Below are 57671 nucleotides of genomic sequence, written 5' to 3'. Positions count from 1 at the left end.
ATTTCGACAGCAGATCCTCGTAGCGCTCGCGAAACGTCAGGGTGTTGAAGATGTCGCCGATCGGCTGCCGGGAACCGGACAGAATCGAATGGTTGCAGCAATGCAGATAGGCTCCGAGGACGGTGGAATAGAAAACCGCCGCTCCCATCTTGGCGATCCAGCCGCCCCAGAAAACATCCATCGGCACCCCGTTCACGGCATGGAGTGCGAGGAAGAACCCGGCCTGATCGAAGGTCAGCACCACGACGCCACACACCAGGAAACGCAGCATAAGGGATTTGCGCATCCAGCGGCCGATCCGCTCGTAGAGCAGAATAATGATGAGTGAATCCAGATAGAGCAGCAGCGTGCCCCAGAGCATCAGCCAGCCCATTTCATCGATAAAGGCGAAATCGGCAGATCGCTCGGGCGCGATCATGACGGTCTGGTGCATCCGAAGGATGAAGCCAAGCCCGAGCGTCAGAAAATTGCCCACCAGCAGACCGTAGATCGGCTGACGCACCGTCGCCGCATCCTCCTTCACATAGAGAAGCAGGATCATCATCAGCTTGCCGGAAAACAGCACCGCCGATCCGGGCGAGATGACACCGAACGGAAGCTGCACGTAGAAGACAGCAGCCAGATAGGTTTCGATGAAATGCATGACGCCAAGCGCTGCGATGAATACGCCGATGCCCAGCCGATGGCGCAGGTGCAGCAGCGTCACCATGATCACGACATAGACAAGACCTTCGCAAAGAAAAAGGACGACATTGGTCATCGGCGGTCGTTCATCCGGATGGTTTCCCGGCTTCTACAACCTGGAAATTCAAGGAAAAGTTTACGATCTACAGCCATGGAGGCTCAATGCGCTTTGAACCCAACTACCCTCAATTCGTGGGAGTATCCATGGCGAATGTTAGCGATGCGGGATAATCGATTTTAAGCGGAAAAGCCGGACGTAACGTTACACCTGCCTGGAAACAGCCTCATCGGAAAAGAGCGACGGACCATGCTGATCGATGATCTGGCGCCCCTTGCGCAACGTCGCATCGATCACGTCCTGTTCGGAGCTGAAGAGATCGGCGCGGATGAAGGTGCGCACGCGCGTCACACCATCCGCTTCCTTTTCCACCGAACCGGCGAGCCGGAACTGGGCGCCCTCTCGCTGCGGCGTGGCGCGGATCAGGCAATCCGCATAGGATTCCGTCTTGCCGCCGCCGGACGCATTCGCGTCCTCTTTGGAGCCACCTGAAAAACCGAACAATTTTGACAAAAACGAAGCCATGCGGAAGACTTACCACGGCATGCCTGCCTGTCAAAGATTAAGTTTTGGCAAGATGTCTCGTGTATCTTGAACCCCGGAAACGGAATGCAGCAGCCTTGAAGCGATCATGACAGCAGATTTTGAAGCGATCGCCTCGACCCGGGATATCGACGACTGGCTCGCAAGCCGCGAAGCGGCCTTTTCCGATATCCGTCCCGGCCTCGCCAAGGAAATCGTCTGGGCGGACCCGGCCGCGAAAAACCGGACGCCGCTTGCCATCATCTATATCCACGGCTTTTCCGCCTCGAAAGGCGAGGTCCGGCCCCTGCCCGACCAGATCGCCGGGACGCTCGGCGCCAATCTCTTCTATACCCGTCTCGCCGGACATGCCCGCAACGCCGACGCCATGGCACAGGCGACCGTCGAGGATTGGCAGAACGACATGGTGGAAGCGCTGGCGATCGGTGCCCGGCTCGGAGAACGGACCTTGATCATCGCCACGTCGACCGGCGCGTCGCTCGCCACATGGGCGCTCGCTCAACCGGCCCTTTCCGGACATGTCGCCGGTGTCGTCTTTCTCGCACCGAATTACCGCATCAAGGGACGCGGCGCGTTCCTGCTCACCGCACCGCTTGCCGCGATGAGCGCCCGCCTCATCCTCGGTCCGCGTCGTTCGTTCATACCGCGAAACGATTTGCACGCGGCCTACTGGACCACGAACTATCCGGTTGGTGCGCTGTTGCCGATGGCGCGCCTCGTCAGGATCGTCAGTGCCTTGCCGTTCGAAAAGATCACCACGCCGGCACTCTTCCTGCATTCGCCGCGCGATCAGGTGATCGATCCGAACCGCACGCGGGTCGTTACGGAACGCTGGGGCGGCCCGGCGACCCTGCTTGATCCCGGCGATATCGGCGATCCCCATGGCCATGTCATTGCCGGCGACGCCCTGTCGCCGCAAACGACAGAACTCCTCGTCGCGGTCATCCTGAACTGGTTCAGGAAAGTCGATCAACGAGCAGAAATAATTTGATAAAACCACATCATGTCAAATGACGAGATTGGCGAGTATCTCGTTGTCGGTGATGTCCTGATAGCGCAGGCCGGCAGTATCGAAAGCGGTTTTCAAGCGGGCAAAATTCTCAGGCTTCTTGGTTTCGATACCGATCAGGATCGAGCCGAAATTGCGGGCTGACTTCTTCAGATATTCGAAGCGGGCAATGTCGTCTTCCTCACCCAGCATGCCGAGGAAGTCCTTGAGTGCACCCGGCCGCTGCGCCATGCGCAGGATGAAGTATTTCTTCAGGCCCGCATGCCGCATGGCCCGCTCCTTCACATCCGGCAGGCGCTCGAAATCGAAATTGCCCCCCGAAACAACGGCAACGACGGTCTTGCCCTCGATCCGTTCGCAGCCAAGCGTTTCCAGCGCGGTGATCGACAGCGCCCCTGCCGGCTCGAGCACGACGCCCTCGACATTCAGCATATCGGTGATCGTCACGCAGATGGCGTTCTCGGCCAGAAGCAGCACCTGATCGATCGAGAAACCACGGAGCGCCGCGAAATTCAGGTCGCCGATCCGCCCGACCGCCGCCCCGTCGACAAAATTATCGACCTGGTCGAGCGTTACGACCGAACCGGTTTCCAGGCTGCGCCGCAGGCTTGGAGCCCCTTCGGGTTCGCAGAAGATGAAGGCTTCGGGCGGCATTACGTCCCGGAGATAGCCTGTCATTCCGGCCGAAAGCCCGCCCCCGCCGACGGGCATGATGACGAGGTCGGGAATGGTGCCTTCCGGTAGCTGCTCCATGATCTCGGCCGCGACCGTCGCCTGCCCCTCGATGATATCCGCATGGTCGAACGGCGGCACCATGACACCGTCGATGCGATCGACATGCTCGCGCGCGGCTTGATAGCACTGGTCGAAAAAGTCTCCGACCAGCTTGATGCTGATGAATTCGCCGCCGAACATCCGCGTCTTGTCGATCTTCTGCTGCGGCGTCGTCACCGGCATGAACACCACGCCCGGCACGCCGAAATGCCGGCAGACGAAGGCAAAACCCTGTGCGTGATTGCCGGCCGAGGCGCAGACGAACGTTTTTCCCGTTCCGCCTGCCGCGATCACCTTGCGGAAGAAGTTGAACGCACCGCGAATCTTGTAGGAGCGCACCGGCGAGAGATCCTCGCGCTTCAGGTAAATCGTCGCGCCATAGCGCGCGCTCAGATGCTCGTTAAGCTGCAGCGGCGTTGCCGGAAACAGCGCCCGCAGAACCTCGACAGCGTGATCAACGTCCGGCTTCATGGAATACGGTCTTTCGTTCGGGTTCCGTTGCCCTGCCTATGCCACAACGCTTTTGCCGAGACCATCGATATTCTTCAAGAGTATTGCAGTCCGCTTGACACCGTCAGGCAAATCCCGAAAATCCGCCACCAAGGTTCGGGCCCGGGAGGAAAGAATGCGTACCGTCAAGAAATCGAGCGCTTCGGCCTGTGCCGCGTGCGCGTCGGTGCTCATGATGCTTTTCGGGACACCCGTGGAGGCCGGACCGCTGGCGCAAGCGGCTGCCAAGGCCGAGGCGATGGCAGCAGCCGGCGACACGGTTGGCGCCCACAATCTCCTGCGCTCCGCCACCAGCGAATTTTCCGCCAGACTGCCCTTCGCGATCGCCAAGGCGGTCTTCGTCAAGGCAAGCCCTGAAGGCTATGCGCGTTACGATTTGCGTGAAGGCTCTTCCTTCAAGCCGGGGGAAAAGCTCATCTCCTATATCGAGCCGATCGGGCTGAGCTGGAAACCCGCCCACACCGGGGCCAAGAAGCAGTCGCACTTCTCCGTCGATATGGACATTCTCAGCATCACCGGCGAACAGTTGGCAAGCCAGAAGGCGATCGGCGAATATACTTTCGCCAGCCTGATCCCCAATCAGGAGATCTACGCCACGCTGACGACCGATGTCAGCGGCGGCGCGGCCGGCGATTATATCCTGCGGTTCCACTTCAACGATCTGAACAACGGTAAATCGACCAGTGTCGATCAGAAGTTCACGATCTCCGGGCCAGCCGCCCAGCCTTAAGCTTGCGCTGCGGCCTTCGCTGCCGCGATCGCCTCGATCATCGCTTTCACATCCGCTTCCGCCGCATCGAGCAGATCCTCGTCGCGGGCACGAATGACGAGGTCGGTCGAAAACGACTTGCCGTCGAATTTCGGATAGGAGCCGATGCTGGTCAGCGGATGCGCCTTCTGCACCTCACCGAGTGGTCCACCGATATCGCCCTCGCCGAAGGGCGAGCGGACAGTGCGCGATTTGACCGTCGTACCGGTTTCCAGTTGCGGCAACAGCACGTCGAGCATGGCCTGGAAGACCTGCGGCACGCCGGCCATCACATGGACATTGCCGATGCTGAAGCCCGGCGCCGTCGAAACTGCGTTCGGAATATGCCGCGCACCGTTCGGCATGCGCGCCATGCGCCGGCGCGCCTCGGTGAATTCCATGCCGCGCCGCTCATACATGGCGGCAAGCAGTTGCATCGCATCGGGGTCGTGAATGCATTCCACACCGAAAGCGCGGGAAACCGCGTCGGCGGTGATGTCGTCATGGGTCGGTCCGATCCCGCCGGAGGTAAAGACATAGTCATAAGCGCCCCTGAGCGCATTGAGCGCCGCGACGATCGCCGGCTCGTCGTCGGCGACGATACGAACCTCCTTGAGGTCGATGCCGGCGATCGTCAGCATCTCCGCGAGATGGCCGATATTCTTGTCCTTGGTGCGTCCCGAAAGCAGTTCGTCGCCGATGGCGAGCATGGCGGCGGTGACGATTTTTTCACTGGTCATTGCAAAGTCCTTGGTCCGCGACTGGGATCGTTCAGTCAAAAATCCTGCTGTCTATTATTCTCGAACAGTCTGTTATCCGCTTGCGTTCGGACAGCGCCCTCCAGAACTGGTAAAACGCTCTGCAGAGGCAATCAAGCGACATTGCCGGATCAAGGAGAAGACGATGGCTAAGGTACTGGTGCTTTATTATTCCGCTTACGGACATATCGAAACGATGGCCTATGCCGTGGCCGAAGGTGCCAAGTCAGCAGGCGCTGACGTGACTGTCAAGCGCGTGCCGGAACTCGTTCCGGACGATGTCGCCAAGGCATCGCATTTCAAGGTCGATCAGAAGGCCGAGATCGCCAATCCGAACGAACTGGCCGAATACGACGCGATCATCTTTGGCGCCGGCACCCGTTACGGCACCGTTGCCTCGCAGATGCGCAACTTCGTCGACCAGACCGGCGGTCTGTGGATGAACGGCGCACTGGTCGGCAAGGTCGGCTCGGTCTTCACCTCGTCCGCCACCCAGCACGGCGGCCAGGAGACCACCATCCTCGGCTTCATCCCGACCCTGATGCATCACGGCATGGTCGTTGTCGGCTTGCCCTACGCCTTCCAGGGCCAGATGGGCCTCGAGGAAATCAAGGGCGGCTCGCCTTATGGCGCTTCGACGATCACCGGTGGCGACGGCGCCCGCCAGCCGTCCGAGGTCGAACTCGAAGCTGCCCGCTACCAGGGCGCCCATGTCGCCAAGATCGCTGCCAAGCTCTCCGCGTAAGGCGAGCGGTAGATACCGCGAAAAGACCGAGGGCGACCGCAAGGTCGCCCTTTCTGCTGCCTGCACCTGTGACCGCGCTACGCTGCGACCTGGCGCTGAATTCACAAATCCGCGCGTTTCGTGTTAGGGTGCTTTGCCCGGACGAGAGACAATGAAAATCAGCGACACGCATTCCGGCATCTGGAACGATTGTCACATATCGGCCGTTCCTGTCCGGTCACCGCAAGCCATGACGGCATTTGAATGCGGCGCGCTTTCAGGGAGCAGGAAATGACCAAAGTGGTGTATGCAATCGTTCAGCATGATGGCGGATGGGCCTATAAGCTCGCCGATGTGTTTTCCGAGACATTTCCAACTCGGGAGATGGCGCTGGCTGCGGCAAAGGGGGCGGCAGCCGAACAGCAGGTCGGCGGCGACGACGAGGAAATCAGCTTTCAGGATCAGAACGGCCACTGGCATTTCGAACACGCCGATGGCGGCGACCGCCCCGAGGCGGTCGTCGATGACCATTGAAGCGACCGCGACGGCAACCCTTTTTGCATTCCAACGATAACTGCTTAAAAATGCAGTGCCCCTCTCCGGCGCCGAAGAGGGGCAAATTTGTTTGGTGATGAAAAATGCCGAGTTTCCCTCCCTCGGCCCGTCGATTTAGGCCGGCTTCACCGGCAAGATCAATCGAAACCCTTTGTTAACCTTCATGCGTAGGGTTAACCGCCGCGTGTCGTCTTCTTGAACAGTCTGGATTTCAGGAAACGGATTCCAGCAGCCCAGCCTGGCGAAACCATTCGTCAACGCTTGCCTGCACGGCTGCCTTGGCTTCGTCCAGCGTATCGGCGGACTGGAAGTCGTAGCGGACCGTGCCGTTGCAGCCGGAGACCATCCATTTCCAGCTCCGCTGGCCATCATGCTGCAGAACATAAGCGAGTTGGTTCTGACCCAGCATGCCGATGTAGGAACGGTTTCGGATCGCCTTCCACGTCAATGGGACTTCTTGCAGCACTGCACCCGGCCTTCCTGTTTCATGCTCAAAATATAAGGCCGTCGTCCTCGACGCATAACCCTGTCGTTTGAGGGGTTTTTGCAAAACCGCGATCTTGACCAACGATCGGTAAATCGCCGGACAGCTTTCTGTTTTCCAAAACGGGCACTTGACGTGAACGCGCGAGTGTCTGAAAGGAAAAGAACGCGGACGTGGCGAAACTGGTAGACGCAAGGGACTTAAAATCCCTCGGAGAGATCCGTACGGGTTCGACCCCCGTCGTCCGCACCACGTCCCGAACCGTCGGACGCCGCGTTCAACCGGAGCTTTGCATATGTCACTTCCCGAAAAAGCATTTCCCGTATCCTGGGACCAGTTCCACCGCGACGCACGTGCGTTGGCATGGCGGCTTGCCGATAATGGCGGCACCTGGAAGGCGATCGTCTGCATCACCCGCGGCGGTCTTGTTCCAGCTGCCATCGTCTGTCGCGAGTTGAACATTCGCTTGATCGAAACGGTCTGTGTCGCCTCGTATCATGACTATGATTCGCAGGGTGAAATGTACGTACTGAAGGGCATTTCCGAGGAGTTGAAGATCGATGGTGGCGAAGGTGTCCTGATCATCGACGACCTGACCGACACCGGCCGGACAGCTGCAGTGGTGCGGGCCATGCTGCCAAAGGCGCATTTCGCTGCCGTCTACGCCAAGCCGAAGGGCCGGCCGCAGGTCGATACCTTCGTCACGGAAGTCAGCCAGGACACCTGGATCTACTTCCCCTGGGACATGGGCTTTACCTATCAGGAGCCGATCGCCAAGGGCGCGCGCGGCTGATCGCACATTGCCGCTGTCTCCGTGTTACAGCGGTCGCGGATTGTTGATGAGACGTCCCGAATATGGTCTGGTTTTCAACGTCCTGTGCCTGATAGATTGAACCATCTTCGCAGCGCTGTCGCTGCGGCGACAAGAACCCGAGGGCGAGTTCGATTGCGCGCCGCTGAAACGGGTCGCAATTGGGGTTTGATGATGGTGCCAAGGATTTTTGCCTCGACCCTCGTGAGCGTCTGGCTATTTCAGGCCGGTCCAGCCTTGGCACGCGATGTCCATGTGGCGCCGGTCATCGCCTATATCGCGGCCAATGTCCGCGGCTGGATTGACGATCCTATCATCATCGAGGGGATCAACGACCAGAACGAGCGTCATGCTCACCTCGCATCCGCCGATATCGAGACCATGGACGCGAATTGGAAAACTGAATTTTCCAGTAACACCCGACCGCTGATCGATTCGGTCATGAACAGCCCGCTGTCGAAATTCCTCAAGGAAAAGCAGGCGGCGTCCGGCGGGGTCATCACCGAAATCCTCGTCATCGACGCCAAGGGCCTGAGCATCGGCGAAAGCGAAATCAGTTCCGACTACTGGCAGGGCGACGAGTTGAAATGGCAGAAGACCTATCTGGCCGGCCCCGGTGTCCTCTTCATCGACCGATCGGAAAAAGACGAATCGACCCAGATGCTGCAATCCCAGGCCAGCATGACCATTACCGACCCGAAAACCGGCCAGCCGATCGGTGCCATCACCGTCGGCATCAATCTCGACGCGCTATAGCGGCTCAGCAATACCCCCCAAACTATGTCCATGCACAATATATCCACCGTCGATCCTGGTGATAGGCGAACGATGTCAAGGACATGATCGATCACATCGAAAATACTGCAACATAAAAATGATTGAAATCTAAAATCCAGGCCGACGACAAAGGCGATAGAGTATGCGCCTGTCAATTTTACCCGTTCCGCCAAAAAATGCTTTTGAAACCTACTGTCCGTAGGCATCGTTCGAATTGAGCCGCAAGATATCGGCGATTTAGCCGCGCAACGGCACAGATCACCCCGTGTCAACCGTTGCGGTCACCGCGCTGAAATCGAACGCGAATCACAGTTATCCACGACCCACATTCGGAATGGCTTGGCTATGGTGGAAGCTCGCGAGGGTTAATTCTCTACTGTTTTTCACCCGCAATATTTCACTTTTTCCACATGCCCTTGCGGCACGCCCTGAGGCCTCGCGAGCAAGCATCTGATTTTACTCAATTTGCGCGATGTCCCCGTTTTCCACAGGTGACACACACAACATCTGGTGTTCACAAATACGGTACAAACCAGCCCTTGACGGAATCGGGTCCGATGCCGTTAATGGATTTCACGTTGCGGCGGCGGCGGGACCGGAAAGTTACGAGGCCGGTTCATTTCAGAGAAAATCGTCTGAGTATCAGGCGGCCCTGGTGGATGATCCGCCGGTCGCGACGGTTATTTTTTGTGATCTTCCCGGACGCCAAACACGTCACAAAAAGCTGGCGTAAAGAAGCTGTTGATACTATATTTAGTGTTTGCAGCGAAAATCAGCACAAGATACAGGGTAACCCAAGATGGGTTTCCCACGAGATCGGAAACTGGAACTGGCTGCGCGACCTCCCGTGCGGCCGGACGGGAACAATTGTGCCTTGAGCCTCCCTTGGTTCGGGCATGCGGCAAACAAAGGACAGGGACAGATGCAGATCGAACGTCGTTTCACCAAGGCAGGCCAGTCGGCCTATGCCGAGATTGAGTTCCGCAAGGCCATCAGCGAGATCAAGAATCCCGATGGCTCGATCGTGTTCCGCCTTGCCGATATCGACGTGCCCGCGCAGTTCAGCCAGGTTGCCGCCGACATCCTTGCCCAGAAGTATTTCCGCAAGGCTGGCGTTCCCGCACGCCTGAAGAAGGTTGAGGAAAATTCCGTTCCCTCCTGGCTGTGGCGCTCAGAGGCGGACCTTGCCGCCATGAAGGATCTCCCGAAGGAAAAACAGTACGGCTCCGAGACGGACGCCCGCCAGGTTTTCGATCGCCTGGCCGGCACCTGGACCTATTGGGGCTGGAAGGGCAACTACTTCAAGTCGGAAGAAGACGCCCTCGCCTTCCGCGACGAACTCGCCTACATGCTCGCCACCCAGCGCGTCGCCCCGAATAGCCCACAATGGTTCAACACCGGCCTGCACTGGGCCTATGGCATCGACGGCCCCGGCCAGGGCCATTTCTACGTCGACCCCTTCACCGGCAAGCTGGTCAAGTCGAAGTCGTCCTATGAACATCCGCAGCCGCACGCCTGCTTCATCCAGTCCGTCGGCGACGATCTCGTCAACGAAGGCGGCATCATGGACCTGTGGGTGCGCGAGGCGCGCCTGTTCAAATATGGTTCCGGCACCGGCTCCAACTTCTCCTATCTGCGCGGCGAAGGCGAGAAGCTCTCGGGCGGCGGCAAGTCGTCCGGCCTGATGTCCTTCCTGAAAATCGGTGACCGCGCTGCCGGCGCCATCAAGTCTGGCGGCACCACGCGGCGTGCAGCCAAGATGGTCGTCGTCGATATCGATCATCCGGATATCGAGGCCTACATCAACTGGAAGGTCAAGGAAGAGCAGAAGGTAGCGGCCCTCGTCACCGGCTCGAAGATCGTCGCCAAACACCTGACCGCGATCATGAAGGCCTGCGTCAACTGCACGGCCGACAACGATGCCTGCTACGACCCCAAGCAGAACCCTGCCCTAAAGCGCGAAATCAAGGCCGCCAAGCAGAGCCAGGTTCCGGAAAACTACGTCAAGCGCGTCATCCAGTTCGCCAAGCAGGGCTACAAGGACATCGAGTTCAAGACCTATGACACAGACTGGGATTCGGAAGCCTATCTCACCGTCTCGGGCCAGAACTCCAACAACTCCGTCTCGCTGAAGGACGACTTCCTTCGCGCTGTCGAGGCTGATGGCAACTGGAACCTCACGGCCCGCAAGGACGGCAAGGTCATGAAAACGCTGAAGGCCCGCGACCTCTGGGAACAGATTTCCCACGCCGCCTGGGCCTCGGCTGATCCGGGCCTGCATTTCAACACGACCATGAACGACTGGCACACCTCGCCGGCCGCAGGCTCCATCCGTGCATCCAATCCGTGCTCGGAATACATGTTCCTCGACGACACGGCCTGCAACCTTGCCTCGCTGAACCTGCTTCAGTTCAAGGATGCCGCCACCAAGAACATCGACATCGCCGATTACGAACATGCCGTGCGCCTGTGGACGCTGGTTCTCGAAATTTCGGTGATGATGGCGCAGTTCCCGTCCAGGGAAATTGCCGAGCGCTCCTATGAATACCGCACGCTCGGCCTCGGCTATGCCAATATCGGCGGCCTTTTGATGTCCTCCGGCATCCCCTACGATTCGACCGAAGGCCGCGCCATCGCCGGTGCGCTGACCGCCATCATGACCGGTGTCTCCTATGCGACCTCGGCCGAAATCGCCGCCAAGCTTGGTCCGTTCCCGGGCTTCAAGCCGAACCGTGAATCGATGCTGCGCGTCATCCGCAACCATCGCCGCGCCGCCCATGGCGAAACGCAAGGCTATGAAAACCTGTCGGTCAACCCGGTGGCCCTGATCCATGGCGAATGCCCGGATCAGGACCTGATCGTCCATGCGACAGCCGCCTGGGACAAGGCGCTGGAACTCGGTGAAAAGCACGGCTACCGCAATGCCCAGGTTTCCGTCATTGCCCCGACCGGCACGATCGGTCTGGTCATGGATTGCGACACGACCGGCATCGAGCCCGATTTCGCGCTCGTAAAATTCAAGAAGCTCGCCGGCGGCGGCTACTTCAAGATCATCAACCGTGCCGTTCCGGAAGCCCTTCGCACGCTCGGCTATTCGGAAAGCCAGATCGCCGAGATCGAGGCCTATGCCGTTGGCCATGGCAACATCAACCAGGCACCGGCCGTCAACGCCGGCTCGCTTCGTGCCAAGGGCTTCACCGACGACAAGATCGAAGCGATCAACGGCGCCACCAAGGCCGCCTTCGACATCAAGTTCGTCTTCAACCAGTGGACGCTCGGCCTCGATTTCCTGAAAGAGACCCTCAAGGTCTCCGACGAGCAACTCGCCGACATGAGCTTCAACCTGCTGGAGCATATCGGCTTCTCGAAGAAGGACATTGAAGCCGCCAACGTGCATGTCTGCGGCGCGATGACGCTGGAAGGCGCACCGTTCCTGAAGGCCGAGCACCTGCCCGTCTTCGATTGCGCCAACCCCTGCGGCAAGATCGGCAAGCGTTACCTGTCGGTCGAAAGCCATATCCGCATGATGGCGGCTGCCCAGCCGTTCATTTCCGGTGCCATTTCCAAGACCATCAACATGCCGAACGAGGCGACGGTCGAGGATTGCAAGGCCGCCTACATGCTCTCCTGGAAGCTGGCGCTGAAGGCCAATGCGCTTTATCGCGATGGTTCAAAACTCTCCCAGCCGCTCAACGCCTCGCTGATCGAGGACGATGAAGACGAGGATGCGATGGAGGATTTCCTGGCAGCGCCCGCCGCCGCCCAGGCCGTCACCATCACCGAAAAGATCGTCGAGCGCGTCGTCGAAAAGCTGGTGCGCGACCGCGAAAAACTGCCGAACCGCCGCCAGGGGTATACCCAGAAGGCCGTCGTCGGCGGACACAAGGTCTATCTGCGCACCGGCGAATTCGGCGATGGCCGCCTTGGCGAGATCTTCATCGACATGCACAAGGAAGGTGCGGCCTTCCGTGCGATGATGAACAATTTTGCCATCGCCATCTCGCTCGGCCTGCAATACGGCGTGCCGCTGGAAGAGTATGTGGAGGCCTTCACCTTCACCAAGTTCGAGCCGGCTGGCATGGTGCAGGGCAATGACGCGATCAAGAATGCCACGTCGATCCTCGACTACGTGTTCCGCGAACTTGCCGTCTCCTACCTCAACCGCCACGACCTGGCGCATGTCGATACGTCCGACTTCTCCAACACGGCGCTCGGCAAGGGCATCCAGGAAGGCAAGACCAACCTGCTCTCCACCGGCTGGACCCGCGGCCACAAGCCGACGCTGATCCAGGGCGGCCAGATCGACCGCACTTCCGGTGACCCGAAGGGTGCGGCAACCGCTGCCCCGGCAAAGGCCTCCGGTGGCGCCAATGTGACGTCGTTCTCCGGCCCCTCCTTCTCGGGCAGTGCCGCCCGCAAGCTCGAAACGGTCGCTGCCGTCTCGACCTCGGAAATCGTCGCCTTCAAGCGCGACTACGAGGAACGCGCCGCCGAACTGGTCGAGGAAGTCGCCGACGACGCCAGCACCGAACCGGACGTCACCGCCCTGTTCTCCGACAAGGCCGCCGCCGAAGCCGCCGCCGCCAAGGCCGACGCCAAGAAACTCGAAGCCGAACGCCGCATCCGCTCGATCGCTCAAGGGTACACGGGCAACATGTGCTCCGAGTGCCAGAATTTTACGATGGTGCGGAATGGGACATGTGAAAAGTGCGACACGTGCGGTGCGACGAGCGGGTGCAGCTGAGATTGGGTAAGTAATTGAACATTGCGGCGGTTCGGGAGCAATTCCGAACCGCATTTTTTTGAGCAGTTGAGTCACGAAAGGAAGCATCAATGAACGATGTCCAGTTTCCGACTTCAGCAGCTATGCCGATCGAAGAGTTTCTTTTTGTCCCCGACGAAATTCTGGCTATTTACCAGGAGGCTGTAGATACGATTTCTGTCAGCCCCCGAGCGTCCGCCCTTTTATCTCGTTGTTGCGCCGAAGTCGTGCTTGCAAGGATGGGATACAAGGGCAATCTACTCAATGCGGTCACGGCGGCATCAGTCGAAACCAAACCTTATAAGGCCCTCTCCGCTACCTTAAGACAAACTCTTCTTGTTCTAAGATATATCGGAAATGCTGCGGCTCATCCGCACTCAGGTGGTCCCTCTGAAATCGAATTTGAAGATGCAGAGTGGTGTCTTGAAATAGTAGGTAAGCTCTTCCGAGAATATTATGAAGAACCGGAATTCGCGCAAATGAAGATATCGAGATACACGGGACAGCTTTTTGCAGCCGGAATAAAGAAACTACCCGTGTAAACATGGCTGCGCACGACGTTAAGTTGGGTCAACTAAAATTGGGTTCTGCCTATCTCCCCCTTGGTGGGGGAGAAAGCAATTTCTAACATTTAGCTTCAGCTAAGGGTTAGAAATTGCAGAGAGGGCGTAGGCAGGGACGCGTGGACGACTTCCAGAAAAGGAACAATCCCCTCACCAACAAAATCTAACACTTAGCCTGCGGCTAAATGTTGATTTTATATCCTCTCCCACAAGGGGAGAGGTACAGCGTCCTCATTCGCCGCAATTCCTGAGCTCAGACAATATCGTCAGACAAACACCGTCCAGATTCTTCACGACGTCCTCGTTCCAGAAACGCAGGATGCGAAATCCTTCGTTCCGAAACAGTGCATCCCGCACTCGATCGCCTACACTCTCCGCGTGCTGGAATCCATCCACCTCGATGATCAGCTTGGCTTCAAAGCATACAAAATCGAGGATGTAACCGTTGAGCGGAACCTGCCGTTTGAATTTGAACCCTTCAAGCTGGCGATTGCGCAACACCTGCCAGAGCAGGTTCTCGGCCAGTGTGGAATCGGCTCGCATATTGCGAGCCCGGCTGCGATTGATCGGCGGCGGCGTATGGCGCATGGCGGGGTCCGGTTGTCTCACGAGTGTAGCAAAGATCCCCTCACCTGCAATTTCTAACATTTAGCTGAAGCTAGATGTTGAACTGCTTCCTCTCCCACGAAGGGAGAGGTAAACCGGAGCCAGCTCCCTGCCAAAACCGGGGATCAGATTGACCTGAGAACGCGCGGCATCTTTACCTCTCCCCCAGTGGGAGAGGACACAAAATCAACATCTTAGCCAAAGGCTAAGTGCTGGATTTTGTTGGTGAGGGGATCTTGGCCACACGAGAAAATCCCCGCCGTTAAAATCCACCCTATGATTCCCTTCGTCCCGCCACGGATACACTGCCAGCCGTGGCAGCGAGGCGGGGCCGGCGCCGGGTTTGGGGAAAGGACGGAAGTCCTCAAATTCGGGGTTCGCGCGAAATTTCCCCTCCGCAGGCTGTTGCTGCTGCGGGCGTGCGATGCACAGAGGGTCCACTGCATGTCGCCAGAAAGTGTATAGCGGTTTCTGGACAACGACATGCACATGAGCGGGCCGTAGCGGAAAAAGTGCCTGGGCAAAAACCGCCGAACGGGGCGCTGAGAGGTGTCACTTTTTACTCTTCAAACGAGGCAGCTTTCAGCGCCCGTCCCCTGTTCTTTGACAAACCACGGGCGAACCTGCCGCGTGAACGCACAGTCGCGCCCGAATGGAAACGCGCTCAGACGGCCGGCGGACGCTGGTCGTTGATCTCGATCCAGTAGAGATCCGGGTCCTGCACATAGACCTGCCGAAAGCCGAGGCGATGCACGCCGATCTTGCCGGGATTGCCGGGCCAGTCGGTGAAGGGGATGCCGCGTTCGGTGAGATGGGCGACGAAGGCGTCGAAATCGGCGGTGGAGACCGCCACATGCGTGTCCTTGGTGACATGCGTCGCGCCGAAATCGCCTTCTATCAGATGAATGGCGTCGCCGCCGCCGATATCCAGCCATTGCACGCTGCGGCTCCCCTCCCGCGCGATCGGCGCAAAGCCCATCACGTCGCGGTAGAAGGCGACACTGCGCTCGACATCGCGCACCAGCAGTGCATAGTGATCAAGACCAAACCTGAAGCCCATGATGTCCTCCCCCTGACGTCCGGCTCTGTCAATGATGGCGCATGCCCTCACCGACCGGAAAATGGATCAGCCAGCGCCGCGTCCGGACGGCTGATCGGGTATTTGGTTGCCGAAATGCTGGCGGCGAGCCGCTTTGCCCCTTGCGCCTTCAACAATGCCCGAAAACTCGGATGCATGCCACCGTCGGAATAGGCGGTCATCGCGGAACTGGACTGGATCGACGATGTCAGCGCCGTATCGAGCTTGCGCTCCTCCGCCTCGACCTGCGCCATCGCCTGCGGTTCGAGCTGCGTGCCGATCGCCGGGCATGCCGCCAGCGGATCGGTCGGCTCGCCGCCGTCGAATTCGCGGTTGAAGACATAACGGCCGCCGCAGACCGAAACCTTCGGCTGGCGATGCGTCAGTTCGAAAGCATCGTGGCCTTCCTTCAGCGTCCGCCAGAACGACATGTTCGGATCGCCACGATGCTCGGCCATGTTCTCGGCCGTCATGCGGAACGGAAAAGCCTGGACCTGGAAACGGTCCTGGCCGCTCGAAAGAGCCTTGGCGACAACAGCATAGATTTCGCCGACCCCCTGGTCGGTCATGGCATAGCAGCCCGACGACGAACAGGCGCCATGCACCATCAGCGCTTCGCCGGTATAGCCGAGCGCCGATTCCAGCTTGTTGGGATAGCCGAGGTTGAAGGAGACGTAGAACTGCGAGTTCGGGTTCAGCATGCCCGACGAGACATGGTAGAACCCTTCGGGCGCATGCCGGTCGCCGATCTTCGTCTTCGGCCCCAGTTCACCCGACCAGCGGCAGATCGGATAGGTCTTGAGCAGCGCATATTGCCCGGACTTGTTGACCTTCCAGATTTCGAGCTCGCTCTCCTGCTTGAAGATGCGCACCAGCACCGGGCTCTCCGGCTTCATGCCCTTCTTCGACATTTCGGCGATCATCTTGCCCGAAAGCTTCGGCGGCGCTTCCGACAGGTCGTCCAGCCCCATGCAGCCCGACAGCGCCACGCCGACGGCAAGCACGGCCACTGCGCGCGCCAGAATGCGGCGGGCCGACAGGATGCGCATCGCGGCGCGGTCGAGAGGAAAGAGTGAAGCCATCAAAGCGTCTATCGCGTGAAATCGTGCCAAAGTTTTGTCAAACGGTTCAAATTGGAACAATAAACCGGCTGCCAACACAGAATCGACGATCGCGGTTAGCAGCCGGTTAATGACCGACGCCCGTCCAGACCAGATCCGGCCTGCGCGAGCCTTACTGCCGCACCACGATCCGCGCCTTGGCCGGCACCCGCTGATAGAGATCGATGACATCCTGGTTCATCAGCCGCACGCAGCCGGACGACACCGCCTTGCCGATCGACTGCCATTCCGGATTGCCGTGCAGCCGGTAGAGCGTATCCTCGCCGTTCTGGAAGATATAGAGGGCGCGGGCGCCGAGCGGGTTTTTCAGGCCCGGCTCCATGCCGCCATTCTTGATCGAATATCTGGCTAGGCTCGGCTGGCGCGCCACCATTTCGTTCGGCGGCTTCCAGCGCGGCCAGGCCTGGCGCCAGTGAATGACGCCGTCGCCCTGCCAGGAAAAACCCTCGCGGCCGAGGCCGACGCCATAGCGCATTGCCGTACCGCCGGGCTCGACGACGTAAAGGAACCGCGCCGGCGTATCGACGACCACGGTGCCGGGCGCCTCGCCCGTCGGGTCGATGACGCGCTGCCGGTAGAACTTCGGATCGACCTTCTGGTATGGGATCGGCGGGATCAGGAAGCCTCCATCCTCGACCAGTCCGTACATTACCTGCAATTCGGCATCGGACGGCGGCCCGACCGGTCGGCTGATCCGCACCGGTGTCGGCGTCGGGCGCTTCTGCATCGATGTGCTGCATCCGGCAAGCGTACCTGCCGCAAGCAGAGCGAAAAAGCCGCGGCGGGATAAACTGTGGTCAATCGTCATACGTTCTGGCAATCCGCGTTAGAATATCAATCGCCTCTCCACGAACAGAGCGGCTGCAATGTCCACTTGAAGCCAAACGGAATGTCAGCCGCGCCCGTCCCCGGGAATCGGAAGCGTGCTAGTCTTATGACGGGAATTGCAACGGTTTCCAACGTCTCCCCGGCCACAGTCGTCACGATCGCGGTCACCATATCGTGAAGGAACCGTGTGAAATGAGCGCAGGCCGCAAGATACCGTTTCTATGTGGTGACGAGGCCGATGGCTTCGGCGACCATCAGCGTGTCGACGAATTCAGTGATATCGTCGATCTTTCCATCCTTGACGGTGAAAACGTCGATATATTCCGTTTCCAGGTCCTTGCCCGTCGGATTGTGGCGGATCACCCCGGACCGATGAGCAATGACCGTATCGCCATCCACATAGAGCCGTTTTGTCGTCATCCTGCTCATGTCCCAGTGGTCGATCAGCGCCCCGACGGCGACCTCCAGGTCCGCCGGTCCGGAAATGCGCGGGGCAGCCGCGGCCATCCTGCCGCTGCCGATCATGCAGAAGGTGATATCGGGTCCGGCAAGGGACATCACGCCGCCCTTGTCGTTCCTCCGCGCGCTTCATAGAAACTGTTGACGATGCCCTCGAGTGTTTTCCTGTCTGTCATGCGCCCCTCCCTCCGGTTGCAGGAAGTTTGCCCGTATTTAAGGAATACCGCAAGTGCCACGGTTGCAGATTGCCGCCACAACATCGGTCAGATTGTTGGTTCCGCGCCGGTGCGCACCTCGATAAGATTTGACTTAAATACCGGCGCCGGATTTCACCATCGGGAAATTTCGGCGAGATAAAACAAGGCGATCGCTATTTTCAAAGGAGTGCCCTTCAAGGGTAGATCGCCATGACCCTGGTCGTTACCATGTCAGCCAATACGGCGGCGTATGCGGCACAAGCCGTAAAGCCTTCCGCACGCGTGAGTGGCGACGGTCCTTCCGAAGAAGCGATTACGTTGCTTGCCGCCCGTCCAAAGGACGAGGCAGCCAATATCCACGCCTCCGTTGCCGCCCTGCGCAGCCCGACGTCCCTGATGCTGATGCTGATGAATTCGCGGGAACGCCTGCCCCAGGGCACGCCCTACGAGGCTGTTCGCCGCTACCGGGAATTCGAATTGGACGAGCCGGAAGCAGCCGACGACGAGGAAGAAGCGGGTATCGAGGATGGCGGGGCCGAGGCGCTCGATTTTCCCGATTGGGTGGCTCGCGTCCCGTCGAGAGATCGCGATTGAGCGACTGAACGGCAGCATCACGGATGCCGCCGCTCCCTTGCATTCAATGCCACATCGTTCAGTTGTGAGACATCTTGCCGGCAGCATTGCCGACGGGCAGCATGAGTTCGACCTTGCCGGCCTTCTCGAATGTGAGTGTCACGGGAATAGTGTCGCCTTCGACAAACGGCTTCATCACATCCATGAACATCAGGTGCAGCCCGCCGTTCTTGAGTTCGACCGTCTGCCCGGCCGGGACGGCGATGCCGCCCTCCAGCTTGCGCATCTTCATCACGTCGTTCTGCATGGTCATCTCATGCAACTCGACGCGCCCCGCAGCCGGGCTTTCGACGGACAGGAGGATGTCATCCTCGCTGCCCTCGTTCTTGACCGTAAAACCACCGCCGCCAACCTTGGCACCCGGCAGCATGGCCTTGATCGAACCACCGGAAATCTCGAGCGAACCGGCCGTCACCGGGGCATCTTCCATTCCCGACATCCCGGCCATGGCCGCCATGTCGTGATGGTCATGACCGCCCGCCTCGGCTGGTGTCACGGTGATCGTCGGCGCCGGATGTTCCAGCGAGTGCGGGCTCTGGCCCTCATTTGCGACCTGATCCCAGACCACCTTGTCGGAGGCGCCGCAAAGCTGGGTGACGGGAAAGGCGAGTTGCGTTTCCTTCCCGAAACCCGAAACCTTCCCGGTGATCACGAATGTGTCATAATAGTCGTCCGAAAGTTCTCCGCTTTTCCAGCGGATTTCCAGTGGGCCGGAAGTAACCGTCTTGCCGTGATTGTCGTAGCTCTTCTGATAATCGCCCTTGATGATCTCGATCTCCCAGCCGGCCTTTGGCTGCGGCTTGGCAAAAACGAATCCTTCCGGCAGTTTCACCTGAACCTCGTTGGTCGCCTTGCCGTCGCAGCCATGCGGGATCTGCAGGATCGCCTTGAAATTGGTCTCGGATGTGACCGTGTCCTGCTCGAAGGACGCGTGCGCACAGGCTGCCGCCGTACCGGCGAGCGAGAAAGCAAGGGCGAGAAATGTGGTCTTGGTCGGTGTCATGGATCATCTCCGAACCGGTTCCCCATGTTCGGGAAGGCCGGCCAAATGCCGCGTTTCGCGGCGAAAGGTCTGAAAAACGTGGAAGTCGCCGGGATGGCGGGGATCAGGCCACGACAGGCGGCGCACGCGATTGCGGCAGCGCATGCGGATGCTCGACCAGAACAGCTGTAAAATCGGGTCTCGCCGCAATCTCGAAAATGCGTCGAATGACGAGATAAACCTCATCCGGTGTCGACGGCAGGAGAATGGCAGATGCCAGCCGGCAATAGTCGCAGACCGGCGCCACGCCATCCTTGGACGGCCCATGCCGTGCGCCATCGACGCCTTCCGTGCCGAAGCAGATGTCACCGATCGATCCGTCCGGCAGCACATATTGTGACGCGATGTCCGGCGCGATCTGCCGGGCAATGACGGGCTGATGGGCAAACGACAGGAGCAACAATGCCAGCGCCGAAAGCACCCGCACCGCCATCCCCATCTGTTGCCCGGCTCTCGCCATCCGTGATCTCCGTATCAAGGATTGCGTTACCTGCTTGTCACTAAAAAAGCAAAGGACCAGATGTCGCAAGCTCACGTCTGAAACCAGCCACGACAGAAATCTGTTCGGGCGCGACATTTTGCGCTTGCCAATACGCCGGGATCGCCGTTATCTGAGATCGATCTTGTTGGGAGAATCCGGTTTCGACCGGTGCCGAAGGAGCAACCGCCCCGGAAACTCTCAGGCCCATGGACCAGCAAGGTGCCGGTAGGACTCTGGAGAGAAGCATTTCCGCTCGCCGAAGGGATAACAATCTCAGGCAAAGGGACAGAGGGGGCTCGAGGAAACGGCGCACGAGATGCGCCGTGGAAATGAGCCGGCGCGCAGCGCCAGACCTGGAGGCCGGATTTGGACGATCATTCCCCTTTGAAACAGACGCCGCTACACGCGCTGCATCTGTCGCTTGGCGCCCGCATGGTGCCGTTTGCCGGCTACGACATGCCGGTGCAATATCCAGCCGGTGTCATGAAGGAACACCTGCATACTCGTTCAGCCGCCGGGTTGTTCGATGTTTCCCATATGGGCCAGATCATCGTGAAGCCGAAGTCCGGTCGTATCGAGGATGCGGCGCTGGCGCTCGAGACGCTGGTGCCCGTCGATGTGCTCGGCCTCGGCGAAGGCCGTCAGCGCTACGGGCTCTTCACCAACGAATCGGGTGGCGTTCTCGATGACCTGATGATCGCCAATCGCGGCGATCATCTCTTCCTCGTCGTCAATGCCTCCTGCAAGGACACCGATTTCGCGCATCTGCGGAAGCATCTGGGCGAGACCTGTGACCTGGCGCTGCTCGAAGACCGGGCGTTGATCGCACTGCAGGGGCCGCAGGCGGTCACCGTGCTGGCCGAACTCTGGGCCGATATCGCCACCATGCGTTTCATGGACGTGGTCGAAGCTGAGCTACATGATGTACCCTGCATCATCTCGCGCTCGGGCTATACCGGCGAGGACGGGTTTGAAATCTCCATTCCGGCCGCCTCCGCGGAAGACGTGACCCGCCGGATCCTCGAACATCCCGATGTCATGCCGATCGGTCTTGGCGCGCGCGACTCTTTGCGTCTCGAAGCCGGCCTGTGTCTCTACGGAAACGACATCGATACCACAACGACGCCCGTGGAGGCCGCCCTCGAATGGGCGATGCAAAAGGCCCGCCGAACCGGCGGCAGCCGTGAGGGCGGTTTCCCCGGCGCAGACATCATCCTGCGCCAGCTTGCCGACAAAGCCAGCCGCCGTCGCGTCGGCCTGAAGCCCGAGGGCAAGGCGCCGGTGCGCGCCGGTGCTGCCCTGTTTGCCGACGCCGAGGGCAGGATGCCGATCGGCACGGTCACTTCCGGCGGCTTCGGCCCCAGCGCCGATCATCCCGTCGCCATGGGCTATGTCGATATCGCCCATACCGCCAACGGCACCCAGGTTTTCGCGGAGGTACGTGGCAAATACCTGCCGATGACCGTCACCGCCCTACCCTTCATCACACCGACCTACAAACGCTGATCAGGAGCTGAACCCGATGCTGAAATTTACCGATGAACATGAGTGGCTGAAAATCGAGGGTGATGTTGCGACTGTCGGCATCACCGCGCATGCTGCCGAGCAGCTTGGCGACCTCGTCTTCGTGGAACTGCCGGAAGCCGGCACCGCGCTCGATAAGGGCGCGACCGCCGCGACCGTCGAATCCGTCAAGGCCGCCTCCGATGTCTATTGTCCGCTGGACGGCGAGATCGTCGAAAGCAATCAGGCGATCGTCGATGATCCGGCGCTGGTCAACAGCGATCCTCAAGGGGCAGGCTGGTTTTTCAAGTTGAAGCTCTCCGACCCGTCCGCCGTCAACGCGCTCTTGGACGAGGCCGCTTACAAGGAGTTGATCGCCTGATGAGCATGCCGAAGGATTTCACCTTTACCGATTACAAGCCGTACGACTTCGCCAACCGGCGGCATATCGGTCCCTCGCCCGACGAAATGGCCGATATGCTCAAGGTCATCGGCTACAGCAGTCTCGACGCCATGATCGACGACACCGTCCCGCCGTCGATCCGCCAGAAGGAACCGCTTGCATGGGGGGCGGCCATGACGGAACGCGAGGCGCTCGACAAGATGCGCGAGACCGCCAACCGCAACAGGAAGCTCGTCTCGCTCATCGGTCAGGGCTATTACGGCACGATCACGCCGCCGGTCATCCAGCGCAACATCCTGGAAAACCCGGCCTGGTACACGGCCTATACGCCCTACCAACCGGAAATCAGCCAGGGCCGGCTCGAGGCCCTGCTCAATTACCAGACGATGGTCTGCGACCTGACCGGCCTCGATGTCGCCAATGCCTCGCTGCTCGACGAGGCAACCGCCGCCGCCGAAGCGATGGCGATGGCCGAACGCGTCTCGAAGTCCAAGACAAAGGCCTTCTTCGTTGATGAAAACTGCCATCCGCAGACCATAGCCCTGCTGCAGACCCGCGCCGAGCCGCTGGGCTGGTCGATTGTTATCGGCAATCCTTTCACCGATCTCGATCCCGTCGATGTCTTCGGGGCGATCTTCCAGTATCCCGGCACCTACGGTCATGTCCACGACTTCAGCGGCCTGATCGCCCGGCTGCACCAGACCGGCGCGATTGCCACGATGGCGGCCGATCCGCTGGCGTTGGCATTGTTGAAATCACCAGGCGAAATGGGCGCCGACATCGCCATCGGCTGCACCCAGCGCTTCGGCGTCCCTGTCGGTTATGGTGGCCCACATGCCGCCTATATGGCCGTCAAGGACGCCTACAAGCGTTCGATGCCTGGCCGTCTCGTCGGCGTGTCCGTCGATGCGCGCGGCAACCGTGCCTATCGCCTGTCGCTGCAGACCCGCGAACAGCATATCCGCCGCGAGAAGGCGACATCGAACATCTGCACCGCGCAGGTCCTGCTCGCCGTCATGGCCTCAATGTATGCCGTTTTCCATGGTCCCAAGGGCATCAAGGCGATCGCCCAGAGCGTCCATCAGAAGGCCGTGCTTCTGTCCCTCGGACTGGAAAAGCTGGGCTACACGGTCGAGCCGGACGTGTTCTTCGACACGATCACCGTCGATGTCGGCAAGTTGCAAGGCATCATCCTGAAGACGGCTGTTGCCGAAGAAGTCAACCTTCGCCGGATCGGTACGACAAGGATCGGCATCAGCCTCGACGAGCGCTCACGGCCGGTCACGCTGGAAGCCGTCTGGCGTGCCTTTGGTGGCGATTTCAGCGTGGAAGATTTTTCGACGGGCTACCGCCTGCCGAAATCTCTGCTGCGCACGAGCGAATACCTGACGCATCCGATCTTCCACATGAACCGCGCGGAAAGCGAAATGACCCGCTATATCCGCCGGCTCTCGGACCGGGACCTGGCGCTCGACCGCTCGATGATCCCGCTCGGTTCCTGCACGATGAAGCTGAACGCCACGGCGGAAATGCTGCCGATCACCTGGCCGGAATTCTCGGAGATCCATCCCTTCGTGCCGGCCAACCAGGCCGAAGGCTATCGCCACATGATCACCGATCTCAGCCAGAAGCTCTGCCAGATCACCGGTTATGACGCTGTCTCGATGCAGCCGAACTCGGGCGCGCAAGGCGAATATGCCGGGCTTCTCACGATCCGCGCCTATCATCTTGCCAATGGCGACGATCATCGCGATGTCTGCCTGATCCCGACCTCGGCGCACGGCACCAATCCGGCGTCGGCCCAGATGGCCGGCATGAAGGTGGTCGTCGTCAAGGTTTCGGACAATGGCGATATCGACATGGACGATTTCCGCGCCAAGGCGGAGCAGTATGGGGCCAACCTCTCCTGCTGCATGATCACCTATCCCTCGACGCACGGCGTGTTCGAAGAGAATGTCCGCGAGGTCTGCGAGATCGTCCACAAGCACGGCGGCCAGGTCTATCTCGACGGCGCCAACATGAACGCCATGGTCGGCCTTGCCCGCCCCGGCGATATCGGTGGCGATGTCAGCCATCTCAACCTGCACAAGACGTTCTGCATTCCGCATGGCGGCGGTGGTCCGGGCATGGGGCCGATCGGCGTCAAGGCGCATCTCGCCCCCTACCTGCCCGGACACCCTGAAACAGACGGTGGCGAAGGTGCCGTCTCGGCTGCTCCGTTCGGTTCGGCATCAATCCTGCCAATCTCCTGGAGCTACTGCCTGATGATGGGCGGCGAAGGCCTGACGCAGGCGACCAAGGTGGCGATCCTCAATGCCAATTATATCGCCGCGCGTCTGAAGGGCGCCTATGACGTACTCTACAAGTCGGCCAAGGGTCGTGTCGCGCATGAATGCATCATCGACACCCGCCCGCTGGTCGATAGTGCCGGCGTCACCGTCGATGACGTCGCCAAGCGGCTGATCGACTGCGGATTCCACGCCCCGACCATGAGTTGGCCGGTTGCCGGCACGCTGATGATCGAGCCGACGGAATCGGAAACCAAGGCGGAACTCGACCGCTTCTGCGACGCCATGCTGGCGATCCGCGCCGAAGCGCAGGCGATCGAGGACGGCAAGATGGATCCGGTGAACAACCCGCTGAAAAATGCCCCGCACACGGTCGAGGACTTGGTCGGAGAATGGGACCGTCCCTATACCCGCGAGCAGGCCTGCTATCCGCCGGGCGCTTTCCGCGTCGACAAATACTGGTCGCCGGTCAACCGCGTCGACAATGTCTTCGGCGACCGCAACCTGGTCTGCACCTGTCCGCCGCTGGAGGACTATGCCGAGGCTGCCGAATAACGAGCACACAGAAGGGGCGCGTCGGGCGCCCCTTTCTCATCCCGGCCATGCGACGATCAGACGGGTAGGTGCTCGTAGGGATGAATTGACACATCAAGCCAGAAATGCGTGAACCCTTCGGCGAATTTCCTGTAGCCGCTGACCGAGGACGGTTTCAGCGTGTAGGCATTGGCACCGGAGGCATAGGAGGTATAGACGTCGGACGGGTTCATCGACGACGTCAGCATGATCACCGGAAGCACCGCTGTCCTGATGTCGGTGCGGATGCGCCGCAACAGGTCAATGCCGTTCATTCCCGGCATGTTGATATCCAGAATCACGTAGTCGAAAGTCTCGCCCGACAGCCGGGCAGTGGCGACATCCGAATCCGTAACATGGGTGATTTCCAGGTTTCCTCCGACATCGGCGAAGGCACGCATCACGAAATGCGCGTCAATCAGATCGTCATCGACGACGAGAAGCTTCTTTACCTGGTTGCCCAATCGCCTCTGGCTTTCTGACGGATCAACTCATTCCGGAAGGGTCAGGATGAAACGTGCACCCTCCGAGAATGTCGTGTCAAGCGCAATGGAGCCATTGTGGCTCTCGGCAATCCGTTTTGCCAGCGCAAGCCCGATTCCGGTGCCCTGATAAACTGCCTCGTCACGATGAAGCCGCTGGAACACATCGAAAATCTTCTTCGCAAATCGGGGATCGACGCCGATTCCATTGTCCTGGAAACAGACCCGAACCTGACCGTCTTCCTTCTCGCTGTAGATGCGGATGACCGGCTTGACACCCTCCTTGCGATATTTGATGGCGTTGCCGATCAAGTTCTGGCACAGGCGCTTCAACAGCTCCGGATCGCCTTTCACCTGCGGCAGGGAATCAAACTCGAACCGGGCGCCTGCCTCCCGAACAAAGGTCCCGAGGATGAGGATCGCGTCCGAGATCACATCCGCCATCGAGACCGCCTGCCAGTTGCCGATCTGGTCGGCGATCTGGGCATAGTCGAGCAGGCTGTCGATCAGTTGATCCATTCTCCGTGCGCTCTGGCGCAAATGCCGGGCATAGGTCGGCAGTTCATCGAGATTGCCGCTCGCCACATCCTCGCTGATCATTTCGGAGAACATCGATATGTGGCGCAGGGGGGCCTTCAGGTCGTGAGAGACCGTGCCGGTGAATTGATTGAGCGCCTCGTTTTTCCGCTGCAGTTCGGCGCCCTGCTGCGCGATGCGGGCCTGTTGCTGCTTCAGTTCGGTAACGTCGCGGCCGACAGTGATGTATTCGACCAGCCTGTTACCGTCGAAGACCGCCATGTTTGACCAGAAAACCCAGAAATCGCTTCCATCGGCCAAAATCCGTTTTTGCTCACGCGAAAGGATGGGCGTGTCCGGGGTCAAGTTGCCGAGCACGCCGACTACCCGTTCCCTATCCTGTTTAGGAACGAAATCCAGAAATGGTTTTCCGATCAGTTCATCGGCGGAAAGCCCGGAGAACGCAGCGTAACGGTCGTTGACGAAGGTGAAGCGAAGATCCCTGGAAATGCGGGTGATGAAATCGGGAATATTCTGGACCAGCGTGTAATATTCCAGCCTCTGCCGGTCGCGCGCCAGTTCGGCTTCCTTCAATTCGGTCACGTCGATGCGCAGGGCGACCGTATTGCCGTCTTCGGTCCGGAGGTTTTCGACCCGCAGCCAGCGTCCGTCGCCATAGGGGAAAACCGATGCCTTGCCGCCCGGATGGCGAAAGTCATACATCCGGCCCTCGAGCCATTCAGCCGCTTCCGGCGAGCCGACCGGCGCCAGCGGATAGCTGCCGGATTCATAGACAGCCGTCACGATCTCTTGCGCGGTCATACCGACCCGTAAGGCCGCGCCGACCGGACCACAGACCTTCCGATAGGCGTCGTTATAGACGATCAGCGTTTCATTTCTGTCGAAGATTGCGAATCCTTCCGGGATCGCCTGCAGCGCCGTGTTGAGGATATCTCCGGCCTGGCGCCGCTCCTCGGCGAGATGGAGGTAATCGGAAATGTCGTGCACGACGGCGATGAACCCCTGCATGGTCCCGGCCTCGTCGGCCACCTGTGTCACCCGCAAACGTGCGGAAAACGTCGAACCATCCTTGCGGCGATAGCGATAGACGCCGTCGGAAAAATCCTCGCCGGCGATTTTTTCGGAATCGCGGCTCAGGCAAGCGTCGTAATCCTCATCCACCGCATAAAGGCGACGCGCCGGGCAGTTGCGGAACTCATCCGGTGCATAGCCGAATTGTTTCGATGCCGCCGGATTGGCCGCAAGGATCATCCTGTCGGCGTCGACGATGACAACAGGATCGGGAAAACTGTCGTAGAGGGCCTGGATGAAATGTTTCTGGGAAATCGGCATCGCGATCCAAGCTTTCGCCAAGAATGTCGGCAGCGCATAAGAACAGAAAAAGAGACCGGCGGGAACGGGTCTCTTTTTGAAATTCGTCTATCTCCGGCCAGTTAAACTGTTTGAAATTCAGCCGGCACGAACCACCGCATCACCCTTGGCGGCCAGCGCTGCCAGATCAGCCGGCTTCAGTTCGACGGATTCGCCGCAGCCGCAGGCCGATGTCTGGTTGGGGTTGTTGAAGGTGAAGCCGGAGCGCAGCGTCGTCACCTCGAAGTCCATGCGCGTTCCGAGGAGATAGAGAACGGCTTCCGGCGCGACCCAGACCCTGGCGCCGTCATGCTCGACCAGATCGTCCTTGGGATTGACCGATGTCGCCATGTCGATGGCATATTCCATGCCGGCGCAGCCGCCCTTCTTGATCGAAACGCGAATGCCCTGGGCGTCGCCGCCGGCATTCTCCACGATCGCCTTGACGCGGCCTGCCGCCGCATCGGTCAAACTCATGATTGCGAAGCCCATCGGCCATTCTCCTTGTCGCAATCAGGTTCAAGGCCTGATGCTTTCCGAGTCCCGAATGTAATGTGCGCTGGTTAAGGGATCAATACGCTGTCAGTACCAGCCGACGGCAACCTGCGCTTCTTCCGACATGCGATCCGGCGTCCACGGTGGATCGAAGGTCATCGAGACCTCGACGCCGGAAACACCTTCGACGGCGCCCACCGCATTTTCGACCCAGCCCGGCATCTCGCCGGCAACAGGGCAACCGGGGGCCGTCAGAGTCATGGCGATCTTGACCATGCGGTCGTCTTCGATATCGATCTTGTAGATCAGCCCAAGCTCGAAAATGTCGGACGGAATTTCCGGGTCATAAACTGTCTTCAGCGCGGAAATGATGTCGTCGCTCAGACGCGCAAGTTCGTCCGCCGGAATTGCGGAGTGAACAATCCCTTCGCGAACGTCGATCTTGTCTGCAGTCGTATCAAGGCTCATCGGTGTGTGTCCTTACGCAAAGAATTTGCGGGCTTGGTCGAGCGCATCTACCAGCACGTCCACCTCGGCCCGCGTATTGTAAAGGCCAAAGGATGCACGGCATGTGGAGGTCACGCCGAAGCGTTTCAAGAGCGGCTGGGCGCAATGCGTGCCTGCCCGAACCGCAACTCCCGCCCGATCTATCACCATCGAGACGTCATGGGCATGGATTCCTTCCAGTTCGAAGGAAAAGATACCACCTTTGCCCGGCGCCGTCCCGATGACGCGCAGGGAATTGACGGAAGACAGCTGCTGATGGGCGTAGGCAGCAAGATCAGCCTCGTGCGCCGCGATCGCGGCCCGGCCGATATTGTCCATGTAATCGAGCGCGTAACCCAGACCGATCGCTTGGACGATCGGCGGCGTGCCGGCTTCGAAACGGTGCGGCGGATCATTATAGGTGACGTTGTCCTCGGTCACCTCGAAGATCATCTCGCCACCCCCCATGAACGGCCGCATCTCCTTCAGCCGCTCGGTCTTGCCGTAGAGGACGCCGATGCCGGAGGGGCCGTACAGCTTGTGGCCGGTCATGACATACCAGTCGCAATCGATGTCCTGGACATCGACCGGCATGTGTACCGCGCCCTGGCTGCCGTCGATCAGCACTGGAATGCCGCGCTCATGCGCGATCCGGCAGATTTCCTTGACCGGGACCACTGTGCCCAGAGCGTTGGACATATGGGTGATGGCCACCAGCTTGGTGCGATCGGTCAGGCATTTGACGAAATCATCGATATGGAAGGCGCCCTGGTCATCGACCGGCGCCCAGACCAGCTTGGCGCCCTGACGTTCGCGGATGAAATGCCACGGCACGATGTTCGAATGATGCTCCATGATCGAGACGACGATCTCGTCGCCATCGCCGATCTTCGGCATGCCATAACCGTAAGCAACCGTGTTGATCGCCTCCGTCGAGGACTTGGTGAAGATGATGTTGTCGACCGACGGTGCGTTCAGGAACTTGCGTACTTTTTCGCGCGCGCCCTCATAAGCGTCCGTCGCGGCATTGGAGAGAAAATGCAGACCGCGATGGACGTTGGCATATTCGTTGGAATAGGCATGGGCGACGGCGTCGATGACCACCTGCGGCTTCTGGGCCGAGGCGCCATTGTCGAGATAGACCAGCGGCTTGCCGTAGACACTCCGCGACAGGATCGGGAAATCCCTGCGGATCGCTTCGACGTCATAGGTCGGGACCGGCACCGTGTGTTCCATGTCAATGTTCCAATCAGGCGTGCTTTTCGAGCCAAACCGAGATAATGGTTTCCAGCGTCTCGATCAGCCCTTCATGCTCGAGTTCCTCGACGATCTCATCGACAAAGGCATTCACCAGCATGGCGCGCGCCTTGTTTTCCGGAATGCCGCGGGCTCTCAGGTAATAGAGATGCGTCGGGTTGATATCGATCACCGTCGCGCCATGTCCGCACTGGACGTCGTCGGCAAAGATTTCCAGCTCCGGCTTGGCCGAAAAATCAGCATCGTCGGACAAGAGAAGCGTGTTGCACGCCATCTTCGCATCGGTCTTCTGCGCATCCGGAGCAACCCGGATCTGCCCCTGGAAGACGCCCTTGGCACGGTCGAACAGGACGTTGCGAATGACCTCCTTCGATGTCGTGTTCGGAACGTCATGACCGAGCGTGAAGGTCACGTCGGTATGGGTGTCGCCGCCGAGCAAATTGATGCCGCGCAACTGGAAATCGGCGCCCTCTCCCGTCGTCACGCCGTGTATTTCCTGGCGCACCAGCTTGCCGCCGGCATTGATGACGAACAGCCGAAGCTTGGCATTCGTGCCGAGGTCGAAATTGACCTGCGCGAGATGGCTGTCGCTTGCGCCCTGCTGCTGCAGGATGATCCAGGTGATATCGGCGCCATCATCGAGGATGAGATCGCTGACAACGGTAACGAGGCTTGCCGCATCGCCGACCGAGAGATGACGCTCGATCACCGTCGCCCTCGTATTGGCGCCGAAGGTGACAGGAAAGCGCGAATGGTTCTGGCCGGCGCTCTGCACCAGTTGCAGTTCCAACGGCTGTTCGAGCACCGTGCCTTCCGGCACCTCGATCTCGAAGCCGTCCCGCACCAGGCTGCCATTGATGCGGCCAATCGCGTCTTCCGGATCGCGCTCGACCAGATCGGCGGCTGCAACGCCATCGATCAGGCTCTCGGCATAGGTCCGCACGTTGACAGTGGTTGGCAACACCTTACCGTCCGCCTTGCCGTTGAGGACGGCGAGCACCAGGGAGCCAGGAACCAGCGGATCGACCCTTTCGGCAAAGGCAGTCGGCTCGAAAGCCGGGACGCTTCGCAGCAGCGCGCGCAGGTCGGTATAGTGCCAGGATTCGAGCCGGCGCGTCGGCAGGCCTTGCGTCTTCAGGTCGGCCAGCAGCGTATCACGCGCCGACAGCACAGCCCCTTCGCCCGGCAGTTCGCCGATCGCCGTCGTGTAGGCATCGACAAGGGCGGTTTCGGCGGCCGTCATCGTGATTGCCGTTTGCATGTTCATACCCTGTACTCCTCAGGCCGCCGCGTCGATGATGTCGGCGTAGCCATTGGCTTCGAGATCGAGCGCCAGCGACTTGTCGCCGGACTTGATGATCTGTCCCTTGTAAAGCACATGGACACTGTCCGGCACGATATATTCCAGCAGGCGCTGGTAGTGCGTGATGACGATGACGGCGCGGTCGGGCGAACGCAGCGCATTGACACCGTCCGAGACGATCTTCAGGGCGTCGATGTCGAGGCCGCTATCGGTCTCGTCGAGGACGCACAGGTTCGGCTCCAGCAGCGCCATCTGCAGGATTTCGGCGCGCTTCTTCTCTCCGCCTGAAAATCCGACGTTTAACGGCCGCTTCAGCATGTCCGGATTGATCTGCAGCTTGGTGGCGGCTTCCTTGACGCGACGGATGAAGTCCGGTGTCGTCAGTTCGGCTTCGCCGCGATACTTGCGCTGCTCGTTGAGCGCGACCTTGAGGAACTGCATGGTCGCAACGCCGGGAATTTCGACCGGATACTGGAAGGCCAGGAAAATACCCTTGGCCGCGCGCTCGGACGGGTCGAGATCGAGGATGCTCTCGCCGTTATAGAGGATGTCACCCTCGGTGACTTCATAGTCTTCGCGGCCCGACAGGACGTAGGACAGCGTCGACTTGCCGGAGCCGTTCGGCCCCATGATCGCTGCCACTTCGCCGGCCTTTACCGTGAGGTTCAACCCACGGATGATCTCGGTGCCATCAGCGGCGATGCGGGCATGGAGGTTCTTGATTTCAAGCATTTCAATCTTCCTAGCGTGGTCGGCTCGCATGGTTCATGCAAACCCATGTCTTGGGCGCTTCGATCAGACCGCCGTCATCCTCGGGCTTGTCCCGAGGATCTGACAGTCTATCAATTGTAATCGCTCCACATTTTTGTGCTCTGATGTGGGCGATAGGCATTATCGACTTCATCAATTCGTTCGAACAGATCCACCCAAGTGGGATTGAGGCCTTCGATCAGTTCGATCTTCCAGTCCCGCCGATACCTCTTCAAAGATTTCTCGCGTTGTATCGCAAGAACGATGTTCGGGTGACGTTCGAACCAAACCAATTTTTCCGCTCGATATTTCGCAGTAAATCCTTCGTGGATGTGATTGCGGTGTTCCCAAATTCTTCCAGCGAGGTCCGACGTCACTCCGATGTAAATAACGCCTCGGGGCTTGTCGGACATCATGTAGACGAAACCGGTCAATCACGTCTCCAAATCAGCCCAGCAGATCCTCGGGACAAGCCCGAGGATGACGGCCGGATCATTTAACCCACGCTTCCTTCCAGCGAAATTCCGATCAGCTTCTGCGCTTCGACCGCGAACTCCATCGGCAATTCCTGGATGACTTCCTTGACGAAGCCGTTGACGATCAAGGCGATCGCCGCTTCCGTCGGGATGCCGCGCTGCAGGCAGTAGAACAACTGGTCCTCGGAAATCTTCGACGTCGTCGCTTCGTGCTCGAACTGGGCCGAGGAGTTACGTGCCTCGATATAGGGCACCGTGTGGGCTCCGCACTTGTCGCCGATCAGAAGCGAGTCGCACTGCGTGAAGTTGCGGGCGTTCTCGGCCTTGCGGTGGGTCGAGACCTGGCCGCGATAGGTGTTCTGGGAAACGCCGGCAGCGATGCCCTTGGAGACGATGCGGCTCGACGTGTTCTTGCCGAGATGGATCATCTTGGTGCCCGAGTCGATCTGCTGGTGGCCGTTGGAGACGGCGATCGAATAGAATTCGCCCCGCGAACCGTCGCCGCGCAGAATGCAGGACGGATATTTCCAGGTGATCGCCGAGCCGGTCTCTACCTGTGTCCACGAAATCTTCGAGTTCTTGCCGCGGCAATCGCCGCGCTTGGTGACGAAGTTATAGATGCCGCCCTTGCCGTCCTTGTCGCCCGGATACCAGTTCTGGACCGTCGAATACTTGATTTCGGCATCATCCAGGGCGACCAGTTCGACAACGGCCGCATGCAACTGGTTTTCGTCGCGCTGCGGCGCCGTGCAGCCTTCCAGATAGGAAACGTAGGCACCCTCTTCCGCGATGATCAAGGTACGCTCGAACTGGCCGGTTCCCTTTTCATTGATGCGGAAATAGGTCGACAGCTCCATCGGGCAGCGAACGCCCTTGGGAATGTAGACGAACGAGCCATCGGTGAAGACGGCGCAATTGAGCGTGGCGTAATAATTGTCGGTCGTCGGGACGACGGAGCCGAGATATTTCTTCACCAGATCCGGATGTTCGCGGATGGCTTCGGATATCGACATGAAGATCACGCCGGCCTTCTTCAGCTCTTCCTTGAACGTGGTCACCACCGAGACGGAATCGAAGACGGCATCGACGGCAATGCGCGGCGTCGTGACGCCAGCCAGGATTTCCTGCTCGCGCAGGGGAATGCCAAGCTTTTCATAGACCTTCAGCAGTTCCGGATCGACGTCGTCAATCGAGGTCGGACCGGGCGTGCTCTTCGGCGCGGCATAGAAGTAGATGTCGCTGAAATCGATCTTCGGATAGTTGACGCGCGCCCAGGTGGGTTCCTCGAGCGTCAGCCAGCGCTGGTACGCGTCCAGACGCCATTCCAGCATCCAGTCCGGTTCGTTCTTCTTTGCGGAAATAAAGCGGATGATGTCCTCGGACAGGCCTTTGGGGGCCTTGTCCATCTCGATCGTCGTCTCAAACCCGTATTTGTACTGGTCCACATCGATCAGGGCGACCTGATCGATTGTTTCCTGCACGGCAGCCATGTCGTTCTCCAATCTCGCCGGATACAAGGTCCGGCAGCTTGTCAGCACGATACAATGTTCGTTGCATCGTCTATGTAGTGGGCTTAAGAGGCATTTTCACCCCATTTGCCAAGCGGAAAATCCAAATTCCCGCAATTTTATTCCTTCACGCTGCAGCGCCCGAAAGCCTCCTGCGCGACGCGATCTTTGCGAACACCTCGGCACAGCGATCGATCTCCGCCGTGGTCGTCGATGGGCCGATCGAAATCCGCAGCGCGCCGTGGCGCGGATCATGCCCCATCGCCGACAGGACATAGCTCTGGCCAACCTTGCCGGACGAGCAGGCCGATCCCGCCGAAAGCGCCACGCCTTCGAGATCGAACGCGATCTGCCCGGTCTCGGACTTGAGTTCTGGCAGGGTAAAGAAGCAGGTATTGCCGATCCGTGCGCCATCGCTGCCATGGATGATAACGTCCGCCGCCGCCGCAACCATGGCCGTCTCAAGCCGGTCGCGAAGGGCGGAAACCGCCGTCATGCGATCATCGAGCCCCTCTGAGGCGAACCGGGCGGCTGCGCCGAACCCTGCGATCGCGGCCGGGTTTTCGGTGCCGGAACGATGTCCCTTTTCCTGGCCGCCGCCGCGGATCAGGGCCGAAGGCATGAGGATTTCACCCCGCGACACGAGAGCGCCGACGCCTTTCGGGCCGCCAATCTTGTGGGAAGAGACGATCAGGAAGTCCGCGCCGAGCTCATCGATCCGCAACGGCAGTCGACCGGCGGCCTGAACAGCATCGACGACGAGAATGCCGCCAGCGTTTTTCACCAAGGCCGAGACGTCCGCAATCGGCTGGACGATCCCGGTCTCATTGTTGGCGAGCATCACCGCCACCATCGGCAATCCGGATTCGCGATCATGCGTCGCCAGCGCCGCTTCGAGAGCCGCGAGATCGATGACGCCGGCGGAGGTCACTGCAATCTCGCCCACTGCATCCTTGGCAAACCGGCCGCCTTCGCGCACAGCCGGATGTTCGATCGCGGAAATGTACAGACGGCCGATTTTCAGCGGCGTCTTGCCCATGCGAAAATCCGGCGTCAGCACCCAGTTGGCCGCTTCCGTGGCGCCGCTGGTGAAGGTGACATTGGCCGACTGCGCGCCGCAGAGAGCCGCGACGTCACGGCGGGCATTTTCAATAAGCATGCGAATCTTGCGGCCTTCGCCGTGAACCGAAGACGGGTTACCGGCAAGGTCGAGCGCGGACAGGCAGGCCTCGCGCGCAGCTGGCAACAGCGGCGCGGTGGCATTCCAATCCATATAGATACGCTGTTGCGTCATGGTCCTTGCCAAAGCTCGACCGGTTGCCAAGTTAAAGGCATACGGTCGATGCATTTTCCTTGAAATTTTCGCCTCGCTTGCCGTAAGAGACGACACTCGCCACGGAAAGACCGTGTCAAAGTTTTGAATGGTTCTAAACTGCGTTCTAGAAAAGCTGACTGCCGTCGTCAAGACTGCTTCGGCCCTTGAGCCGGTTTTTAATGCCAGAAACATGCCCGGAGAGCCAATGCCCGAAATTATCTTCAACGGACCGGCCGGTCGCCTCGAAGGCCGCTACCAGCCGTCCAAGCAGAAGAACGCCCCGATCGCCATCGTCCTGCATCCGCATCCGCAGTTCGGCGGGACGATGAACAACCAGATCGTCTACCAGCTGTTCTACATGTTCCAGAAGCGCGGTTTCACGACGCTCCGCTTCAACTTCCGCTCGATCGGCCGCAGCCAGGGCGAGTTCGACCATGGCGCAGGTGAACTGTCGGATGCCGCCTCGGCGCTCGATTGGGTGCAGAGCATGCATCCGGACTCCAAGAGTTGCTGGGTCGCAGGCTATTCCTTCGGCTCCTGGATCGGCATGCAGCTTCTGATGCGCCGTCCGGAAATCGAAGGCTTCATGTCGATCGCGCCGCAGCCGAACACCTACGACTTCTCGTTCCTGGCGCCCTGTCCGTCCTCCGGCCTGATCATCAACGGCGACCTCGACAAGGTGGCGCCGGAAAAGGACGTCAATAATCTCGTCGACAAGCTGAAGGCGCAGAAGGGCATCCTGATCACTCACAAGACCGTGCCGGGCGCGAACCATTTCTTCAATGGCCAGGTCGATACCCTGATGGCCGAGTGCGAGGATTATCTCGACCGGCGCCTGAACGGCGAACTGACACCGGAACCGGCAGCCAAACGCATCCGCTGAATGCATCGACGAACCCGACATGAAAAAGGCCGGTCATCCGGCCTTTTTCATGTGTGACATTGTCTGATCTCAGGCACGGGCCTGCCAGTCTTCGAAGCTGATCTCTGCCGGATGGCGAGCGCGGTTGACGCGATTGCGACCGCCCTTCTTGGCATCGTAAAGCGCACCATCGGCCCGATTGATCGCATCCGAAATCGGAACGGTCGCAGATCCCAGCGCGCAGACGCCGAAGCTGGCCGTGAGGCGCAGATGCTCCGGCAGGCCGGCGAAGACGAGCGACGAAAACGTCGTGCGCAGGCCCTGGGCAAAGAGATAACCCGTCGTTTCGCCGGTGGATGGCAGGAAGACCGCAAATTCCTCCCCGCCGAACCGGGCGCAGATCGCTTCCGGCGGAGCCTGCTCCTTCAGCATGCGGCCAAGCGCCACGATCACCTGGTCTCCGGCGGCATGACCATAGGTATCGTTGACCGCCTTGAAGTGATCAAGGTCGCAAAGAACCACGCAGTGCGGATAGGCGGCGATCGGTCGGGCGAGGATCTGGTCGACGCGGTCGTTGAAACCGCGCCTGTTGAAGAGACCAGACAGCGGGTCGATCTCGGAATTGGCTTTGGCGTCATCCATGATCTCGACGACGATGACGGCAAGCAGCGTCAGGCCGGTCGATACGACGAGCACGGCCCCAACGCTCTGCGAGATGAGTGCGTAGGTGCTCGACAGATAGGTTTCCGCTGTCCGTCCGCCGACGAAAACGATGGCGAAATAGACCTTGCTGGCGAAATGTACCGCCGTGAGCAGCAGGAGCGCGATCAGCGTGACGTCGGCCGTCTCCCGCCGTCCCGACCGGTAGATCGCCGCAGCCGAGATGAGTTCGGCGGCGATGAAGGGAATCTGGTAGCCGAGCGAATGATAGAGGGTGCCCCGCGGCAGATCGTAGATCAGCAGATTGAGGGTCAGGGAAATGCCGAGGATTGCCGTCATGGTCATGACGCTCGACGGTACCGCATAAAGCCGGCCGAGGCCGACGCGGATCATCAGCAGGGCGCCGAGCAGCGAGGAAAAGGCACCGAAGCTGGCAAGCCGATCATAATCGGCATAGCGGATGGTGACTTCGAAGATGGCGGAGAAGGACGCGACGGCGAAGGCGGCGGCAAACCAGCGGCCGGCCGCAGGAACGCGGCTGCGCCTGGCGATCACCAGAAAGAAGACGCAAAAAAGCTGCGCTATCAGGAAGTTGACCGTCAAAAGGAAAAGCGCGCCGTTCATGTCTACGTCCGTTAGGGGCGTGCCCCTCGCATGCCCTCATACCTGCGGTGCCGGCACTGAACTTGTCACTGGTGTGCAGGGCGTCGCGGATTCGACACGAATAGTATCTGTCCACCGCAAAAGAAACGTTAATCGTTGATAACGGCCTTCAGTTTCATGGCCGTTTGAAAACACCGCCGATGACAGGATGGCTGACGCCCGTGGTGGCCGGGAAGGTCAGCGGCAGGCCGGCAAGCGAGCGGACGGCAAGATAAGCCCAGGCCTCCGCCTCCATCGCGTCGCCGTCAAGCATCGCCTGTTCAGCCGCAAGAACAACAGCCCCATCCGCGCGCATCTGTTCCGCGAGATCCTTCATGATGATCCGGTTCAGCCGCCCGCCGCCGCAGACAATGTATGTTCCCGGCCGCGCCGGCAGATGCTGCGACGATTTGAAGATCGCCGCCGCCGTGACATGGGCAAGCGTGCGGGCGCCGTCCTCGAGGCTTGCCTCGGTGCCATCTGGCGGCAGGAAATCGTTGCGATCCAGAGACCGCCGTTTTGCGGCGCTGAAGAACGGATTGGCCAAATAGCGCTCGGCGAGTCCGCTCAGAACCCGCCCCTCGCTGGCGATTGCGCCGCCCTGATCATAGGGAATGCCGGCATGTGTCTCGACCCATTGATCGATCAGCGTATTGCCGGGGCCGCTGTCATAGGCAACGATCGCGCCGTCGGTCCCGACGAAGGTCAGGTTGGAAATGCCGCCGATATTGACGAAGACCACGGGTCGATCTCCGCGCAGGTCCAACGGCAATCCGGCGGCAAGGGCGGCGTGATAGGCCGGGATCAACGGCGCGCCCTGCCCGCCGAACAGCATGTCGTTGGCGCGCATGTCATGGACCACGGCAATCCCCGTCTCGCGTGCCAGCAGGGCGCCATCGCCGAGCTGTACGGTCAGCGCCTCATCGGGACGATGCAGGACCGTTTGACCATGAAAACCGACGACATCAACTTCTTCAGGCTTCAAATTGTTTTTGCTTAGAAAACTCCGCACCGCCTCGGCATGACGTAACGTCAGTTCTTGCTCCACGGCGGCAAGGCTGCCCGGCCGTTCGCCGCGCACCTTGATGGACTTGGCATCCTCCAGCGCCTGCTTCAGGCGATTGCGAAACGGTGCTTCATAGGAAATGCCGAGAGCCGGACCACGCTCGACGCGGTCGCGGCCATCGGTGCGAACCAGGGCGACATCGATACCATCCATGCTCGTACCGCTCATGAGCCCGATCGCCGTCTTCATTTCCAACATCTCCGAACCTCACAAACATTCCGTCGCAAACAGGTGCACTTTTGCAGAAACAGTGCTAAACGCCGCGCAATTATCCAGCAAGTGTCCATTCCGTTCGAAAACAGCCCACCGAAAGAGACAGGTCATGTCCGAGTTCAAGTCCGATTTCCTTCACACCCTCCAGGAACGTGGTTTCATCCACCAGACGTCCGACAATGCCGGCCTGGACGCCCTGTTCAACAAGGAGACTGTGACGGCCTATATCGGCTTCGACCCGACCGCCCCGAGCCTGCATGCGGGCGGTCTGATCCAGATCATGATGCTGCACTGGCTGCAGGCGACCGGCCACCGGCCGATCTCCCTGATGGGGGGCGGCACCGGCATGGTTGGCGACCCCTCCTTCAAGGACGAGGCACGGCAGCTGATGACGCCGGACACGATTGCCTCCAACATTGCCAGCATCAAGTCGGTCTTTGCCAATTACCTGGCCTATGGCGACGGGCCGAAGGATGCGCTGATGATCAACAATGCCGACTGGCTGCTCGGCATCAACTATCTCGAATTCCTGCGCGATGTCGGCCGCCATTTCTCGGTCAACCGTATGCTCGCCTTCGACAGCGTCAAGACGAGGCTCGACCGCGAGCAGTCGCTGTCCTTCCTCGAATTCAACTACATGATCCTGCAGGCCTACGACTTCGTCGAACTCCACAAGCGCACCGGTTGCCGTCTGCAGATGGGTGGCTCGGACCAGTGGGGCAACATCATCAACGGCATCGACCTTGGCCACCGGATGGGTACGCCGCAGCTCTACGCGTTGACCTCGCCGCTTTTGACAACGTCGTCGGGCGCCAAGATGGGCAAGTCCGTCAATGGCGCGATATGGCTCAACCCGGACATGCTGTCGGCCTATGATTTCTGGCAATACTGGCGCAACACGGAAGACGCTGACGTGTCCCGCTTCCTGAAGCTCTATACCACGCTGCCTATGGACGAGATTGCCCGCTTGTCGCAACTCGGTGGGGCTGAGATCAACGAAGTCAAGAAGATCCTGGCGACCGAGATCACCGCGATGCTGCACGGCCGCGCAGCCGCCGAAGAAGCGGCGGAAACCGCGCGCAAGACCTTCGAGGAAGGTGCGACCTCGGCGAACCTTCCCTCGATCGATGTTCCGACGGGCGAACTCGAAGCCGGCATCGGCATCCTGGCGCTTTTTGTCCGTGCGGGATTGGCGGAGTCCAACGGCAAAGTGCGGCAGTTCCTCAAGGACGGCGCCGTGCGGGTCAACGACGTCGTGAGCAGCGACGACCGCCAGGTCATCGGCGCGCGCGATGTGACCGCCGATGGTGTCATCAAGCTGTCGCTCGGCAAGAAGAAGCACATTCTGGTGCGCCCCGCCTGAGCCTTGCTCTGATCGGGAAAATTTCAAACCGGCGGTGACCCCGCCGGTTTTTTATTGAAATTCGAATATGTTGCGGAACACGCCCGGCGCGATGATCGAGAGCGGATTGATCGTCAGCTTCGGCTTGGAGAACGCACCCTCGAGCTTGAAGGTGATGCCGAGCAGCCCGCGATCCCGGCCATTCCCGAGCAGCACGCCGATGATCGGCAACTCGCCGAACAACCGGTTGAGGCCGTAGGCTGGCATGAATGTGCCGGTCATGTTCATGTTGCCGTTGCTGTCACGCACAACGCCCTGGAACGTTGCGCCCACATCGACGCCCCGTACGACGCCGCCCTCGACAGCCACCGTGCCATTGTCGAGCACGAGATTGGCAAATCCGCGCTCGAAACGGGCTGAACTGACGTTGATATCCTTTTTTACAGCCTGGTTCAGGCTTCGCCCGTCGGCACCCGTGGGCGTCGAAACGATGGATTTCAGTCGCTCTTCATCGACCAGCGAGAACTTGCGGACATCGACATTGCCCCGCCAGGAGCCTGCACCGCGATCGCGCAGTTTCAGATTGAGCAGGCCGCCGCGCATGTTGCTGTAAAGATTGGCAAAGCGCGCCAGCGAACCGGCATCGCCGCTGGTCAGTTCGAGCATGTTGTCGGCGCCGCTCTCCGTCATCCTGGCAACGACCGCCTGCCCGCTATCGGTGACGGCCGAGAGATCTAGAACGTCGATATCGCGGCCCCGGCCAGCATAGTTCAGGTTGAAATTCGCCAGCGTCTCGCCGTGGAAGCCCGTCACCTTGTCCAGGTTCGCTTCCAGCGCGATCCGCTTGCCATTGGACGTATCGCTCCCGCCCGGGCTGCGCAGACTGTCGATTACCGGACGGATATCGGCCGCGCTGCCATTGACTCTGACCGCGAACCCATTCTTCTGCCGATTGATCCTGACCGCATAATTATCGCCCTTGGCAAGCTGCACCGAGGTGAACTGGCCGGAATTCAAGCCGGATTTATCGACCACCAGCTTGCCCCTGGCGCCAAAACTGTCGCCATCGATTTCCAGGTCTTCGATCTGGGTGACGCCATCCGTCGTCGATGCGGAGAAGGTCGCCTTGGCGTCAATCCCTGAGCCCTTCGACCAGCCGATCCATGGCAGCGAAATCGTCGATTGATCGAGATCGGCCGTCACCGTCTGCTGGTTCCTGTCATCGATGGAAATTTCCAGCGCCACGGGGCCATCGACGATCCCGGAAAGCCCGGGCGCCAGCTTCACGAGTGCCGCCGCCTGCAGCGTTCCGGAAATCTTGCGCTGCCGCTTGACGGGGCTCGACGAGCCGACGGGCTCGGTCAGTTCCAGGTTCATCGGCGTGCCGTCGATCTGCGCCTTCGCTTCCAGCACCGCTTGCCGAGGATCGATCCTAAGCGTGCCATGGATGTCCGAGATCATCCGGCCGCTCATCGGCTTGTTGAGCGTGACGCCATCCAGCGCCATTTCCGCCTGCCACTGGGGCGGCGGCGGTTGCTGGGCGGTGACGAGCCCGAACCGGGCGCCGACCTGCGCCGTCAGTTCGCCGGAGAAATCCTCCACCTTGAACGGTGTCTTCTGCAGGGCGAGAAGCGGCCGGTAGCTGACAAGCTCCGCGATTGCGTCGGCCTGACCGCCAACATCAAGCTTCATTTCGGCAATCAACGGCTTTTCATAGGTGTTCGGAATGACGAAATCGCCGCCGTTCAATGTGACGGAACGACCGGACGGGAAATAGGCGGTTCCCCGGCCGATCGCGACATCGAGCCGCTCGCCCTTCAGCGTGAAGTCGCCGGCGGCGTCGCGCAACGGCGGGATGTCGCCCGCCAGGTTCACGCGCGCATCATCGACATGGAACTGGACGTTCAGTTCTTCCGCATTGAGATCGATCGGCCCGACCGTGCGGGTGATGCGACCCATCGGCAGGAAGACTTCGATGCGGCCGTCGGTGACCGTGCCACCATAAATATTGTTGATCACCCAGCGTCGCGCCGTCTTGCCGACCCACCAGGGCCAAAGCTGCTTCACGGCCGCCGACTGGATATTGGGCGTGAGCAGCGCAAAACTGATCTGCGGAGACTCGTCGCCGAAGGTCATGGCAAGCGACCCCGCCGCGTTTCCGAGGCCGCTGGCAACGGTCAGTTCGTTGAAGACCAGTTCGTGAGTTTCGGACAGGAACCGGCCGCTTGCCTTGGCGTCGAAGATCAGCGGCGCTTCGGTGACATCCGTGGGTGACGAGCTGGCCGACTGCACGAGAAGATCAAGCGAAAATCCTTTTGGGGCGCCTGTGTCCACCTGGTCGAGATCGGCAACAGCCCCGGTGAATGGAAAACTCGAGCGGCCGACGCGCACCGTTGACGGCAGGATTTCGACGCGGTTGCGGATGAAATCGTAGGTGAGGTTCAACTCGGAGGGCTGAAGCCGCGACGAAAAGCCACCCGCATCGAAGCTGCCGACATTCGAGCGCCCCTTGAGCTGCAGCGATGGCATGACGGCCTCGCCCCCGCGGGTCGCCTTGATGCTGAGGTCCGCGCTACTCTTGATCCCGAAGGCAAGCTCCGTCTCGGTCGGATTGCGATAGAGGAGCGCCGCGAGTGGCAGTCCCACTGCAGCACCATCGATCGCGGTCACGCGCCCATTCTGCCGGTCGGTGCTCAGATGCAGTTCGGCGGTTTCCCCGTCGATGTTGAACAGGCCGTCGATCGTCATGGAGCCATCGGCACCACGCTTGAAATCGACGCTTTCGACGACGACGGGAACGACGCGCTTGCGCGGGCCGGCAAAGGACAATTTGAGATCTGCGAGGCGCACGATTTCGGTATTGCTGCGATCGATCAGGCGCGAGACCGCGTCCATCTGCGCGAAGACCGTCTCCAGTCCTTCCGCGACATGACCGACGCGGATCGCCGTCACATCGATCGGCTTGCCCTGCGGCAGGAGCGAGGGATCCAGCATCGCGCCTTCCGCCTCGATCCGCGCGACGGAAATCCGGCCGCTCAACAATGCCAGCGGATTGAGTTCGATGAAGACTGAATCGGTGGTCACCAGACGCTTGGCGGAAACATTCTCGACCAGCGTCACGTCCTGCGCCTTGAGCGCCAGCCCGCCATTGCCCGTAACACGCAGCACCGTGCTGCCGACCTCGGCGTGATAGCCCTTGCCGATCGCGGCGTTCAGCGCGGTTGTTGCCCGCGCATTGAGCGGCCCGTCGATGAAGCCGCCTTCGATCGCCGCAAGAAGGGCTGCGCCGGCGAGACAGAAAAACGCAGTGATGACGACCGTCGTGGTGAAGATCAGGCGCAGGATGCCGCGCTGTGTGGGCGCATGCACGATGCACGGGTCATGCGCCTGCGCCGAAGGCAAGGAATGCAGGACGACAATGTCTTGCTTGCGAAACGATACCTTTTCGCCGCGGATTTCAGTCATCGGCTCAGGCTGTCTCCGGAAGTATTAAGGCCATCATGCGATTCGTTTCCAATCTGCGCCGCTGGCGTCTCTTCACGACGACCGCGTCCATCGCACGCCAACAGCTTTCGCCGCGCATGACTGATTCAATGCGGGTTCTCGCCCGTTATGCCATCGTTGCGCCGCTTCGCGCGCAGGCAGTTTCACCGTCCACAGTAGTTAAAGAACAACGGCACGGCAAACGATGTCTGTCCTCTGGTCGGCTCCATTCGCCCGATATACGGTATCGGCGTTACACGACGCTGGACGCCGCCGGCGCTGCAGCACTTTTATACCGGCTGCATATTTCATCCTTAAACCGATTCCGGTTCGAGGAATTATGCAGTAGGACCAGACCAGCCGCAGCCCATGCCTCAGAAAAAAGGAATATCCATGGCGAATTTGACAGAAGGCACGATCGCGCCGGATTTTACCCTGCCGCGCGATGGCGGCGAAACCGTTTCCCTGTCTCAGTTCAAGGGGAAAGCCATCGTGTTGTTCTTCTACCCGAAGGACGACACGAGCGGCTGCACGGCCGAATCGATCGCCTTTACCGGACTGAAAGATGAGTTCGCAGCCGCCGGCGCCGTCATAATCGGCCTGTCGCCTGATTCCGTGAAGAAGCACGACAAGTTCGCCAAGAAATATGATCTCTCGGTCATCCTCGCCGCCGACGAGGAGAAGACTGTAGTCAACGCCTATGGCGTCTGGGTGGAAAAGAGCCTGTACGGCCGCAAATATATGGGTGTCGAGCGCACGACCCTGTTGATCGATGCCGAGGGCGTGGTTCGCCGGCTCTGGGAAAAAGTAAAAGTCCCCGGCCATGCCGAGGAGGTGCTGGCAGCGGTGAAGGACCTTGCGCGGGCAGATGCCGGACAATGACGGACCTGCCGGCGATCCGCAGCCTGCGCGACGGGGCCGCCCACGCTATCTGCGCGGCCGATCTGGACCTGAAGACGCTGTTGGCGCAGGAAACGGCACGGCGCTGGAGCGAGCGACGCCTGTCCTTGCGCACGCCGCTCGACAGGATGGCGCCGGATCGCCCGGGACGTCCTGAAAAACCGGAGCTCATTCCACCACGCAAGATGCCACGCCGGGCGCTGACCAGCGAGCGCGGGCGAATCGCGCTCCTCCATGCGATCGCCCATATCGAGCTGAATGCAGTCGATCTGGCGCTCGATATCGTCGCCCGCTTTGCCGTCGAGCCGGTTCCGAACTCGTTCTTCGACGGCTGGATGCGGGTGGCGTTCGAGGAAGCCAAGCATTTCCGCATGGTGCGCGACCGCCTGCGTGCCTTGGGCGCCGATTACGGCGACCTGCCGGCCCATGATGGCCTCTGGCAGGCGGCGCACGATACACGCAACGACCTGACGGCGCGGCTGGCCGTCGTGCCGCTGATTCTCGAAGCCCGCGGCCTCGACGTCACGCCAGCGCTGCAGGCGAAGATGCGCGAGGCCGGCGACCATGAGAGCGCCGCGGTGCTCGACGTCATCTACGAGGATGAGAAGGGCCATGTCGCCGTCGGTGCGAAATGGTTCCGGTTTCTCTGCGCCCGGCAAAAAAAGGATCCGGCGGCAGCCTTCCAGGCGCTGGTTCGGGCCAATTTCAGGGGGCCGCTGAAGGCGCCGTTCAACGACATTGCAAGGGCCGAAGCAGGTCTCACCCCCTCATTCTACCGGTCCATGACGGCCTCCGTAAACACCTGATCGCAAGGCTTTATTAACCTTAACGGTGTCTAATCACCCGCATCAAAATCGTGTTTTATTGCACGGGGTGGGGGTGAATTGGTGTCTACGGAAAGCCGGGTCTTCGGCAAGCGCACACAAAAGCACGTCATCATTCTCGCCAGCGGCGACAAGGTCCGGCACATGACCTTTCAGCCGTGGATGGCTGCGCTGTCGGTCTGCTTCGTTTCCGTCTTCTCGATCGGCTATCTCGCCGCAACATCCTATCTGGTGCTGCGCGACGATCTGATCGGCGGCACCATGGCGCGTCAGGCGCGCATGCAGCATGAATATGAGGACAGGATTTCAGCCTTGCGCGCGCAGGTCGATCGCGTCACCAGCCGTCAGTTGCTCGATCAGCAAGTCGTCGAAGACAAGGTCGAAAAGCTGCTGCAGCAGCAGATGGCCCTCTCTTCCCGCCACGGCAAGCTGGACACGCTTCTCGATCGCGCCGAAGAATCCGGCATTTCCGAGAAGGAAATACCATCGATCGCGGGATCGCAAGCCTATGGCAAGCGCGCCGATGCCAGTGGCGGAGTGAAGGCGATCGAGCGGCTGATGGGCCTGGGCGACAAGCCGCAGCAGGACGTCACGCTGGCCTATGCGCCCGTCGGGCAGGAAAGCATGTCCGACCGGGCCGACCGGATGTTCTCCAAGGTTACTCTCTCCCTCAAGGATATCGAGAAGCAGCAAAAGGATCGCATCGACGGCCTGACTGCCGGCGCATCGGAAGCGTCTGACGCCATCGTCAACATCCTGGCACGCACCGGCGTCAAGCTTCCTGCCGAAGCGCTGACGGCTCCGGTCGCGGAGACCGGGGATGACACGGCGGTCGGCGGACCGTTCGTCGAGCCGGAAACCGCCGAAGCCTTCGACAACTCGATCGTCGCGCTCGACAGCGCTCTGGCGCGGCTGGAACAGGTTCGCAGCCAGGCCAAGAAACTGCCCTTCAACAATCCCTCGCCGGCGAGCGATATCACCAGCCGCTTCGGAAACCGGCTTGATCCGTTCCTCGGCCGGCTTGCGCTGCATGCCGGCATTGATTTTCGCGCGACCGTCGGAACCCGGGTCGTCGCCACCGCGCCGGGAACGGTAATCGCCGCCGGCAAGAATAGCGGTTATGGCAACATGGTCGAAATCGATCACGGCAGCGGCATCACCACCCGCTACGCGCACCTGTCGAGTATCCTGGTCAATGTCGGCGACAGGATTTCCGTGGGCGAGGCCATCGCCCGCTCCGGCAGCACGGGCCGCTCGACCGGCCCGCATCTTCATTACGAAGTTCGCCTGAACGGTAAAGCCGTCGATCCCATGCGGTTCCTCACCGCCGGCATCAAGCTCAGCCATTACATCAACTGACGTAACGACAGTTCCAACAGAGCCGATCAGCGAAAACCGATATCGATCTTCGGTTATGTTGTTGTCGGGCGGTCATTTATTGACTCTATCGAGCATCAAGCCAGCGGTTTTCTTGACTTTGTCATACTATGGGACTAAGAGCCCGAGCGACGGCAATTTATGAATGCGCCGATTGACCAGAGTTCGATAGAACCGGAACGGAAACAGATTTCCAATTGACCACTTTTTCAGACCTTGGCCTGAGCCAAAAAGTTCTTACCGCGGTGACCGATGCGGGATACACAATTCCAACACCGATTCAGGCAGGCGCCATACCGCCTGCTCTGCAACGGCGTGATATCCTTGGCATAGCCCAGACAGGAACCGGCAAGACGGCGTCCTTCGTGCTGCCGATGCTGACACTGTTGGAAAAGGGTCGCGCTCGCGCCCGCATGCCGCGCACGCTCATTCTCGAGCCGACGCGCGAACTGGCGGCCCAGGTTGCCGAGAACTTCGAAAAATACGGCAAGAATCACAAGCTCAATGTTGCATTGCTGATCGGCGGAGTGTCCTTCGATGAGCAGGACCGCAAGCTCGAGCGCGGCGCTGATGTGTTGATCTGCACGCCCGGCCGCCTGCTGGACCATTGCGAGCGCGGCAAGCTGCTGATGACCGGCGTCGAAATCCTGGTGATCGACGAAGCCGACCGCATGTTGGACATGGGCTTCATCCCGGATATCGAGCGTATCGCCAAGCTGATCCCGTTCACGCGCCAGACGCTGTTCTTCTCCGCGACCATGCCGCCGGAAATCCAGAAACTGGCTGACCGATTCCTGCAAAACCCGGAACGTGTCGAGGTGTCCACACGCTCGTCGACCGCAACAACGGTCACCCAGCGTTTCGTTGCGACTCACAGCAAGGATTACGAAAAGCGTGCCGTTCTGCGTGATCTGATCCAGAAGCAGGAAGACCTGAAGAACGCCATCATCTTCTGCAATCGCAAGCTCGATGTCGCCGAGCTCTTCCGGTCGCTTAGCCGCCACGGCTTCTCTGTTGGCGCCCTCCACGGCGACATGGACCAGAGTTCGCGCACCAAGATGCTTGCCGGTTTCAAGGACAATGCAATAACCTTGCTTGTCGCATCCGACGTTGCAGCCCGTGGCCTCGATATTCCGGATGTCAGCCACGTGTTCAATTTCGACGTGCCGATCCATGCGGAGGACTATGTCCACCGTATCGGCCGCACCGGCCGCGCCGGTCGCTCGGGCGCCGCATTCACGCTGGTTTCCAAGCGCGACACCAAGTTTGTGGATGCCATCGAGAAACTGATCGACAAGAAGATCGAATGGCTGAACGGCGATCTCTCCGCCCTGCCCGCCCCGATGGAAAGCCATGACAGTGGTCGTTCCGAGCGTGGTGGCCGTGACGGCAAGCGCGGCGGACGCCGCAACGACAGGGATCGCGATCACGCTCCCCGCCCGGGTGCCGACCGCGCGGCAACCGGTCACAAATCGGACACCAAATCAGCCGATATTCCCGCAGCCCCCGAACCAGTCGTAGCAAAGGCAGAACCTGTGAGACCAGAACGCAAGGCAGAAACGAAACCGCAGAATGCCGGCCGTAACAGCAACCGTCCTGCTCCCCAGCCGTATCCTGCCAATGACGACAACCGCGATCGCCGCAATCGCTATCGCCGCGACCAGGACGACGGTCCGACGCCGATCGGCTTTGGCGATGACATTCCAGCCTTCATGCTGATTGCCGGCAAGGCCTGATTATCTCGGCCGTCGCATGGCACATCCAGGCATAGATTTTCCCGGCGTGGGATCTGGGCTTGCCGTCTTGAATGACGGCAAGCTTTTGCTTTGCAAGCGCTTGAAGGCGCCCGAAGCCGGTCATTGGAGCATTGTCGGCGGTAAAGTCGATCATATGGAACCCGCCGCTGATGCCGCGCGCCGCGAAGCCGAAGAGGAAAGCGGCCTGACCATTCATTCCGCCCGCTTCCTCTGCCTCAGCGAGCAACGCGTCGAGGCGGACCGGCAGCATTGGGTATCGCTGATCTACGTGACCGACGACTTTTCCGGCGAAGTGCGACTGATGGAGCCCGACAAGCTTTCGGAAATCGGCTGGTATGCGCTCGATGACCTGCCCCAACCGCTTTCCGTGTTTGCGCAAGACGCCGTCAAGGCGCTGAAGGCGCAGGCTATTCCTGCTGTGCAGCATACTTAAAGTTACAGCGGCCTTTGCTTGTCGTATTTGACGCGCGGCGCTGTAGAACGCAAGGCCGCCTCGTAGGCGAGCCTGACCCAGCGCGCCATTTCATCCGGTTCGTCGAACGCCTCTTCCGGGATCGACCAATAGGGCATCTTCACCGGCTTTCCCTTGCCGTCATAGGCCCATTGCACGCTGCCGGCGGCCTCGAATTCCGGCGCGCTTTGACCATCTGCCTTGAGCAGAATGTCGCCGCTCACCTCCAGTGCCACGATCAGCCCTTCGAAGTAGATTCCCTTGCCGCCGAACATGCGTTTGACGGTGATGGGACCAAGCGCGGAAAACATTTCCTCGATCGCGGTATTGTCCATCGGATCAGCCTTTCAGAATGCCACCGGCGGCAAGGATCGCCTCCGGCGTGTCGAAATCGAGATGTGCGGCCGGTCCGATCTCGACATCGACGACCGGCAGGCCCGAACTTTCTATGATGTGGCGGGCGCCGATGTCCCCCCGCAATTGCCGGATCGCTTCGAAGGTCGATTTCGGCAGGATGACTGGATTGCCGCGCTTGCCGCCCGAAACGGCGCGAACAATCGTCTGCCCCCGTTCCGCCCGGAAAGCGGCGATCAGCGTCTTCAGATCCTGCGCCGTCACCCAGGGCATGTCGGCGAGCATGACCAGCACACCATCGGCATCGGCTGCAACGGCATTCAGGCCGCGGACCAGCGAGGACGCCATACCGGCGGCATAATCCGGATTTTCGATCGCTGTGATCTCGAGCCCCGAAAGGGTAGCGCGAATCTCGTCCTGCCGGTGGCCGGTCACCACGATCGTCCGTCCGTTACCGGCGTCGAGAGCAGCCTGCGCGCTCCTGCGGATCAGTGGCACGCCGTCGAATTCGGCGAGAAGCTTGTGCTGGCCTGCTGCTCCCATGCGGCTCGCCCTGCCGGCAGCCAACAGCACGATTGCGACGGACACCTGCCTTTGGTGGAGGCTCGTCAGGGCGCGCGGCAAGGGGCGTGTGGGTATCTCCATCAACAAGCCGCCGACGCCGAGACCCGTAATATCCTCCGAGCCCGGCCATTCGCCGGCAAGGATCCGGTTCAGGATCCAGTCGAAGCCGTTTTCCTTCGGGCTTCGGGCACATCCCGGCGCGCCGATGACCGGGAGGTCGCCAACCTGGCCAAGAACGAGCAGGTTGCCGGGATCGACGGGCATGCCGACATGATCGACCCTGCCACCGGCAAGCCGGATCGCCGCCGGAATCACATCATCGGCATCGGCAACGGCCGAGGCGCCGAAAATGATGATCATATCCGCATCCCGCCTTGCCTCGGAAATGGCCGAGGCCACGGCCTGCGCAGTATGGGCGACACGAATTTCGCAGACGAGCATGCTCGCCGACAGGCGAAGGCGATCCTCGAGGATGCGGCAGGTCTTTTCCATCACCGACGGCTTCAGGGACGGCAGCATGGTGGCGATCAGCGCAACACGATGCGCCGCGAACGGCTTGACCCGGAAGGCCTCCTCGCCTTGCAGAACGGCCGCGGCCTGCGTGACGACGTCACCGGCGACCGCCAGCGGAATGATCTTGATCGTCGCCACCATGTCGCCAGCGCGAACCGGTACGTGATCCGCCAGACAGGCCAAGGTGATCGCCGGATCGATGCGGTTGAGACGATCGACGATCGAACGACTGGCGACGAACAGGCCGTCCACGGCGGCATGCACATTGATTCGCCCGGTGGCGGCTTCCGAGAAGGTCAGATGGTCGCGATCAATCGCATTTGCGATCCGCGCGGCGGCCTCGTCTTCCAGCAGATCGCCGGCATCGAGCCTTGCTACCACCACTTCGGTGATACCTGCCGCTTCCAGCGCGGCGATATCGGCAGCGCAGAGAAGACGGCCCTTGGCGAGGCGGCCGACCTGTAGCTTTGCGGCATGCGCGAGAACCGTCCCCCCGGCCTCAGCCACCGCGACCGGCCCGAACTTCATGCGCTTGCCCTCCGCCCGTTCATGACGTCGCGGGTGCGCAGCGTCCGGATGATCTCGGCAAGGATCGCGACGGCGATTTCGGCGGGGCTGGAAGCGTGGATGTCGAGGCCGATCGGTGCGCTTATGCGCGCAATCGAAGCCTCGTCCAGTCCCGCCTTCGTCAGCCGTTCCACCCGGCTGGCATGGGTCTTGCGGCTACCGAGCGCGCCGACATAGAAACAACCGGCGGCAAGCGCCGCGGCCAACGGAAAATCGTCGATCTTCGGATCGTGGGTGACCGCGACGAGCGCCGTATAGGCATCGAGCGGCATGGTCTTCAGGACGTCTTCCGGCCAGTCGGCGAACAGCACCGTCTGCCCGAACCGCTCGGGCGTCGCAAAGGCACTGCGGGGATCGATGATCCTGAGGTCAAAGCCGGCAATCGCAGCCAGGCCTGCCAGGGCCTGCGAGATATGCACGGCGCCGATGACAACGATGCGCGGCGGCGGCAGATAGACGTTGATGAAGAGAGACTTGCCATCGATTTCGATCGTCGCGGATTTTCCCGTCCGCAGGGCGGTTTCGACAGCGGGCGCCACGGCCTTGTCGACCGGCTCGCCCTGGAGAAAGAGACTGGAAGCACCACTGTCGAGCCGGGTCACCGTGACGGCGGCGATACGGTTGTCACGGGCTTCATTGATCCTGCGCAGAAGGTCCAGCCGCATCGTCGCTATCCCAGCCTTTCGACATAGACGCGGATGCGGCCGCCGCAGGAAAGGCCCACCTTCCAGGCAGTCTCATCGGCGACGCCGAATTCGAGGGTCCGTGCGGTTCCCGAGGCGATAACGTCAACCGCCTCGCCGATCACGGCGCCCTCGACACAGCCACCCGAGACGGAGCCGTGAAAATTGCCGTCGGCATCGATGACCAGATGGCTGCCGACAGGTCGCGGCGCCGAACCCCAGGTTTCGATCACCGTGGCAATGGCGACGCCGCGGCCGGACGTGCGCCACTGCTCGGCGATGGTCAACGGGTCGGGTACGAAAGCCTGGCTCGACATCTCTCCTTCTCCCCTCAGCGCTGCATCAAGAACCGGCGCGGATCCGCATCCCGCGACGAGCGCCCGGAAAGGGCATGGACCAGATCGGAAACCGCTGCAAGATTATGCACCGCACGGAATTCGTCAACATGCGGCAGCATGGCCCGCACCCCGCGCGCCCGCGCCTCGAAGCCATCGAAACGCAACAGCGGATTGAGCCAGATCAACCGGCGGCAGGAACGGTGCAGCCTGTCCATCTCGGTTGCGAGTTCGCCGGCATCGTCGCGCTCGAGGCCATCGGTGATGAGAAGCACGATGGCGCCCTGCCCGAGGACACGGCGCGACCAGAGCCGATTGAACTCGTGCACGGTTTCGCCGATCCGCGTGCCGCCGGACCAGTCGCGAACGGCCTTCACGCATTCGTCCATCGCCTCGTCAGGATCGCGGTTCCTCATCTGCCGGGTGACGTTGCTCAGCCGCGTGCCGAACAGGAACGTATGAACCCGCCGACGTTTTTCCGTCAGCACATGCAGGAAATGCAGGAAGACGCGCGTGTACTGGCTCATCGAGCCGGAAATATCGGCAAGCACGACGAGCGGCGGATGGATGGTTTTTGGCGCGCGGAAGCGGGGCAGGATGAGATCGCCGCCGGTTTTCAGCGCATCGCGCATGGTGGCGCGCGGATCGATGCGCTGCTGCCGGTGCGAGGCGCGAAACCGGCGGGTCCTGACCTCGTCCATCGGCAGGACCAGCGCCGAAAGCGCCGTCTTCGCCTCGTTTATCTCGGCCGCCGACATCTGGGCGAAATCCGTCTGACGCAGCAGTTCACGGCCGGACGTCGTAAAGCGGGCGTCGATCTCGATATCCGGTTCGTCGCGCACCGGTCGCTGCGCGTCACGATCGGCAAAGAGCGCGTCGCTGACCCGCGCCTCGCCGGCCCTGCGTCGCTCCTTCTCCTGATTGTTTGTCGCCACCGGCGACATCATGGCGATCATCTTGCCAATGAGATCGCGCGAGCGCCAGAACAGCCGGAATGCCTCCTCGAACAGGGCCTGATCTTCATGGCGCTTGACGAAGATGGATTGCAGCGTGGCGTGAAACTCCTCACGCGATCCGATGCCGATCAGACCGACGGCGTCTATCGCGTCGGCGACCGCGCCCGGACCGATCTTCAGGCCGGCCTTGCGCAGCGCACGGGCAAAGAAGACGATATTATCCGCAAACCGCCCATCGCCCGGCGGGAGTGTCGGAAGAATGGCGCCGTCACTGACTTGCGCTGCCATTGCCATGATCAGCCCGTCGCCAGGAGTTCGGCCTTGACCTCGTCGAGCAGCCTGCGGCCATCCCCGCCTTCGATCCGCGTGATGTCGTCCTGGTATTTCAGCAGCGTGCCCAGCGTATCCGAAATGGTTTCCGGATCGAGCGCCAGCCGGTCGAGTTCCGTCAAGGCCGTCGCCCAGTCGATGGTTTCCGCAACGCCGGGATTCTTGAAGAGGTCTATTGTTCGTAGTTTCTGGACATAGGCGACGATCTCCCGCGACAGGCGGTCATTGCAATCAGGCACCTTGCGGCGGATGATCTCCAGTTCCTGCGCCGCCTTCGGATAATCGACCCAATGGTAGAGACAGCGGCGCTTCAGGGCATCATGCACCTCGCGCGTGCGGTTGGTGGTGATGATAACAACAGGTGGTTCCTTGGCCTTGATCGTGCCCAGTTCGGGAATGGTCACCTGGAAATCCGACAGCACTTCAAGAAGAAAAGCCTCGAAGGCTTCGTCGGTTCGGTCGAGTTCGTCGATCAGGAAGACAGGCGCCTTGCCGGTTTCGGCGGAAATGGCCTGCAGCACGGGGCGGCGGATCAGGTATTTTTCCGAAAAGATATTGCTTTCGATCGCGTGCCGCTCAGCCGTCCCAGAGGCTTCCGAAAGCCGGATCTCCAGCATCTGCGCCGGATAATTCCATTCGTAGACCGCCGAGGAAACATCGAGCCCTTCGTAGCATTGCAGCCGGATCAACGGCCGGTCGAGTGCCTTGGCCAGAACTTTCGCAATCTCGGTCTTGCCGACACCCGCTTCGCCTTCGAGAAACAGCGGGCGTTTCATTTTCAAGGACAGGAAGAGCACGGTCGACAGCGCCGTCCCGGCGAGATAATCGCCCGCTTCCAGCATCTCCATTGTTTCCGAGATGGACGATGGCAATGCGCCGTTTACGTATGTCGTCATGGTTCCTCCGCTCCTGAGAGGAAATCTATAGCGTGCGGTAATCCCGGTCCAGATAGACCAAGGCCGGTTTTTGCTCGCCGAGCGTCACCGCCACGACCTCACCAAAGAGGACGATGTGGGTCGCCACCGTCTTGATGTCGATCAGCCGGCAGTCGAAGGCGGCGACAGCCTCCTGCAGGACCGGGGCTCCTGTTTCGAGCCTGCCCCATGTTCCATGCTCGAAACGCGCTGTGGGATCGACGTTGTTTTTGCCGGAAAAGACATGGGCAAGATCCATCTGCTCGGCCCCGAGCAGGTTGAGCGCGAAACTGCCGCTCTCGGCGAAGATGCCATTCTTTGGATTGATCGCGTTCAGGCACACCAGCAGCGTTGCCGGACTGTCCGACACCGAGCAGGCCGCCGTGATGGTGACGCCACGACGCTCGCCTTCATGTTCGGCGGTCACGATATGCACGTGGCCCGCAAGGCGGCTCATGGCGTCGCGGTAAGTCAGCGGGTCCAGTTGGGTCTTGTCCAACACGGCAGTCTCCAGATCGGTATTTGTCTCTAACACATAGACGCTGCGAGAAAATATGAAACCCGTCGCCCGGTTTTTCTTGGTCAATCGCGGCAATTGCCGTCCATGCATACAGCCGGCATCTTTTCCTTTGACCCCTGCCGCGACATCTTTAAAACATGGCCATTCTTCATTTGGAAAACAGCATGCTCCGTTTCATCGCCGCCAGCCTCCTCATCGCCGGGTCGATGCAGGCGAGCCCTGCCCTCGCCGCCGGCCTGAAAATTGCTGTCGTCGCGCCGACGGAGGGGCCGTTCGCGTTGCTCGGACAACAGATGCTCGACGGCGCCCGCTTTCAGGCCGAGGATCGGGGTTCGGAAATCGTCGTGGTGCCGGAAACCTGCGAGGCCAAGGACGGAAGCGAACTGGCCAAGGCGCTGATCGCGTCAGGAGCCGAGGCCGCGATCGGCTTCCTGTGCACGGAAAGCCTGGAGGCGAGCCTTCCGGCGCTTGCCGAAGCCGGCATTCCGGCGATCACGCTGAGCGTGCGTTCCGACATCCTGATGGAAGACGCGCTGAAGAAGAAATGGCCGTTCTTCCGGCTGGTGCCGAGCGCCAAGGCGGAGGCGGCCAAGGTCACCGAGGTCATCCTGTCACGCTGGAAGAACGAACCTCTGGCGCTGATCGAGGACGGTACCATCCACGGGCGCGAACTGGTCGAAAGCGTGCGTGGCGCGCTTGCCGATATCGGTCTCACCCCGGTTTTTTCCGACACCTACCGGCCGGCGCAGGAGCAGCAGGTCAGCCTCGTGCGGCGCCTGGCCAAGAGTGGCGCGACCCATGTCTTCACCGGCGGAGACCGGGCGGATACGGCAATCATCGCCCGCGATGCCGCCTCCGAACAGGTCCCGCTGACACTGATGGGTGGCGAGACAATGGATGCGGCCAACCAGCCGGTGCCGTTGGCAAATGGCGTGCTTGCGGTCGCCCTGCCCGACCGCGCCATCGACGCAGCCGCGAAGGCAACGGTCGATCTGATGACGGCAGCGAAGCTGGTTCCGGAGGGTTACGTACTGCCGGCTTTTTCCGCCGTCACGCTGTTGGAGCAGGCCAAGGACCAGGCCGGCAAGGACGACAGCAAGCTCGGCGAAGCCCTGCTCAAAGGGCCGTACCAGACCGCCATCGGCCCGATCCGCTACAACGCCGACCATGAACTGGCCGATAATCCCTATCGGTTGCTGCAGTGGCAGAACAATCGCTTCGTGCCGGCGCCAGCGGTGAGCGGAACGGAATGATGCCGACGGGGCCGCGCAATGCCATCACCGATGTCGCCGGGCTGAAGGTCGGCAATGCGCAGGATCATCGCCTGAAATCCGGCGTTTCCGCTGTTGTCTGCGATCAGCCGGCGGTCGCCGCCGTGCAGGTCCTGGGCGGGGCGCCGGGAACGCGTGAAACCGACCTGCTTGAGCCGCACAACACGGTCCAGACCGTCGATGCCATCATCCTGTCTGGCGGCTCCGCCTTCGGCCTCGACGCTGCCTCCGGCGCGCAGGCGGCGCTGCGCGAAATGGGCCGGGGTTTTCCGGTCGGCAATCTCAACATCCCGATCATCCCGACCGCGATCCTGTTCGACCTCATCAATGGCGGCGACAAGGATTGGGGCGTCTACCCGCCCTACCGCGAACTCGGCTATCAGGCCGTGCAGGCGGCGGCACTCGAGTTTGCCACGGGAACGGCCGGTGCCGGCACCGGCGCGCTCACGGCAGGCTTCAAGGGCGGGCTCGGTACCGCATCGACGGTGCTGGACAACGGCATCACGATCGGCGCCCTGGTTGCCGTCAACGCGCTGGGATCGGTGACGATCGGTACGAGCGGGCATTTCTGGGCGGCACCGTTCGAGGACGGCAGCGAGTTCGGCGGTCTCGGCATGCCGCAGCCATTTCCACGCGACGCCCGCGACCTGCGCATCAAGTTCCGTGACGGCCAGCGTGAAACCCAGAACACCACGATCGCCGTCATCGCGACCGACGCTGCGCTGACCAAGGCTGAGGCCAAGCGTCTGGCGATCGCGGCCCACGACGGATTTTCGCGCGCCATCTGGCCATCGCATACGCCGCTCGACGGCGATCTCGTCTTTGCGCTGGCGACGGGTGCGAGCGGCAAGACCGTCTCCCTGCCGGACTTCATCGATCTCGGTGCAGCCGCCGCATCGACCATGGCGCGGGCCATCGCGCGCGGTGTGTATGATGCCGTCGCGGCGGAAAACGATCTCCTGCCGACATGGGGATCGCGCAAGGGACGCGGATAAAAGCCAAACCGCGGCCCGCTAATGTTGTTTGCTAAGAAAAGCAATGCTATTGCCCGCAAAACAGTTGGAGCCCCTGATCATGCCCCTGCCGATCCGCATCGCCCCGTCCATTCTCGCCGCCGACTATGCCAAACTCGGGCAGGAAGTGCGCGACGTCGTTGCGGCTGGTGCCGACTGGATCCATCTCGACATCATGGACGGCCATTTCGTCCCGAATATTTCCTTCGGACCTGACATCATCAAGTCGTTGCGGCCGCATACCGACGCCTATTTCGATTGCCATCTGATGATTGCGCCGGCCGATCCCTATCTTGAAGCCTTTGCCAAGGCCGGCTGCGACAGCATTACCGTGCATGCCGAAGCCGGCCCGCATCTCGATCGCTCGGTGCAGGCGATCAAGGCGCTGGGCAAGAAGGCCGGCGTCTCGATCAATCCGGCGACGCCCGAAAGCGTGCTTGACTATCTGCTGGACAAGCTCGACCTGATCCTGGTGATGACCGTCAATCCCGGTTTTGGCGGCCAGAAATTCATTCCGGCGATGGAAGAGAAGATCCGCCGCATCAAGGCCATGGTCGGCGACCGGCCGATCGATATCCAGGTCGATGGCGGCATCGCGGTCGACACGATCGCCCTTCCCGCCTCGGCCGGCGCCAATGTCTTTGTCGCTGGTTCGGCGATCTTCGGCGGCGGCCATGTTGACGCCTACCGCAAAACCATCGACATTCTGCGCGGCAATGCGACGGAGGGACGCGGGTGAGATTGACGGGCGGATTGGCGGTTGCACTGGTTTCGGCTGTGATCGCCGACACGGCTCTCGCCGCCGATATCGCTTCCTTCCGCTCGATCGGCTTCTCCGACGACAGCAGCGTCTATGCCTTCGAGGAATACGGTGTCGAGGATGGCTCCGGCTTTCCCTTTTCCAACATCTTCTTCATCGACACGCAAAACGATACCTTTCTACCGGGAACGCCGATCAGGGTGCGCTTGCAAGACGAGGATGCCGCTCTGGGCAAGGCGCGGGCGGAAGCGGCAACGAAAGCGGCGCCTCTTGTCACGAAATTCGATCTCGACGGCCGGCCGGGCCTGCTTGCGGCCTTCAATCCTCTCACCGAGACGCAAAGCCCTGCCCATCGCCTGACCTACCTGGAATATGCCTCAGAT

Annotated in this window: 55 protein-coding genes, 1 tRNA gene and 1 riboswitch (1 of these 57 running past the window's edge); of the genes, 24 read left to right on the top strand and 32 right to left on the bottom strand. The window is 60.6% G+C overall.

The window, feature by feature from the left end:
- Both VL202_RS09090 and VL202_RS09085 read right to left on the bottom strand, forming a co-directional pair.
- A protein-coding gene (locus tag VL202_RS09090; protein WP_325463805.1) for a GGDEF domain-containing protein crosses the window boundary here: on the bottom strand, nt 1-760 show its 5' portion. The gene continues 485 nt to the left of window position 1, outside the view; 760 of the gene's 1245 nt are visible here — the first part of the coding sequence; the start codon lies at nt 758-760; its stop codon lies beyond the left edge, outside the window.
- Nucleotides 761-946: 186 nt separating this feature from the next.
- Nucleotides 947-1267: an HlyU family transcriptional regulator gene (locus VL202_RS09085; RefSeq protein ID WP_325463804.1), complete on the bottom strand. Its 321-nt coding sequence runs from the start codon at nt 1265-1267 to the stop codon at nt 947-949.
- 106 nt (nt 1268-1373) lie between these two features.
- On the opposite strand from VL202_RS09085, the gene VL202_RS09080 reads away from it, so the two are divergent.
- Nucleotides 1374-2276, top strand: a complete 903-nt coding sequence (locus VL202_RS09080; RefSeq protein WP_325463803.1) for an alpha/beta hydrolase — start codon at nt 1374-1376, stop codon at nt 2274-2276.
- Between the two features lie 15 nt (nt 2277-2291).
- Here VL202_RS09080 and ilvA read toward each other — a convergent pair whose 3' ends face one another.
- The gene (gene ilvA / locus VL202_RS09075) at nt 2292-3539 is read right to left on the bottom strand and encodes a threonine ammonia-lyase (protein WP_325463802.1); all 1248 of its coding nucleotides are present in this window, start codon (nt 3537-3539) and stop codon (nt 2292-2294) included.
- A gap of 154 nt (nt 3540-3693) precedes the next feature.
- Between ilvA and VL202_RS09070 the strand changes: the two genes are divergently transcribed.
- The gene (locus tag VL202_RS09070) at nt 3694-4308 is read left to right on the top strand and encodes a hypothetical protein (RefSeq protein WP_325463801.1); all 615 of its coding nucleotides are present in this window, start codon (nt 3694-3696) and stop codon (nt 4306-4308) included.
- On the opposite strand, the gene VL202_RS09065 is transcribed toward VL202_RS09070, so the two are convergent.
- Nucleotides 4305-5066, bottom strand: a complete 762-nt coding sequence (locus VL202_RS09065) for a competence/damage-inducible protein A (protein ID WP_325463800.1) — start codon at nt 5064-5066, stop codon at nt 4305-4307. The genes VL202_RS09070 and VL202_RS09065 overlap by 4 nt on opposite strands.
- A gap of 163 nt (nt 5067-5229) precedes the next feature.
- Between VL202_RS09065 and wrbA the strand changes: the two genes are divergently transcribed.
- Both wrbA and VL202_RS09055 read left to right on the top strand, forming a co-directional pair.
- Nucleotides 5230-5829 (top strand): NAD(P)H:quinone oxidoreductase, encoded by a 600-nt coding sequence (wrbA, locus tag VL202_RS09060; protein WP_325463799.1) that lies wholly within the window; start codon nt 5230-5232, stop codon nt 5827-5829.
- A gap of 270 nt (nt 5830-6099) precedes the next feature.
- Complete coding sequence (locus VL202_RS09055; protein ID WP_325463798.1) at nt 6100-6342, top strand: DUF2188 domain-containing protein; 243 nt, start codon at nt 6100-6102, stop codon at nt 6340-6342.
- 232 nt (nt 6343-6574) lie between these two features.
- Here VL202_RS09055 and VL202_RS09050 read toward each other — a convergent pair whose 3' ends face one another.
- The gene (locus VL202_RS09050) at nt 6575-6829 is read right to left on the bottom strand and encodes a hypothetical protein (protein WP_325463797.1); all 255 of its coding nucleotides are present in this window, start codon (nt 6827-6829) and stop codon (nt 6575-6577) included.
- A gap of 185 nt (nt 6830-7014) precedes the next feature.
- Between VL202_RS09050 and VL202_RS09045 the strand changes: the two genes are divergently transcribed.
- The 5 genes from VL202_RS09045 (at nt 7015) to VL202_RS09025 (ending at nt 13739) form a co-directional block, all read left to right on the top strand.
- A tRNA-Leu gene (locus VL202_RS09045) sits at nt 7015-7099 on the top strand.
- 43 nt (nt 7100-7142) lie between these two features.
- Nucleotides 7143-7640 (top strand): xanthine phosphoribosyltransferase, encoded by a 498-nt coding sequence (gene gpt / locus VL202_RS09040; protein ID WP_325463796.1) that lies wholly within the window; start codon nt 7143-7145, stop codon nt 7638-7640.
- Between the two features lie 255 nt (nt 7641-7895).
- Nucleotides 7896-8414, top strand: coding sequence for a hypothetical protein (locus VL202_RS09035; protein WP_325463795.1), 519 nt, complete (start codon nt 7896-7898; stop codon nt 8412-8414).
- Between the two features lie 943 nt (nt 8415-9357).
- The gene (locus tag VL202_RS09030; RefSeq protein ID WP_325463794.1) at nt 9358-13179 is read left to right on the top strand and encodes a vitamin B12-dependent ribonucleotide reductase; all 3822 of its coding nucleotides are present in this window, start codon (nt 9358-9360) and stop codon (nt 13177-13179) included.
- An 89-nt stretch (nt 13180-13268) separates the two neighbouring features.
- Nucleotides 13269-13739: a DUF4145 domain-containing protein gene (locus tag VL202_RS09025; protein WP_325463793.1), complete on the top strand. Its 471-nt coding sequence runs from the start codon at nt 13269-13271 to the stop codon at nt 13737-13739.
- A gap of 252 nt (nt 13740-13991) precedes the next feature.
- On the opposite strand, the gene VL202_RS09020 is transcribed toward VL202_RS09025, so the two are convergent.
- The 5 genes from VL202_RS09020 to VL202_RS09000 form a co-directional block, all read right to left on the bottom strand.
- Nucleotides 13992-14348: an endonuclease domain-containing protein gene (locus tag VL202_RS09020; RefSeq protein ID WP_325463792.1), complete on the bottom strand. Its 357-nt coding sequence runs from the start codon at nt 14346-14348 to the stop codon at nt 13992-13994.
- 682 nt (nt 14349-15030) lie between these two features.
- Nucleotides 15031-15426 carry a VOC family protein gene (locus VL202_RS09015; RefSeq protein WP_325463791.1) on the bottom strand — a complete coding sequence of 132 codons (396 nt, stop codon included), beginning with the start codon at nt 15424-15426 and terminating at the stop codon, nt 15031-15033.
- Between the two features lie 47 nt (nt 15427-15473).
- Nucleotides 15474-16493 carry a murein L,D-transpeptidase family protein gene (locus VL202_RS09010; RefSeq protein WP_325463808.1) on the bottom strand — a complete coding sequence of 340 codons (1020 nt, stop codon included), beginning with the start codon at nt 16491-16493 and terminating at the stop codon, nt 15474-15476.
- Nucleotides 16494-16677: 184 nt separating this feature from the next.
- On the bottom strand, nt 16678-17292 hold the full coding sequence (locus VL202_RS09005; RefSeq protein ID WP_414692824.1) for a L,D-transpeptidase: 615 nt from the start codon (nt 17290-17292) through the stop codon (nt 16678-16680).
- A 320-nt stretch (nt 17293-17612) separates the two neighbouring features.
- The gene (locus VL202_RS09000; protein WP_325463789.1) at nt 17613-17951 is read right to left on the bottom strand and encodes a nuclear transport factor 2 family protein; all 339 of its coding nucleotides are present in this window, start codon (nt 17949-17951) and stop codon (nt 17613-17615) included.
- A 308-nt stretch (nt 17952-18259) separates the two neighbouring features.
- Here VL202_RS09000 and VL202_RS08995 point away from each other — a divergent pair, with 308 nt between their 5' ends.
- Nucleotides 18260-18643: a hypothetical protein gene (locus VL202_RS08995; RefSeq protein ID WP_325463788.1), complete on the top strand. Its 384-nt coding sequence runs from the start codon at nt 18260-18262 to the stop codon at nt 18641-18643.
- Between the two features lie 58 nt (nt 18644-18701).
- On the opposite strand, the gene VL202_RS08990 is transcribed toward VL202_RS08995, so the two are convergent.
- Nucleotides 18702-19685, bottom strand: a complete 984-nt coding sequence (locus VL202_RS08990) for a DUF1775 domain-containing protein (protein WP_325463787.1) — start codon at nt 19683-19685, stop codon at nt 18702-18704.
- A gap of 103 nt (nt 19686-19788) precedes the next feature.
- Nucleotides 19789-20184, bottom strand: coding sequence for a DUF2946 family protein (locus VL202_RS08985; protein ID WP_325463786.1), 396 nt, complete (start codon nt 20182-20184; stop codon nt 19789-19791).
- Nucleotides 20185-20341: 157 nt separating this feature from the next.
- A riboswitch (glycine riboswitch) is annotated at nt 20342-20429 on the top strand.
- A gap of 142 nt (nt 20430-20571) precedes the next feature.
- On the opposite strand from VL202_RS08985, the gene gcvT reads away from it, so the two are divergent.
- The 3 genes from gcvT to gcvP are packed head-to-tail and all read left to right on the top strand — an operon-like array spanning nt 20572 to nt 24954.
- Nucleotides 20572-21711, top strand: a complete 1140-nt coding sequence (gcvT, locus tag VL202_RS08980; protein ID WP_325463785.1) for a glycine cleavage system aminomethyltransferase GcvT — start codon at nt 20572-20574, stop codon at nt 21709-21711.
- 16 nt (nt 21712-21727) lie between these two features.
- The gene (gcvH, locus tag VL202_RS08975) at nt 21728-22090 is read left to right on the top strand and encodes a glycine cleavage system protein GcvH (protein WP_113244772.1); all 363 of its coding nucleotides are present in this window, start codon (nt 21728-21730) and stop codon (nt 22088-22090) included.
- Nucleotides 22090-24954, top strand: coding sequence for an aminomethyl-transferring glycine dehydrogenase (gene gcvP, locus VL202_RS08970; protein WP_325463784.1), 2865 nt, complete (start codon nt 22090-22092; stop codon nt 24952-24954). The genes gcvH and gcvP overlap by 1 nt, the downstream gene beginning before the upstream one ends.
- A 56-nt stretch (nt 24955-25010) precedes the next feature.
- Here the strand turns inward: gcvP and VL202_RS08965 are convergent, their stop codons facing one another.
- The 10 genes from VL202_RS08965 to VL202_RS08920 form a co-directional block, all read right to left on the bottom strand.
- Nucleotides 25011-25436 carry a response regulator gene (locus tag VL202_RS08965; protein ID WP_325463783.1) on the bottom strand — a complete coding sequence of 142 codons (426 nt, stop codon included), beginning with the start codon at nt 25434-25436 and terminating at the stop codon, nt 25011-25013.
- 27 nt (nt 25437-25463) lie between these two features.
- A complete protein-coding gene (locus VL202_RS08960) occupies nt 25464-27323 on the bottom strand; it encodes a PAS domain S-box protein (RefSeq protein ID WP_325463782.1) in 1860 nt (619 codons plus the stop codon).
- Between the two features lie 117 nt (nt 27324-27440).
- Nucleotides 27441-27833 carry a Fe-S cluster assembly scaffold SufA gene (sufA, locus tag VL202_RS08955; RefSeq protein ID WP_325463781.1) on the bottom strand — a complete coding sequence of 131 codons (393 nt, stop codon included), beginning with the start codon at nt 27831-27833 and terminating at the stop codon, nt 27441-27443.
- A 90-nt stretch (nt 27834-27923) separates the two neighbouring features.
- On the bottom strand, nt 27924-28304 hold the full coding sequence (locus VL202_RS08950) for an SUF system Fe-S cluster assembly protein (protein WP_325463780.1): 381 nt from the start codon (nt 28302-28304) through the stop codon (nt 27924-27926).
- 12 nt (nt 28305-28316) lie between these two features.
- The gene (locus VL202_RS08945) at nt 28317-29558 is read right to left on the bottom strand and encodes a cysteine desulfurase (RefSeq protein WP_325463779.1); all 1242 of its coding nucleotides are present in this window, start codon (nt 29556-29558) and stop codon (nt 28317-28319) included.
- Between the two features lie 13 nt (nt 29559-29571).
- A complete protein-coding gene (gene sufD, locus VL202_RS08940) occupies nt 29572-30846 on the bottom strand; it encodes a Fe-S cluster assembly protein SufD (RefSeq protein WP_325463778.1) in 1275 nt (424 codons plus the stop codon).
- 12 nt (nt 30847-30858) lie between these two features.
- Complete coding sequence (gene sufC / locus VL202_RS08935) at nt 30859-31614, bottom strand: Fe-S cluster assembly ATPase SufC (RefSeq protein WP_325463777.1); 756 nt, start codon at nt 31612-31614, stop codon at nt 30859-30861.
- 110 nt (nt 31615-31724) lie between these two features.
- On the bottom strand, nt 31725-32066 hold the full coding sequence (locus VL202_RS08930; protein ID WP_325463776.1) for a GIY-YIG nuclease family protein: 342 nt from the start codon (nt 32064-32066) through the stop codon (nt 31725-31727).
- A gap of 62 nt (nt 32067-32128) precedes the next feature.
- A complete protein-coding gene (gene sufB, locus VL202_RS08925; protein ID WP_325463775.1) occupies nt 32129-33598 on the bottom strand; it encodes a Fe-S cluster assembly protein SufB in 1470 nt (489 codons plus the stop codon).
- 145 nt (nt 33599-33743) lie between these two features.
- Complete coding sequence (locus tag VL202_RS08920; protein ID WP_325463774.1) at nt 33744-34910, bottom strand: cysteine desulfurase family protein; 1167 nt, start codon at nt 34908-34910, stop codon at nt 33744-33746.
- A gap of 226 nt (nt 34911-35136) precedes the next feature.
- Between VL202_RS08920 and VL202_RS08915 the strand changes: the two genes are divergently transcribed.
- Nucleotides 35137-35814, top strand: a complete 678-nt coding sequence (locus VL202_RS08915) for an alpha/beta hydrolase (RefSeq protein ID WP_325463773.1) — start codon at nt 35137-35139, stop codon at nt 35812-35814.
- A 69-nt stretch (nt 35815-35883) separates the two neighbouring features.
- On the opposite strand, the gene VL202_RS08910 is transcribed toward VL202_RS08915, so the two are convergent.
- Both VL202_RS08910 and VL202_RS08905 read right to left on the bottom strand, forming a co-directional pair.
- Nucleotides 35884-37077, bottom strand: coding sequence for a GGDEF domain-containing protein (locus tag VL202_RS08910; RefSeq protein ID WP_325463772.1), 1194 nt, complete (start codon nt 37075-37077; stop codon nt 35884-35886).
- Nucleotides 37078-37231: 154 nt separating this feature from the next.
- Entirely contained in the window at nt 37232-38359 is a 1128-nt protein-coding gene (locus tag VL202_RS08905) for an anhydro-N-acetylmuramic acid kinase (protein ID WP_325463771.1), read from the bottom strand.
- A gap of 124 nt (nt 38360-38483) precedes the next feature.
- Here VL202_RS08905 and tyrS point away from each other — a divergent pair, with 124 nt between their 5' ends.
- A complete protein-coding gene (gene tyrS, locus VL202_RS08900; RefSeq protein WP_325463770.1) occupies nt 38484-39737 on the top strand; it encodes a tyrosine--tRNA ligase in 1254 nt (417 codons plus the stop codon).
- Nucleotides 39738-39788: 51 nt separating this feature from the next.
- Here tyrS and VL202_RS08895 read toward each other — a convergent pair whose 3' ends face one another.
- Nucleotides 39789-43181, bottom strand: a complete 3393-nt coding sequence (locus tag VL202_RS08895; RefSeq protein WP_325463769.1) for a DUF3971 domain-containing protein — start codon at nt 43179-43181, stop codon at nt 39789-39791.
- A 411-nt stretch (nt 43182-43592) separates the two neighbouring features.
- On the opposite strand from VL202_RS08895, the gene VL202_RS08890 reads away from it, so the two are divergent.
- The 5 genes from VL202_RS08890 to VL202_RS08870 all read left to right on the top strand — a co-directional run bounded on the left by VL202_RS08890 (nt 43593) and on the right by VL202_RS08870 (nt 48490).
- On the top strand, nt 43593-44081 hold the full coding sequence (locus tag VL202_RS08890) for a peroxiredoxin (protein WP_325463768.1): 489 nt from the start codon (nt 43593-43595) through the stop codon (nt 44079-44081).
- Nucleotides 44078-44905, top strand: a complete 828-nt coding sequence (locus VL202_RS08885; protein ID WP_325463767.1) for a ferritin-like domain-containing protein — start codon at nt 44078-44080, stop codon at nt 44903-44905. Before VL202_RS08890 ends, VL202_RS08885 begins: the two co-directional genes overlap by 4 nt.
- Nucleotides 44906-44983: 78 nt before the next feature.
- Complete coding sequence (locus VL202_RS08880; RefSeq protein WP_325463766.1) at nt 44984-46282, top strand: peptidoglycan DD-metalloendopeptidase family protein; 1299 nt, start codon at nt 44984-44986, stop codon at nt 46280-46282.
- Nucleotides 46283-46497: 215 nt separating this feature from the next.
- Nucleotides 46498-48036 (top strand): DEAD/DEAH box helicase, encoded by a 1539-nt coding sequence (locus tag VL202_RS08875; protein WP_325463765.1) that lies wholly within the window; start codon nt 46498-46500, stop codon nt 48034-48036.
- A gap of 16 nt (nt 48037-48052) precedes the next feature.
- On the top strand, nt 48053-48490 hold the full coding sequence (locus VL202_RS08870; RefSeq protein ID WP_325463764.1) for an NUDIX domain-containing protein: 438 nt from the start codon (nt 48053-48055) through the stop codon (nt 48488-48490).
- A 2-nt stretch (nt 48491-48492) separates the two neighbouring features.
- Here VL202_RS08870 and VL202_RS08865 read toward each other — a convergent pair whose 3' ends face one another.
- From VL202_RS08865 to VL202_RS08835, 7 genes are read right to left on the bottom strand one after another with little or no spacing between them, the layout of a single operon-like run.
- Nucleotides 48493-48843, bottom strand: coding sequence for a TfoX/Sxy family protein (locus tag VL202_RS08865; protein ID WP_325463763.1), 351 nt, complete (start codon nt 48841-48843; stop codon nt 48493-48495).
- 4 nt (nt 48844-48847) lie between these two features.
- Nucleotides 48848-50467 (bottom strand): molybdopterin-binding/glycosyltransferase family 2 protein, encoded by a 1620-nt coding sequence (locus VL202_RS08860; RefSeq protein ID WP_325463762.1) that lies wholly within the window; start codon nt 50465-50467, stop codon nt 48848-48850.
- Complete coding sequence (locus VL202_RS08855; protein WP_325463761.1) at nt 50464-51171, bottom strand: XdhC family protein; 708 nt, start codon at nt 51169-51171, stop codon at nt 50464-50466. The genes VL202_RS08860 and VL202_RS08855 overlap by 4 nt, the downstream gene beginning before the upstream one ends.
- A 5-nt stretch (nt 51172-51176) precedes the next feature.
- Nucleotides 51177-51506: an XdhC family protein gene (locus tag VL202_RS08850; protein WP_325463760.1), complete on the bottom strand. Its 330-nt coding sequence runs from the start codon at nt 51504-51506 to the stop codon at nt 51177-51179.
- A gap of 14 nt (nt 51507-51520) precedes the next feature.
- Nucleotides 51521-52768: a VWA domain-containing protein gene (locus VL202_RS08845; RefSeq protein ID WP_325463759.1), complete on the bottom strand. Its 1248-nt coding sequence runs from the start codon at nt 52766-52768 to the stop codon at nt 51521-51523.
- 8 nt (nt 52769-52776) lie between these two features.
- Nucleotides 52777-53706, bottom strand: coding sequence for a MoxR family ATPase (locus VL202_RS08840; RefSeq protein ID WP_325463758.1), 930 nt, complete (start codon nt 53704-53706; stop codon nt 52777-52779).
- A gap of 25 nt (nt 53707-53731) precedes the next feature.
- On the bottom strand, nt 53732-54181 hold the full coding sequence (locus VL202_RS08835; protein ID WP_325463807.1) for a flavin reductase family protein: 450 nt from the start codon (nt 54179-54181) through the stop codon (nt 53732-53734).
- Nucleotides 54182-54408: 227 nt separating this feature from the next.
- On the opposite strand from VL202_RS08835, the gene VL202_RS08830 reads away from it, so the two are divergent.
- The 4 genes from VL202_RS08830 to VL202_RS08815 all read left to right on the top strand — a co-directional run.
- Complete coding sequence (locus VL202_RS08830; protein ID WP_325463757.1) at nt 54409-55497, top strand: branched-chain amino acid ABC transporter substrate-binding protein; 1089 nt, start codon at nt 54409-54411, stop codon at nt 55495-55497.
- Entirely contained in the window at nt 55494-56510 is a 1017-nt protein-coding gene (locus VL202_RS08825) for a P1 family peptidase (RefSeq protein ID WP_325463756.1), read from the top strand. The genes VL202_RS08830 and VL202_RS08825 overlap by 4 nt, the downstream gene beginning before the upstream one ends.
- Nucleotides 56511-56589: 79 nt before the next feature.
- Complete coding sequence (gene rpe, locus VL202_RS08820; protein WP_325463755.1) at nt 56590-57267, top strand: ribulose-phosphate 3-epimerase; 678 nt, start codon at nt 56590-56592, stop codon at nt 57265-57267.
- Nucleotides 57264-57671 (top strand): DUF2259 domain-containing protein (locus VL202_RS08815; RefSeq protein WP_325463754.1); only part of this gene is annotated, 408 nt, incomplete at its 3' end. The genes rpe and VL202_RS08815, both read left to right, overlap by 4 nt.

This window comes from Pararhizobium sp., from assembly GCF_035497515.1.
Taxonomy (GTDB): Bacteria; Pseudomonadota; Alphaproteobacteria; order Rhizobiales; family Rhizobiaceae; genus Pararhizobium.
The sequence above is the reverse complement of the archived record's forward strand: the minus strand, read 5'-3'. Positions and strand labels throughout refer to the sequence as shown.

Coding starts and splice junctions, on each gene's coding strand:
- tyrS (WP_325463770.1), top strand. CDS start 38,484: ATGTCCGAGTTCAAGTCCGATTTCCTTCACACCCTCCAGGAACGTGGT.
- VL202_RS09065 (WP_325463800.1), bottom strand. CDS start 5,066: ATGACCAGTGAAAAAATCGTCACCGCCGCCATGCTCGCCATCGGCGAC.
- VL202_RS09025 (WP_325463793.1), top strand. CDS start 13,269: ATGAACGATGTCCAGTTTCCGACTTCAGCAGCTATGCCGATCGAAGAG.
- VL202_RS09000 (WP_325463789.1), bottom strand. CDS start 17,951: ATGTCCCTTGCCGGACCCGATATCACCTTCTGCATGATCGGCAGCGGC.
- gpt (WP_325463796.1), top strand. CDS start 7,143: ATGTCACTTCCCGAAAAAGCATTTCCCGTATCCTGGGACCAGTTCCAC.
- VL202_RS08990 (WP_325463787.1), bottom strand. CDS start 19,685: ATGACACCGACCAAGACCACATTTCTCGCCCTTGCTTTCTCGCTCGCC.
- VL202_RS08920 (WP_325463774.1), bottom strand. CDS start 34,910: ATGACGCAACAGCGTATCTATATGGATTGGAATGCCACCGCGCCGCTG.
- gcvH (WP_113244772.1), top strand. CDS start 21,728: ATGCTGAAATTTACCGATGAACATGAGTGGCTGAAAATCGAGGGTGAT.
- VL202_RS08840 (WP_325463758.1), bottom strand. CDS start 53,706: ATGACGACATACGTAAACGGCGCATTGCCATCGTCCATCTCGGAAACA.
- VL202_RS08835 (WP_325463807.1), bottom strand. CDS start 54,181: ATGAGCCGCCTTGCGGGCCACGTGCATATCGTGACCGCCGAACATGAA.
- VL202_RS08850 (WP_325463760.1), bottom strand. CDS start 51,506: ATGTCGAGCCAGGCTTTCGTACCCGACCCGTTGACCATCGCCGAGCAG.
- VL202_RS08830 (WP_325463757.1), top strand. CDS start 54,409: ATGCTCCGTTTCATCGCCGCCAGCCTCCTCATCGCCGGGTCGATGCAG.
- VL202_RS08915 (WP_325463773.1), top strand. CDS start 35,137: ATGCCCGAAATTATCTTCAACGGACCGGCCGGTCGCCTCGAAGGCCGC.
- ilvA (WP_325463802.1), bottom strand. CDS start 3,539: ATGAAGCCGGACGTTGATCACGCTGTCGAGGTTCTGCGGGCGCTGTTT.
- VL202_RS09015 (WP_325463791.1), bottom strand. CDS start 15,426: ATGGGCTTCAGGTTTGGTCTTGATCACTATGCACTGCTGGTGCGCGAT.
- VL202_RS08865 (WP_325463763.1), bottom strand. CDS start 48,843: ATGGACAATACCGCGATCGAGGAAATGTTTTCCGCGCTTGGTCCCATC.
- VL202_RS08855 (WP_325463761.1), bottom strand. CDS start 51,171: ATGCGGCTGGACCTTCTGCGCAGGATCAATGAAGCCCGTGACAACCGT.
- VL202_RS08910 (WP_325463772.1), bottom strand. CDS start 37,077: ATGAACGGCGCGCTTTTCCTTTTGACGGTCAACTTCCTGATAGCGCAG.
- sufA (WP_325463781.1), bottom strand. CDS start 27,833: ATGGGCTTCGCAATCATGAGTTTGACCGATGCGGCGGCAGGCCGCGTC.
- VL202_RS08890 (WP_325463768.1), top strand. CDS start 43,593: ATGGCGAATTTGACAGAAGGCACGATCGCGCCGGATTTTACCCTGCCG.
- VL202_RS08905 (WP_325463771.1), bottom strand. CDS start 38,359: ATGTTGGAAATGAAGACGGCGATCGGGCTCATGAGCGGTACGAGCATG.
- VL202_RS09020 (WP_325463792.1), bottom strand. CDS start 14,348: ATGCGCCATACGCCGCCGCCGATCAATCGCAGCCGGGCTCGCAATATG.
- VL202_RS09005 (WP_414692824.1), bottom strand. CDS start 17,292: ATGCAGAAGCGCCCGACGCCGACACCGGTGCGGATCAGCCGACCGGTC.
- sufD (WP_325463778.1), bottom strand. CDS start 30,846: ATGAACATGCAAACGGCAATCACGATGACGGCCGCCGAAACCGCCCTT.
- rpe (WP_325463755.1), top strand. CDS start 56,590: ATGCCCCTGCCGATCCGCATCGCCCCGTCCATTCTCGCCGCCGACTAT.
- VL202_RS09070 (WP_325463801.1), top strand. CDS start 3,694: ATGCGTACCGTCAAGAAATCGAGCGCTTCGGCCTGTGCCGCGTGCGCG.
- VL202_RS08870 (WP_325463764.1), top strand. CDS start 48,053: ATGGCACATCCAGGCATAGATTTTCCCGGCGTGGGATCTGGGCTTGCC.
- gcvP (WP_325463784.1), top strand. CDS start 22,090: ATGAGCATGCCGAAGGATTTCACCTTTACCGATTACAAGCCGTACGAC.
- VL202_RS08860 (WP_325463762.1), bottom strand. CDS start 50,467: ATGAAGTTCGGGCCGGTCGCGGTGGCTGAGGCCGGGGGGACGGTTCTC.
- VL202_RS09085 (WP_325463804.1), bottom strand. CDS start 1,267: ATGGCTTCGTTTTTGTCAAAATTGTTCGGTTTTTCAGGTGGCTCCAAA.
- VL202_RS08945 (WP_325463779.1), bottom strand. CDS start 29,558: ATGGAACACACGGTGCCGGTCCCGACCTATGACGTCGAAGCGATCCGC.
- VL202_RS08960 (WP_325463782.1), bottom strand. CDS start 27,323: ATGCCGATTTCCCAGAAACATTTCATCCAGGCCCTCTACGACAGTTTT.
- VL202_RS09055 (WP_325463798.1), top strand. CDS start 6,100: ATGACCAAAGTGGTGTATGCAATCGTTCAGCATGATGGCGGATGGGCC.
- VL202_RS08950 (WP_325463780.1), bottom strand. CDS start 28,304: ATGAGCCTTGATACGACTGCAGACAAGATCGACGTTCGCGAAGGGATT.
- VL202_RS08895 (WP_325463769.1), bottom strand. CDS start 43,181: ATGACTGAAATCCGCGGCGAAAAGGTATCGTTTCGCAAGCAAGACATT.
- VL202_RS08825 (WP_325463756.1), top strand. CDS start 55,494: ATGATGCCGACGGGGCCGCGCAATGCCATCACCGATGTCGCCGGGCTG.
- VL202_RS09080 (WP_325463803.1), top strand. CDS start 1,374: ATGACAGCAGATTTTGAAGCGATCGCCTCGACCCGGGATATCGACGAC.
- sufB (WP_325463775.1), bottom strand. CDS start 33,598: ATGGCTGCCGTGCAGGAAACAATCGATCAGGTCGCCCTGATCGATGTG.
- VL202_RS09010 (WP_325463808.1), bottom strand. CDS start 16,493: ATGCGCATCCTGTCGGCCCGCCGCATTCTGGCGCGCGCAGTGGCCGTG.
- sufC (WP_325463777.1), bottom strand. CDS start 31,614: ATGCTTGAAATCAAGAACCTCCATGCCCGCATCGCCGCTGATGGCACC.
- VL202_RS08885 (WP_325463767.1), top strand. CDS start 44,078: ATGACGGACCTGCCGGCGATCCGCAGCCTGCGCGACGGGGCCGCCCAC.
- VL202_RS09030 (WP_325463794.1), top strand. CDS start 9,358: ATGCAGATCGAACGTCGTTTCACCAAGGCAGGCCAGTCGGCCTATGCC.
- VL202_RS08985 (WP_325463786.1), bottom strand. CDS start 20,184: ATGGCGAGAGCCGGGCAACAGATGGGGATGGCGGTGCGGGTGCTTTCG.
- VL202_RS08845 (WP_325463759.1), bottom strand. CDS start 52,768: ATGGCAGCGCAAGTCAGTGACGGCGCCATTCTTCCGACACTCCCGCCG.
- wrbA (WP_325463799.1), top strand. CDS start 5,230: ATGGCTAAGGTACTGGTGCTTTATTATTCCGCTTACGGACATATCGAA.
- VL202_RS08995 (WP_325463788.1), top strand. CDS start 18,260: ATGACCCTGGTCGTTACCATGTCAGCCAATACGGCGGCGTATGCGGCA.